The organism is Butyrivibrio sp. NC3005, from assembly GCF_000424545.1.
GTDB lineage: Bacteria > Bacillota > Clostridia > Lachnospirales > Lachnospiraceae > Butyrivibrio.
This window is the reverse complement of sequence record NZ_KE384208.1, coordinates 79,760-128,935: the sequence shown is the minus strand read 5'-3', so window position 1 is coordinate 128,935 and position 49,176 is coordinate 79,760. Positions and strand designations below refer to the sequence as shown.

The 49,176-nt window shown below is 35.5% G+C and carries 37 protein-coding genes and 1 rRNA gene; 4 read left to right on the top strand and 34 right to left on the bottom strand.

The features are described 5' to 3' along the window. From G634_RS19870 to G634_RS0116975, 29 genes are all read right to left on the bottom strand, one after another. A 16S ribosomal RNA gene (locus G634_RS19870) occupies positions 1 to 87 on the bottom strand; the annotation flags it as partial. Between the two features lie 442 nt (positions 88 to 529). Beyond that, on the bottom strand, positions 530 to 1,375 hold the full coding sequence (locus G634_RS0117110) for a hypothetical protein (RefSeq protein ID WP_026506293.1): 846 nt from the start codon (positions 1,373 to 1,375) through the stop codon (positions 530 to 532). 36 nt (positions 1,376 to 1,411) lie between these two features. Beyond that, positions 1,412 to 2,866: a sensor histidine kinase gene (locus G634_RS0117105; RefSeq protein WP_242826840.1), complete on the bottom strand. Its 1,455-nt coding sequence runs from the start codon at positions 2,864 to 2,866 to the stop codon at positions 1,412 to 1,414. Positions 2,867 to 2,927: 61 nt separating this feature from the next. Next, positions 2,928 to 3,602: a response regulator transcription factor gene (locus tag G634_RS0117100; protein WP_026506291.1), complete on the bottom strand. Its 675-nt coding sequence runs from the start codon at positions 3,600 to 3,602 to the stop codon at positions 2,928 to 2,930. A gap of 110 nt (positions 3,603 to 3,712) precedes the next feature. Then, a complete protein-coding gene (locus G634_RS0117095) occupies positions 3,713 to 4,438 on the bottom strand; it encodes a hypothetical protein (protein ID WP_155830626.1) in 726 nt (241 codons plus the stop codon). A gap of 253 nt (positions 4,439 to 4,691) precedes the next feature. After that, positions 4,692 to 6,857: a glycogen debranching protein gene (locus G634_RS0117090; protein WP_026506289.1), complete on the bottom strand. Its 2,166-nt coding sequence runs from the start codon at positions 6,855 to 6,857 to the stop codon at positions 4,692 to 4,694. Positions 6,858 to 7,092: 235 nt separating this feature from the next. After that, positions 7,093 to 8,505, bottom strand: a complete 1,413-nt coding sequence (locus G634_RS0117085; protein WP_026506288.1) for an oxaloacetate decarboxylase subunit alpha — start codon at positions 8,503 to 8,505, stop codon at positions 7,093 to 7,095. Between the two features lie 108 nt (positions 8,506 to 8,613). Beyond that, positions 8,614 to 9,771 (bottom strand): sodium ion-translocating decarboxylase subunit beta, encoded by a 1,158-nt coding sequence (locus G634_RS0117080; RefSeq protein WP_026506287.1) that lies wholly within the window; start codon positions 9,769 to 9,771, stop codon positions 8,614 to 8,616. A gap of 28 nt (positions 9,772 to 9,799) precedes the next feature. After that, positions 9,800 to 10,159, bottom strand: coding sequence for a biotin/lipoyl-containing protein (locus G634_RS0117075; RefSeq protein WP_026506286.1), 360 nt, complete (start codon positions 10,157 to 10,159; stop codon positions 9,800 to 9,802). Positions 10,160 to 10,188: 29 nt separating this feature from the next. Further along, complete coding sequence (locus G634_RS19865) at positions 10,189 to 10,578, bottom strand: OadG family transporter subunit (RefSeq protein ID WP_051234243.1); 390 nt, start codon at positions 10,576 to 10,578, stop codon at positions 10,189 to 10,191. Positions 10,579 to 10,590: 12 nt separating this feature from the next. Next, complete coding sequence (locus G634_RS0117065) at positions 10,591 to 12,012, bottom strand: acyl-CoA carboxylase subunit beta (RefSeq protein ID WP_026506285.1); 1,422 nt, start codon at positions 12,010 to 12,012, stop codon at positions 10,591 to 10,593. Between the two features lie 411 nt (positions 12,013 to 12,423). Continuing rightward, positions 12,424 to 12,993 (bottom strand): SMC-Scp complex subunit ScpB, encoded by a 570-nt coding sequence (gene scpB / locus G634_RS0117060; RefSeq protein ID WP_026506284.1) that lies wholly within the window; start codon positions 12,991 to 12,993, stop codon positions 12,424 to 12,426. Then, positions 12,986 to 13,822, bottom strand: a complete 837-nt coding sequence (locus G634_RS19860; RefSeq protein ID WP_081676705.1) for a segregation and condensation protein A — start codon at positions 13,820 to 13,822, stop codon at positions 12,986 to 12,988. Before G634_RS19860 ends, scpB begins: the two co-directional genes overlap by 8 nt. A 4-nt stretch (positions 13,823 to 13,826) precedes the next feature. Beyond that, the gene (locus G634_RS0117050) at positions 13,827 to 14,693 is read right to left on the bottom strand and encodes a metallophosphoesterase (protein WP_026506283.1); all 867 of its coding nucleotides are present in this window, start codon (positions 14,691 to 14,693) and stop codon (positions 13,827 to 13,829) included. 72 nt (positions 14,694 to 14,765) lie between these two features. Continuing rightward, complete coding sequence (rpsU, locus tag G634_RS0117045; protein ID WP_022755619.1) at positions 14,766 to 14,942, bottom strand: 30S ribosomal protein S21; 177 nt, start codon at positions 14,940 to 14,942, stop codon at positions 14,766 to 14,768. A 149-nt stretch (positions 14,943 to 15,091) separates the two neighbouring features. Then, positions 15,092 to 17,824 (bottom strand): alanine--tRNA ligase, encoded by a 2,733-nt coding sequence (gene alaS, locus G634_RS0117040; protein WP_026506282.1) that lies wholly within the window; start codon positions 17,822 to 17,824, stop codon positions 15,092 to 15,094. A 92-nt stretch (positions 17,825 to 17,916) separates the two neighbouring features. Next, positions 17,917 to 19,335, bottom strand: coding sequence for a glycine--tRNA ligase (locus tag G634_RS0117035; RefSeq protein WP_026506281.1), 1,419 nt, complete (start codon positions 19,333 to 19,335; stop codon positions 17,917 to 17,919). A 26-nt stretch (positions 19,336 to 19,361) separates the two neighbouring features. Beyond that, complete coding sequence (locus tag G634_RS0117030; protein ID WP_026506280.1) at positions 19,362 to 19,949, bottom strand: hypothetical protein; 588 nt, start codon at positions 19,947 to 19,949, stop codon at positions 19,362 to 19,364. Positions 19,950 to 20,158: 209 nt separating this feature from the next. After that, positions 20,159 to 20,836, bottom strand: a complete 678-nt coding sequence (gene recO, locus G634_RS0117025; RefSeq protein WP_051234241.1) for a DNA repair protein RecO — start codon at positions 20,834 to 20,836, stop codon at positions 20,159 to 20,161. A 2-nt stretch (positions 20,837 to 20,838) separates the two neighbouring features. Next, positions 20,839 to 21,765, bottom strand: a complete 927-nt coding sequence (era, locus tag G634_RS0117020) for a GTPase Era (protein WP_026506278.1) — start codon at positions 21,763 to 21,765, stop codon at positions 20,839 to 20,841. A gap of 23 nt (positions 21,766 to 21,788) precedes the next feature. Further along, on the bottom strand, positions 21,789 to 24,722 hold the full coding sequence (locus G634_RS0117015) for an insulinase family protein (RefSeq protein ID WP_026506277.1): 2,934 nt from the start codon (positions 24,720 to 24,722) through the stop codon (positions 21,789 to 21,791). 32 nt (positions 24,723 to 24,754) lie between these two features. Next, on the bottom strand, positions 24,755 to 26,959 hold the full coding sequence (locus G634_RS0117010; protein ID WP_196805407.1) for a hypothetical protein: 2,205 nt from the start codon (positions 26,957 to 26,959) through the stop codon (positions 24,755 to 24,757). A 328-nt stretch (positions 26,960 to 27,287) separates the two neighbouring features. Beyond that, positions 27,288 to 28,028: a YebC/PmpR family DNA-binding transcriptional regulator gene (locus G634_RS0117005; protein WP_026506275.1), complete on the bottom strand. Its 741-nt coding sequence runs from the start codon at positions 28,026 to 28,028 to the stop codon at positions 27,288 to 27,290. 87 nt (positions 28,029 to 28,115) lie between these two features. Beyond that, positions 28,116 to 29,576: a hemolysin family protein gene (locus G634_RS19855; RefSeq protein WP_155830625.1), complete on the bottom strand. Its 1,461-nt coding sequence runs from the start codon at positions 29,574 to 29,576 to the stop codon at positions 28,116 to 28,118. Positions 29,577 to 29,737: 161 nt separating this feature from the next. Beyond that, positions 29,738 to 31,066: a hypothetical protein gene (locus G634_RS20640; RefSeq protein ID WP_051234239.1), complete on the bottom strand. Its 1,329-nt coding sequence runs from the start codon at positions 31,064 to 31,066 to the stop codon at positions 29,738 to 29,740. A 99-nt stretch (positions 31,067 to 31,165) separates the two neighbouring features. Further along, positions 31,166 to 32,326: an alanine racemase gene (gene alr / locus G634_RS0116990; RefSeq protein ID WP_026506274.1), complete on the bottom strand. Its 1,161-nt coding sequence runs from the start codon at positions 32,324 to 32,326 to the stop codon at positions 31,166 to 31,168. A gap of 29 nt (positions 32,327 to 32,355) precedes the next feature. Then, positions 32,356 to 33,951: a bifunctional ADP-dependent NAD(P)H-hydrate dehydratase/NAD(P)H-hydrate epimerase gene (locus G634_RS0116985; RefSeq protein WP_026506273.1), complete on the bottom strand. Its 1,596-nt coding sequence runs from the start codon at positions 33,949 to 33,951 to the stop codon at positions 32,356 to 32,358. Between the two features lie 37 nt (positions 33,952 to 33,988). Next, positions 33,989 to 34,648: a hypothetical protein gene (locus G634_RS19845; protein ID WP_051234237.1), complete on the bottom strand. Its 660-nt coding sequence runs from the start codon at positions 34,646 to 34,648 to the stop codon at positions 33,989 to 33,991. A 35-nt stretch (positions 34,649 to 34,683) separates the two neighbouring features. Further along, positions 34,684 to 35,328, bottom strand: a complete 645-nt coding sequence (locus tag G634_RS0116975) for a redox-sensing transcriptional repressor Rex (RefSeq protein WP_026506272.1) — start codon at positions 35,326 to 35,328, stop codon at positions 34,684 to 34,686. 395 nt (positions 35,329 to 35,723) lie between these two features. Between G634_RS0116975 and G634_RS0116970 the strand changes: the two genes are divergently transcribed. Further along, entirely contained in the window at positions 35,724 to 37,724 is a 2,001-nt protein-coding gene (locus tag G634_RS0116970; RefSeq protein ID WP_026506271.1) for an ABC-F family ATP-binding cassette domain-containing protein, read from the top strand. 51 nt (positions 37,725 to 37,775) lie between these two features. Here the strand turns inward: G634_RS0116970 and G634_RS0116965 are convergent, their stop codons facing one another. The 5 genes from G634_RS0116965 to G634_RS0116945 all read right to left on the bottom strand — a co-directional run bounded on the left by G634_RS0116965 (position 37,776) and on the right by G634_RS0116945 (position 45,207). After that, the gene (locus G634_RS0116965; RefSeq protein WP_026506270.1) at positions 37,776 to 39,812 is read right to left on the bottom strand and encodes a methyl-accepting chemotaxis protein; all 2,037 of its coding nucleotides are present in this window, start codon (positions 39,810 to 39,812) and stop codon (positions 37,776 to 37,778) included. Between the two features lie 187 nt (positions 39,813 to 39,999). After that, complete coding sequence (locus G634_RS0116960) at positions 40,000 to 41,202, bottom strand: NADP-dependent isocitrate dehydrogenase (protein ID WP_026506269.1); 1,203 nt, start codon at positions 41,200 to 41,202, stop codon at positions 40,000 to 40,002. A 25-nt stretch (positions 41,203 to 41,227) separates the two neighbouring features. Further along, positions 41,228 to 41,917 (bottom strand): GntR family transcriptional regulator, encoded by a 690-nt coding sequence (locus G634_RS0116955; protein ID WP_026506268.1) that lies wholly within the window; start codon positions 41,915 to 41,917, stop codon positions 41,228 to 41,230. Between the two features lie 131 nt (positions 41,918 to 42,048). Continuing rightward, a complete protein-coding gene (locus tag G634_RS0116950) occupies positions 42,049 to 42,927 on the bottom strand; it encodes a class I tRNA ligase family protein (RefSeq protein ID WP_026506267.1) in 879 nt (292 codons plus the stop codon). Between the two features lie 189 nt (positions 42,928 to 43,116). Further along, on the bottom strand, positions 43,117 to 45,207 hold the full coding sequence (locus tag G634_RS0116945) for an elongation factor G (protein WP_026506266.1): 2,091 nt from the start codon (positions 45,205 to 45,207) through the stop codon (positions 43,117 to 43,119). Between the two features lie 231 nt (positions 45,208 to 45,438). On the opposite strand from G634_RS0116945, the gene aroF reads away from it, so the two are divergent. The 3 genes from aroF to aroA are packed head-to-tail and all read left to right on the top strand — an operon-like array spanning position 45,439 to position 48,921. Further along, positions 45,439 to 46,455, top strand: coding sequence for a 3-deoxy-7-phosphoheptulonate synthase (gene aroF / locus G634_RS0116940; protein ID WP_026506265.1), 1,017 nt, complete (start codon positions 45,439 to 45,441; stop codon positions 46,453 to 46,455). Positions 46,456 to 46,457: 2 nt separating this feature from the next. After that, entirely contained in the window at positions 46,458 to 47,558 is a 1,101-nt protein-coding gene (locus G634_RS0116935; protein WP_026506264.1) for a prephenate dehydrogenase, read from the top strand. Between the two features lie 34 nt (positions 47,559 to 47,592). Then, positions 47,593 to 48,921 carry a 3-phosphoshikimate 1-carboxyvinyltransferase gene (gene aroA, locus G634_RS0116930; protein WP_051234235.1) on the top strand — a complete coding sequence of 443 codons (1,329 nt, stop codon included), beginning with the start codon at positions 47,593 to 47,595 and terminating at the stop codon, positions 48,919 to 48,921. Positions 48,922 to 49,176: the final 255 nt, after the last annotated feature.

Below are 49,176 nucleotides of genomic sequence, written 5' to 3'. Positions count from 1 at the left end.
ACTTCCGTTCTACAAACTCCGTTCGACTTGCATGTGTTAGGCACGCCGCCAGCGTTCATCCTGAGCCAGGATCGAACTCTCAGTTTTATATACCAATTATTCTCTGGTTCAGAATTACACTGACTTCTCAGAATAATTCTGCTCCGCAATTGATTTAAAATCAATTGGTGATTGGTGGCTAAACCAATCATAATTTACCTTGTTAGGTTTTGTTCTCTGAATTTCTTTTGTTTCAATTTAATTGAAACGCTGGAATTTTCAGGGTTGCATTACTATTTAATTGTCAAAGTTCTATTTTTATCATATTGTTGAGTTTTTTTGTTGCTCAACACATTTATTATGATAAATCAGTTTACTTAATCTGTCAATAGCTTTTTTTATTTTTTTCAAAAAGCAACTAAACTCCAATAAATTTGCGGCTCAAGGGCTCGTCAAGAACTTATTTTTGTAAAGCGACAGCAAAAAACATTATACGAGCCTTCTAATCGTATGTCAATAAAAAACATTTTTTCAAATGTAATCTTTATTCTTACATAATGCTTAAATCAAATGTCTCATTATCTATTTTCAATTTCAAACTAATTTTAGACACTTTATCTGTTATTTTTTCTGGCACCTTCCAAAGAATAACAACTTTTTTCTCATTTTTTGCCTTTATTGTGCCATAAAATGAACTAAAATCCTCTTCGAGCATTGTCATTTCACAATAACCTATTCCAGTATTATTAAGTGTCCCTTGAACAACTGTCTTCTTTTTATTCATATTCAGCTTTACATCTTTATCTGTCGGATTTTTCAAGGTAAACTTTAATACAAGAAGATTTTTCCCTTTTCCAGCTGTAACTCTTCCCTGTTTCTTATCCTTTGGATAGTTCTTTGCAACTTCGTAACCATCATATGATAACTGTAAGCCTTCGATATGTTTTGAAATCGAAGCTGATACATCTCCAAGATTAGTCGACTTTGAAGCTTTTTCTTCTTTGGATTCTTTTGCTGTTTCATCCTTTGAAGATTCTTTTCCTGATTCTTTTACGCTACTTTCTTCCGAATCTTTTTCTTTAGCTGCTTCTTTTTGTGATGCATCCGCATTGGCAGAGCTATTTGACTTTGCAGCATCATCATTTATTTCTACCTCACCATTGTCTGTTTCTTCAGGCTTCCAGTCTTCATCTGTCATTTTTACTTTTACAAGTTTTTCTGTCCGGTTATAGGAATGTTTCAATAAAAGCGACGAGGCATACGATATTATTGCATCATAATCATCTTCTCCACGTTTTGATGAGATTGATATTTTATCATCTGTTGCACATCCCGTTACTATCATACTTGTTGCAAAAAACAGTGCTAAAATTTTGCACATTTTTCCACTCTGCATGCTAAACCTCCGGAATCAACAAAAAGCTTTTTCGTGTCATTTTGTTTCTAATTCAAACCAAAATTCAACTCCGTTATCATAATTCTTTACACCATACTGCTGATGCATTGAGTCCATAATAGCTTTAACTATCGACAAGCCAACGCCACTTCCGCCATATTCTCTCGTCCTTGCTTTATCCACTTTATAAAATTTTTCCCAAAGTCTCCCAAGGCTTTCTTCCGGAATTGGCTCACCAGTATTAAATACAGATATTCGAACCGTTTTTTCACTCTGAAATAATTTAATGCTGATAATTTTTTCGCCTGAAAGATGATTTATAGCATTGCTATAATAGTTTTGAAGCACTTCTTCTACTTTAAATTCATCTGCCCAAACAAAAATCGGTTCATAGTGTTCCATTTGCACAGTAGCATTTTTCTGTCTAGCAAGTATATCGGCTGATTTCAAATAATTCTGAATCACTTCTACAATATCAAATCGCTCTAATTGTACATTGTCATCTCCAAATTCAAGTTGATTAAGTGTTAGAAGCTGTTTTACCATTGTATTCATTTTTGATGCTTCATCTATTATTACTTCGCAGTAAAACTGCCTGCTTTCCGGATCATCATCATTTATTCCATCCTGCAATCCCTCTGCATACCCTTGAATAAGCGCTATAGGTGTTTTAAGCTCATGCGAAATATTAGACAAAAATTCAGTTCTCATTTGGTCAATTTTTTCTTTTTGCTCGATGTCATGTTTTAATTGAAGATTCGCAGTTTTTAGTTCTCCGATTGCCTTTTCCAATGATTCGGACATTTCATTTATATTCTCTCCCAACAAATCAAGCTCATTTCTTTTTTGACTATGATATTTATCATTGAACTCGAGATTTTTCATTCTCTCGGAAATATTTGTCAGTTCTGTAATTGGTCTAGTTATTTTTCTAGATAAAAAAAACGAAAATACTCCGCCAATAGCCACAATAAACAATCCCACATAACTCATAAATTGATTGGTAATGCGAACGCTTTCTTTTATTCCTTCCAGTGCGCTTCTTATCATAAACACATTTCCGTTATCCAAAAATCCAAATAACATCATGTAGTCTGTGTTTGTTCTTTCGTCCGTATCAATCTGAAGAGTATACAAGTTTGTCTGATCAAGGATTCTAGGATTTTTTTTGCTTTTGTTCGATAAACCTCCAAGCATATTAGACCATAACTGTTTTTGAAGATATAAGTAATCTGGAGAAGACGATTTTACCATTTTTGAGTTTTCATCCACTACAACTACATCTATATTGTATCTTTCACAGACTTTGACTAATCTTATATCAAAATCTTCTGATTTTATATCTCCCGTATTCATAGCAGTATTTATACTATTGTAAGCATCTACAATAGCCAGTTTTTTATTCTTTATATAATATTGTTCAAGCAGGGTATTATTTAGAATAAAAACCCCAGCCACCAGCCCAAAAACAAGAGTACAGAAGATGATCATTATATCTCTTCGGAGAGGTTTTTTAACTTTACAACTTTCTATCATATCTTTTTATCCTATCTTATTCTTCGAATTTATAGCCCATTCCCCAGATTGTCTTTATAAGATTTCCTTTTTCTCCCAGTTTGCCACGTAGTTTCTTTACGTGAGTATCAATTGTTCGAGCATCACCAAAATAATCATAATTCCATACATTATTTAATATTTTTTCTCTCGATAATGCTATTCCTTTATTCTGTATAAAAAAAGCCAACAGTTCAAATTCTTTATAACTTAGCTCTAAAAATTTCCCATCAATAGTAACTGTATGCGCGGTTTCGTTGAGAACAATTCCTCCCGCCTGTATTATTGATTCCTGCATGTCTTTCCCACTTCTTCTAAGAATTGCTTCAACTCTTGCAACTAGAATTTTAGGACTGAATGGTTTGGAGATATATTCATCCACTCCTAATTCAAAACCTTGAAGTTCATCTCTTTCCTCTGTTTTTGCTGTTAGCATTATTATTGGAACCTTACTGTATTCTCTTATTTCTTTACATACCTGCCATCCGTCCATTTTAGGCATCATTACATCTAGAATTATTAGTGCAATATCTTTATTTTCAAAAAATATATCTAACGCCTCTACTCCATCACCAGCTTCAATTACATCAAATCCATTCTTTACCAAAAAATCTCTAACAAGTTTTCTCATTCTACTTTCATCATCTACAACTAATATTTTTAAATTATTCATATTCTACCTTCTTTCAAGTTTTTTCAGATTCTAATTTATAATATACAATATATAGCAAATATGTGTTTTTATCGTGAAAAATGGGCCAGACTGTGTCTGACCCAATAAAATTACTTTGTTCCGATTGATTCAATATTATTACGATATTGCGTCTCTTTGCTGTCTATACCGAGTTCTTTTTCCTTATCTCTGATGATTTTTTCTCTCTCATCAAGCTCACTATCCCACGAAGAGTATTCATTTAATATACTTTCTCGATAGTCAATTGCACTCATTCCATGATTTCGAAATGCTATAAAAAACATTCCCAGTACAACTATTATCAAAAATATATTTAAAAATAACAAAGCTATAAGCCTTAAATCTTTTTTAGGCGGTGCTTTTGGCTGCACTTTCGGCGGTACATAATCATTCTGCAATGCTGCATGGTTTACTGTAAAGGTATTCCTCATTTGTATAGAAGGAAGATTTTGTGGATTTTCTCCCATCTGCACTGCGATAGTACGCAAATAATTCAAATAGCTCCATCCAACAGGAGTTCCAAAAACTTTACTTTCAATCGCTTTAGAATAAATCGCAACTATGTTCTGTCTGCTATCCGACTTAACATGTTCTTTAAGGTATGCAATCTTTTTGATATCCATCTGAGCTTTCTGAGCATCTTCTTTTGTCAAAAAACTAAATCCATCAACATCAAATTTTTCATCTTTTTTCTGCATTACCTGCACTTTATTGTTTGCATTACCTGTTGTTTCTTTTTTAGAAGAATCCGAAACAGTGCCTGATATTTTTTTATTGTTTTCTAAAACGCCAACCTTCCCTGTTTTATCTGACATATCCATCCGCCTCGCTCCACGCAACATAATGAACACTGTTTTTCATAATCTATAGATTTTTGTCACTGCGTTCCAAAAACTACGCAAACTGGCCATTTACAAAGGCTTCGCCTTGGACCAGTTTGCCACTTGACTTTTGTTCTCACGAAACTCGCAGTAAATGCGAGTTTCTGATTATAAGTGACAAGAAGTCATAGGTTATTGTTTTCATCAGGAAAATAATAACCTATCCATAAATATCAACAAACAAAAATCATCTGTAATCTGTCGGGAAACTACCTACAAATACACTCACAGACCTTGCTTTCATAACCCACAAATCCTGCGTAAGTGGCTTTGGTCGATTATAGAAATATTTTCCATTTTCATCAGCTGTATTAATTGCCAACGACCAAAATCCACCAATTGGCATACCTGGAAGTTTAATCGGAACATCTTCCCAATAAACATTTATACACAAATAAACAACGTCATCTACTTTATTTTTGGAACTCCCAGCAAATCTTACGCCTATCATTTTAGAGTCTTTAGTGATATTCTCATTATTTGGATTTTCGGCATGACAACTAATATATGGTAGTCCACACTTGGCCGGTGCCAAATCCTTTCTAATTGCAGGATGTCTTTTTCTGAACTGTATTACGTTTCGATAAAAATTATAAAAATCTTTATTTTTGTTGATATTGTCCCAATTCAACCATGATATTTCATTATCCTGACAATATGCATTATTATTTCCAAATTGAGTATTGCCAAATTCATCTCCTGCCAGAATCATAGGAGTTCCACGAGAGCACATAAGCACTGTTATAGCATTACGCATCATTCGATAACGAAGAGCTATAATATTAGGATCGTCTGTCTCTCCTTCTGCACCACAGTTCCAACTTCTATTATCATCCGTTCCATCAGTATTATTCCAGCCATTAGCTTCGTTATGTTTTCCATTATATGAATATAAATCATACATTGTAAAACCATCATGACAGGTCAAAAAATTAATGGATGAATTATAGCCTACATAATCGCCATTATATAAATCCATAGACCCCGTTATACGTTTTATCGCTTCAGGAGCAGACCAATACTCTCCTTTTAAGTATGATCTGATATCATCTCTATACTTTCCATTCCATTCGGCCCATCTTTTTGAAGCAGGAAAACTTCCTACCTGATACATTCCGCCTGCATCCCATGCTTCTGCGATAAGCTTTGCCTTACCAAGAATCGGATCATATGCCAATCTTTGAATAAGAGGCGGATGTTCCATTGGTGCGCCATCTTCATTTCTTCCCAAAATACTTGCAAGATCAAATCTAAATCCATCAATTCTATAGTTTTCAACCCAATATCTTAAGCAGCCTACTATCATTTCCTGAACCATTGGATTATTACAGTTCATAGTATTACCACATCCACTGAAATTGTAATACTTTCCATCAGCTGTCAACATATAATAAACATTATTATCAAAACCTTTAAAAGATATATATGGTCCGTATTCATTACCTTCTGCAGTATGATTGAAAACCACATCAAGGATTACTTCTATTCCATTTTCTTTAAATTCTTTTATTAGTTTTTTTAGTTCAAGACCTTCATAGTTGTATTCACCTTTTGATGCATAACTTGTATTAGGAGCAAAAAAACCTACTGTATTATACCCCCAATAATCAAGCAAGGTCCTTCCATTAACTTCTCTTTTATCTCTTGTTTCATCAAATTCAAAAATAGGCATAAGTTCAACTGCTGTTATACCTAAATGTTTTAAATATGGAATTTTCTCTTTAATTCCATCAAAAGTACCAGGATTTTCAACATTAGAACTTGAATCCTTTGTAAATCCCCTCACATGAAGTTCATAGATTATAGAATCATCCATTCGATAATTCAACTGCTGAGTAGCATTCCACTCGAAATTATCACGCACAACTCTAGCTCTATAAGTACCATTTTGGCTAGTACTTTGTCCCCAGATTCGTTGTCCGCTAACAGCTTTAGCATATGGATCAAGAAGTAGGTGATTTTTATCAAATAATAATCCCGCTGATGGATCCCATGGACCATCAACCGAATAACAATATTCTAGATTTTCAATATTGACACCAAAAACAATCATCGAATAAACATATCCTATTCGATAACTATCTGGAAAAGGAATCTGAGCAAAAGGAGCTGATTCTCCTCTATGATACAAGAGCAACGTAATACTAGTTGCACCTTTCGATGTAACTGTAAAATTTACTCCATCGGTTATCGCCGTTGCACCGCTAAGTTCACAGTAACCTGGCCGAACACGATACCCCGATATTTCATCAAGAGCTAGAAGTTGCCTATTGATATCGTTTTTACGCAATTCTGCGCCACGATGCTCTCTTAAGGTTTTCTTCTCAATTCTGCGCCTTCTGAAATCACTCATAAGAAACAGCCTTCCTTATAATCTATAATATGATTAGAGCTATAAAAATATTTATATGAACTGCTATATTAATTTTAACACATATAACAGTAATTATCGAATCTTATTACTACAAAAGGCGAACGAAATAAATCGTTCGCCTTTATTTTTACGCTTGTATAAAGCGATAATTCTTAAATTCCATGTAAAAACAAAAACGAAACTATTTTCTTTATGAATCTACATTGAACTTTTATTACGCAGGATATGCGCCATTTTTGGTGTCAGCTTTTGTCAAATCAACACCATTTTCTTGCGCCTTACGATACTTGAAGAAATCTGTTGCAACCTGTGGGAACAATGCATAAGAAAGTACATCTTCATCACATGTAGCCCACTGCTTGCATTCTTCTCGGAATTTATCCATCTGAGGCTCAATCAAGTCAGCTGGACGACAGGTAATTCTTTCTTCATTACCAATACACTTCTTAACAACTTCAGGATCCATTTCCTTAATTGTCTGTCCATATTTACCGAGTACTAAATCTTTTGTCTGCTGAGGAACAATCTTGTAACGCTCACCCATAAGTACATTCATAACAGCCTGTGTTCCGACAATCTGTGATGAAGGTGTAACAAGTGGTGGCTCACCAAGATCTTTTCTAACTCTTGGTACTTCTTCAAGAACCTGCTCGAGTTTATCAAGCTTGCCCTGATCTGAAAGCTGCTTTGTAAGGTTCGAAAGCATACCGCCAGGTACCTGATACATAAGAGTCTTGATATTAACACCAAGAACTTTGGTGCTCATAAGACCACTTTCAAGGCACTCTTCACGATAAGGACGGAAATGATCAGCAATTTTAGCCAAGAGCTTCTGGTCAAGGCCTGTATCGAACTCTGTTCCCTTAAGGGCTTCAACCATAACTTCTGTAGCTGGCTGAGAAGTTCCAAGTGCGAATGGGCTAATTGCACAGTCAATAATATCTACACCAGCTTCAATTGCCTTCAAGTATGTCATGCTGGCAACACCAGAAGTGTAGTGTGTATGAAGTTCTACAGGAATCTTTGTACCTTTTTTAAGTGCTCTGATAAGCTTATCAGCTTCTACTGGCAAGAGAAGACCTGCCATATCTTTAATACAAAGTGAATCTGCACCCATTTCTTCAATCTGACGTGCAATATTCATCCAGTACTCATCATTGTATGCTTCACCAATTGTGTATGACAAAGCAATCTGAGCCTGTCCACCAAACTTCTTACAAGCCTTTACAGATGTTTCAAGGTTTCTAAGGTCATTAAGACAGTCAAAGATACGAATAATATCAATACCATTTTCGATTGACTTGCCTACAAAAGCCTCAACTGTATCATCTGCATAGTGGCTGTAACCAAGAAGGTTCTGACCACGAAGAAGCATCTGAAGTGGGGTATTCTTAAAACCAGCTTTTAATTTACGAAGTCTCTCCCATGGATCTTCCTTAAGGAAACGCAGACATGAATCAAATGTAGCACCACCCCAGCATTCAACTGCAGCGTAGCCAACTTTATCCATTGTATCTACGATAGGAAGCATCTGTTCAATTGGCATTCTGGTTGCGATCAGGGACTGATGTGCATCACGCAGAACCGTCTCCATAATCTTTACCGGTTTTTTCTCTATATCAGCCATATTATCCTCCTAATTGATTTCAAAAATCATAAATGTATTTCGAAATATGCGATTAAACTATCGATTTGTCTCCAGATTAATCGCACTGTTAAACATCTAACTACTAATTTATGCTCCAATTCCAAAAATTGCCATAAATGTACCAGCAACTACTGCTGTACCGATAACACCGGCAACGTTGGGTCCCATTGCGTGCATGAGAAGGAAGTTAGATGGGTCATACTCGGCACCCACTTTCTGTGATACACGTGCTGCCATAGGAACTGCGGATACTCCTGCAGAGCCTATAAGTGGATTAATCTTTCCATGTGTTACTGCACACATAATCTTTCCAAGAAGTACACCTGCTGCTGTTCCTACTGCAAATGCAATAAGACCAAGGACAACAATCTTAAGTGTTGTAACATTAAGGAAGTTTGAACCTGTAGTTGTAGCACCTACGCTTGTTCCAAGAAGGATAACTACAATATACATAAGTGCATTTGAAGCTGTCTCCTGAAGCTGATGAACAACTCCACATTCACGGAAAAGATTACCAAGCATGAGCATACCAATAAGAGGAGCTGTTGTAGGAAGAATCATACATACAACAACAGTAACTACTATTGGGAAAAGAATCTTTTCTACCTTGGAAACAGGTCTAAGCTGTGTCATACGAATTGTACGCTCATGCTCTGTTGTAAGTGCTCTCATGATTGGAGGCTGAATAATCGGTACAAGTGACATGTAGGAATAAGCAGCAACTGCAATCGGTCCAAGAAGTGTTGTACATCCAAGCTTTGTAGCAAGGAAGATAGATGTAGGACCATCAGCACCACCGATAATGGAAATAGAAGCAGCTTCTTCGCCGTTAAATCCCATAGCGATTGCCATGAAATATGCAGCAAATATACCAAACTGTGCTGCAGCACCCATCAAAAAGCTTTTAGGGTTAGCAATAAGTGGTCCAAAGTCCGTCATCGCGCCTACACCCATGAAAATAATAGATGGCAAAATTGACCATTCATCCAACTTATAGAAATATTGGAACAATCCACCACCACTGCCATCCGCAGCTGTCTTTGCCATAATATCCGGATAGATATTAGCAAGAAGCATACCAAATGCGATTGGAACCAAAAGAAGCGGTTCGAAATCGTGCGCGATGGCAAGATATAAAAATACGAATGCCACCAGAATCATTACATAGTTACGCCAGTCAATCTGGTCATTCATGAACATGGTCTGATTCCAGAGATTCGTTAAAGTTTCAACAATTTTATCCATTGTTTAACCTCCACAGAATCAGTTTTTATTAGTTAAGAGTAGCAAGAACTGCACCAGCTTCTACGGAGTCACCTACTGCACAATCGATACTTGCAACTGTACCATCCTGAGGAGCAACCATAGGAATTTCCATCTTCATAGATTCAACAGTAACAACTGTGTCACCCTTTTTAACGTTTGCACCTACTGCAGCGTCAACTCTAACAACCTTACCAGCTGCACCAGCTTCAACCTTAATTGAACCAGCACCTGCACTCTTCTTAGCGGCAGCCTTTGGTGCCTTTGGAGCAACTGCCTTTGGAGCTGCGCTAGATACAGCAGATCCTTCTCCTTCTTCAACAGTTACGTCATAAACGTTACCATTAACTGTAATTGTATAATTTTTCATGATTGATATCCTCCATCACTCACTTGATTTTATCGTCTAATGTTTCTTCTCTTACGTATGGAACGAACCTGGAAGCCTTCAACTGGCGCAGTTTTTTCATACGCAGCTATAGCAGCTGCAATAACTGCTACAAGCTCTGCATCATCTGAAAGATCCTCTTCTTCCTCTTCTACAACCGGTGCAGGTGTAACTTCCTTAGCCACACTCGCAGGTTTAACTTCCTTCTTTCTATTAGCACCTGTCAAAATAGGAAAAAGAGAAATAATCAGGCTGATCAAAATCAAAACTGTGAATGCCATACCCATTCCGAGAAGTGTATTAACACCAGCCTCTTCGAGCATGACTACACCACCTTCAGCTACCGTATTGGAAGCTCCAAGAAGAAATGATATTTGTGAACCAGCGATTAATCCTATCATCTCATTTCCTCCTTAAATTGTGCCATGCTTCTTTGCAGGATGTTCTTCCTTTTTAGTAAAAAGCATTTCAAACGCACCGATAACATACTTTCTTGTATCAGCAGGCTCAATGATTTCGTCTACATAACCTCTTCTTGCAGCACTAGTTGCGCTATTCTGAAGTTTTGCATACTCATCAGTAATTTTGGCAACTTCATCAGAAGCTTTGCCATCGCCAAGAATCTTTGCAGCCATATCAGCCTCGAGTGTTCCGATTTCAGAATCGGGCCAGCAAATATTGATGTCAGCCTTAGAATTCATAACAACATATGCACTACCAAATGCCTTAGATGTAATGACATTTACCTTTGGCACTGTAGCCTCTGCAAATGCAGCTACTAAAGATGCTGCTTTCTTTGCAATTCTACGCTCTGAACATGTTGTTGCTTCAAAGCCTTTTACATTTGTAAATGTAACAATTGGAATATTAAAAGCATCACAGAATTTAACAAAATCTGCAGCTTTCTCACATCCATCAGCAGTTAAAACAGCATCAAATTTTGCTACTTCTTTTCCACTTTCATCAAATACAGCTGTTCTGTTAGCAATAGCACCTACAGTAACTCCATTAAGACGAATAAATCCTGTTACCATCTCACGAGCAAAGTTTCTCTTTGTCTCAAAGAATGTACCATTATCAGAAAGTATAACAAGTGAAAGTGCAGGGTCAGCAACTGCACCATCAAAGTTCTCAAGTGTTCTATTAAGTTCATCAGAACAATCATCAAAAACATCTGTATCTTCATTATTAGAAGGCAGCATGCTTACAAGATTGCGAATTTCAGCATAGATAGTTGCCTCATCAGCAACTACATCTACAACTCCTGTTTTCGAGCTCTGGAAAGCTGCTGCAGATGTATCACACTTTTCTTCATAATTTCCCTTAAGAGCATTAGGAGAATTTACGAACATCTTAGCCTTAGAAGATTCCATAAATGTAAAATCAGAGAGTGCTGGAACAAGCGCAAGTCCACCTCCACAGTTACCAAACACTGCTGTGATCTGAGGAACAACACCTGAAGCTGCTATTTCCTGAGCATAAATATTGCCAAATGCATTAAGTGCATCAGTTGCCTCCTGCAGACGCATTCCTGTAGAATCGATAAGACCAATTACTGGTGCTCCCATTTTTACTGCTAAATCATAAAGACGTGCAATCTTCTTTGCATGCATTTCACCTACAGAACCACCCAAAACAGATGCATCCTGGCTATATACATACACAAGATTTCCGTCTATAACACCATAGCCTGTGACAACGCCATCGGAAGGTGTCTCGGTCTGTTTCAATCCGAAATCTGTGTTTCTTGCAGTAACCATAGCACCGATTTCCACGAAACTGTTCTCATCGAGTAAAGCATTTATTCTTTGACTCGCTTGTGAAGTACTACTCATTTCCTTACCTCCATAAAATATATGTTGACATTAAGACATGAATTCCAAAATCATGTCGCAACTTTTCACATTCTATATTGTATCATAAATAATTAGAAGTACACACATAATTATCGGTATTTTTTGGTTTATACTTTATAATTTTGGGACGACCGCGATAGCTTCAGCTTTTTATTTATCTTTTTTGATAATAAACAAAGTATTTTTAGACGTTTATAAAAGTATATGTTTATTTTGTGCTTTTCTCTGAAAATTTTTCATAAAAAAGCTGTCATAAAAGAAACTCCTATTTCTTTTATGACAGCTTTTTATTATATGTTATCATTAATAACAACAAAACGAAAAACAATCTGTTTTTACTTATCAGTATGTTGTCCGGCATCAAATACCTGAAAGTTCTATCTTTATTTGTTATATATCCAACTTTACATCTACTTCATGCTCTGCTTCCTGTTTGAATTCTTCTACCTTCACAGCATCAAGAGATGGCAAATCTTCGATTGATCTTACCCCAAAACATCTTAAAAATTCTTCTGTTGTTCCAAAAAGAATCGGTCTTCCCGGCGCATCCATTCTGCCAAGTTCTTGAACAAGGCCAAATTCAACAAGTCTATTGACTGCATGATCAGAATTAACACTTCTTATTCTTTCAACTTCTAGCTTGGTCACAGGTTGTTTGTATGCAATAATAGAAAGTGTTTCAAGTAAAGAATCAGTTAGATTGTACTTTTTCGGAGTACTGGCAATTTTAATCAAATAAGGATACTGCGCTTTTTTGGTGCAAAGCTGTACTGCACTTTCAAGTCTTATCAATTCTATCCCGCTATCATTTTTCTTATACTTATCCTCAAGATATGCGATTTGTTCTTCAACTTCTTCTTTTGTTTCTTCCAGGGCATTAGATAATTTAGCAATCTCCACTGAATTGCCCATGGTAAAGAGAATAGCTTCTATTGCAGCTGCTCCTTCTTTTTTATTCATGCTTAATCACCTCTTTAGCTTCTCCAATATCATCTCTCATTTTAGCCCGCACTTCTTTTTCTTCATCCTCATCGAATTCTTCACCATATTTATTCGAAGTAATTATTATATCTGCAAAAGTACCATCCTGTTCAATCGAGATTTCTCCTAGCTTCATTTCTTCAAGTATAACTAAAAATGCCACTATAACTTCAGTCTTTGTAGGTTGAGATTCTAGAAGTTTTCTAAAACTAAAGCTCTTGTGATTTCTAACATACGCGCGAATAAATAGCGTTTTTTCATCAATATCAACTTCTTCTTTTTCTATTCTTCCAAAACTGCTTCTAACTTTATCTATTCTATTTTCTTGTCTTTTTAATAAATCATTAAAGATTTTATTTAGTGTTGACAGAGTATTGTCACCAATAAGCTGTTCCATATCTACAGGTGCTTCATAAGCTTCCACTTCATCAGGAATACTCTTTATTCTAAAGAAAACAGAATCCGAACCATCAAACATATCACGAAGTTCAAATGACATGTATTTATACATTTTATATTCCAATAGTTTTTCAACAAGCTCAGCTCTAGGATCTTCCTCTTCTCCTTCTTCATTTTTTTCTTTCGGAAGGAGCATTTTGCATTTAATATCCATCAATTCTGCAGCCATCACCAAAAACTGTGATGCAACATCCATATCATCTTTCTGCATTTGCTCAAGGTATTCCATGTACTGCTGAGTTATAGTAGAAATCGGTATATCATAAATATCAACCTTATTCTTATCAATCAAATGTAATAACAAATCCAAAGGACCTTCAAAAGCCTGCAATTTCACTTCTATTGCCATCTAATCAAATCTCCTTAGGTTCTAAATCTGTAATTACCAATTCTCCGGGGTTAAATATTCTCACATTTATTGTATGTGTTCCAAGTCCTCTCGAAAGAATCATTGATTTTTCTTCAATACTAAACTTTCCACCATCATATTTAGGAAAAAGAATAAGTGCAGGCGACAATACACCACCAAGAAAAGGAAGTCTCATTATTCCTCCATGAACGTGACCTGACATCGTCAAATCAGCTCCCCACTTTGAATACTCCTCAAAATACATCGGGTTATGTGCAATCAGAATATTAAACAATTCTGTATCCGAACTTCCAATCATTCTTTCCATATATTCATCTTCCATGGGATGTTTAAAAAAATGCCCAAAGAAGTAATGTGCAATCTCAATACCAAAGATTCTAATTCCAAACTCTTCCAAAAATGTCGACTCATTTTCAAGAAGACAAATCCCCATAGAACGTATTTCATCCGAAAATTTTTTATAAAAATCTCCGTAATCTCCTATCATCTTCTTAGTTCTATACTCGTGATTACCTATTGCCATATATACTGGATACTTTTGGGCAAGATTCTCAAAAAACACTCTTTCATTTTCCCATGTTTTAACAGGATTTCCAGCACTAATAACATCGCCTGATGAAATAATAATATCCGGCTTTAATCTATCAATTTCATCCATCAGCCTGGAATTATCTTTTCCATAAATAACACCATGCATATCTGAAAGGTGGCATATCCGAATTTTCTTTTTTAATTTAGCTGATTTTATTTGATATTTTCTCACAACAAAATGATGAGTATCATAAAAACTAATTGAAAGTATTAAAACCAAAAGGAGCAATATTATGCAGATAATTACTAACAGATTCATTGTGTTTGTTCCTTTTCTCTAAAGAAAAAGCCCTTGATTTTATATCAAAAAACCAAGGGCTAAGACTTATTTTTAGTTATATTTGCGCTTTCTAGCTGCTTCGGACTTCTTCTTACGCTTTACGCTCGGCTTCTCGTAATGCTCTCTCTTACGAATCTCCTGCTGGATACCAGCCTTAGCACAACTTCTCTTAAAGCGACGAAGTGCAGAGTCCAATGTTTCGTTTTCTTTTACGATTACTGTAGACATATTCTCTCTTACCTCCCTTCAGTCCCTTCGAGTACCTGACTGACCGGGTTATTTGCTATTCCAGATATGATTCATGCATCCGAATAACAAGACAATTATAACCGTTATTTTCTAATTCGTCAAGTATCATAAGAGTTATTTTTAAAAATTTATTTAATCTGATCAGAAAGAACTTCTTCTGCTTTATTAAGTGCTTCTGTAATTCCTGAAGCATTCTTTCCACCAGCTTGAGCCATGTTAGGACGTCCACCGCCGCCACCGCCAACGATTGGAGCTATTGCTTTAACGAGATTTCCTGCATGTGCACCCTTCTTAACCGCTCCATCGGATGCCATAGTCATAATGCTAACTTTACCATCCGTATCGCTCATAAGAACAACTACGCAGTCACCAAGTTTTTCTTTAATAGAATCACCAAGATCACGCAATTCATTCATATCAACGTTTGAAACAGATGAAGCAACAAGTTTTACTCCATTTATATCTTTGGCTTTACTTGTTACATCTCCAAGTGCATCCTTAGCTGCACTGCTCTTAAGAGACTCATTCTCGCTCTTAACAGCCTTAAGTTCATCCTGAAGCTTTTTAATATGATCAATAAGTCCATCTGTATTAGTCTTAAGAAGAGATGCTGCTTCTCTTGCCTCTTCCTCAATCTTTTTGTAGTAATCAAGAACATTGTCACCTGTAAGTGCCTCAATTCTTCTGACTCCTGCAGCTACACCAGACTCAGATAGAATCTTGAAATATCCAATCTGACGTGTATTAGAAACATGAGTACCACCACAAAGTTCTACTGAGAAATCACCCATTTTTACAACTCTAACGCTGTCTCCATACTTTTCTCCGAATAATGCCATGGCACCGCTCTTCTTAGCATCCTCAAGAGACATAACATCAGTAACTACATCGAGTTCCTCTGCAATCTTCTCATTAACAAGATTTTCAACTCTCTTAATTTCATCAGGTGTCATAGCCTGGAAGTGAGAGAAATCAAATCTTGTTCGACCTGTATCCTGATATGATCCAGACTGTTCTACATGTGTACCAAGCACTTCACGAAGAGCTTTCTGAAGTAAATGAGTAGCACTATGATTTCTACAGGTTGCTAGACGGCCTTTTTTGCAAACTTTAAGTGTTACCTTATCACCAGTCTTGAACATTCCCTTAACAACATGACCAATCATGGCAATCTTTGAACCAGCAACATGTTCTGTTGAATCAACTTTGAATACTGCTATAGCAGCATCCTCATGGCTGTCGCAACCAAAAGCATCATGTTCATTCTTTTCAACATCTGCAGGATACAAGAAAATCTTACCACGATCTCCTACCTGACCACCCATTGTACCATAGAATGGAGTTTCATCAGTGATAATAGCTCCTGTCATTCCATCTGTAAGTGCGTCACTTACAGCATTTTCACTATCTTCATCTGCACTATGAAGTTCTACCATTGCAACAATGGTTCCATCTGCTACAAGTTTGTCATATCCTACAAAGGTTGAATTTACAGAGGCATCTATATCTTCATAAACTGTAGCATCTGCACCCATGTAATTTGAAACTTTACGCGCTTTTCTTGCTGTCTCACGCTGAGTTTTCATTGCTTTATCAAAGCCTTCTGTATCTACATCAAAACCATTCTCTGCTAGAATCTCCTGTGTAGAATCAAGAGGAAAACCATATGTATCGTAAAGCTTGAAAGCATCATCGCCAGACAATACCTTCTGTCCATTTTTCTTTAATTCTTCCTGCATGGAATCAAGAATTTCAAGTCCCTGTTCAAATGTCTTTTCAAACTTATCCTCTTCCTGACGAATAACATTAAGAATAAAATCTTTCTTTTCCTCAAGCTCCGGATATCCATCTTTAGAACCTGCGATAACATTCTCTGCAAGCTTTGGAAGGAATGATCCTTTGATTCCGAGCTTTCTTCCATGACGAACTGCACGACGGATAATTCTTCTAAGAACGTATCCTCTTCCTTCATTGCTTGGCATTATACCATCAGAAATCATGAATGTAGCACTTCTTATATGGTCAGTAACTACTCTGACAGATACATCACTTTCCTGAGTATTTCCCTGCTCATAGCCTATTCCACCTGCCATTGCACATACTTCGTCTCTTGTAGATTTAATAGTGTCTACGTCAAAAATAGAACCAACATCCTGAACAGCTACAGCAAGACGCTCAAGTCCCATTCCGGTATCAATATTCTTTTGTACAAGGTCTGTATAATTACCATGCCCATCATTGTTAAACTGTGAGAAAACTACATTCCAAACCTCCATGAAACGGTCGCCTTCACCACCAAGAACATCTTCAGGACCTGTACCATACTTCTCACCACGATCATAATAAATCTCTGTACAAGGTCCACAAGGACCTGAACCATGCTCCCAGAAGTTATCTTCTTTACCAAGCTTGATAATACGCTCAGCAGGAATATGCATTTTCTCAGTCCAGATTTTGAATGCCTCATCATCATCTACATAAACAGAAGGATAAAGTCTATCAGCGTCAAGACCTACAACTTCTGTTAAAAATTCCCATGCCCACGGAATAGCTTCTTCTTTGAAATAATCTCCAAAAGAAAAATTACCAAGCATTTCAAAGAATGTACCATGACGAGCAGTCTTACCTACGTTTTCAAGATCGCCTGTACGTACGCATTTCTGACATGTTGTTACTCTTCTTCTTGGTGGAATCTCCTGTCCTGTAAAATAAGGCTTAAGAGGTGCCATTCCAGAATTTATAATTAAAAGAGAGTTATCATTATGTGGAACAAGCGAAAAGCTTTTCATTCTAAGATGCTGCTTGCTCTCAAAAAAGCTCAGATACATGTCTCTGAGTTCATTAACTCCATACTTCTTCATCTATGTATCTCCTTAAATCATTTTGATCTTTTATATAATAGTTAAAACTTATTGAATTCAATTTGGTGTTACGCAAATTGAATTCGACAAAGTTAAAAACTAAGCTTTTCTTCAAAAAATGCATGAAGCTCGGAAATAGGCCATCTAACGTTACCTGGCTGATATTCAATCTGGTTCATTGTATCTCTTTCACGAATTGTTACGCAATGATCTTCTTCTGAATCAAAGTCATAAGCAATACAATAAGGAGTACCGATTTCATCCTGTCTACGATATCTCTTACCAATAGAACCACGATCATCGTACTCACATACCCAATCCTTAGAAAGATCCTGGAAAATTTTCTCTGCATTCTCACCAAGTTTTTTGCTGATTGGAAGAACTGCTACTTTTACAGGAGCAAGGAATGGATGGAAATGCATTACTGTACGTACATCTCCTTCTTTAACCTCTTCTTCATCATAAGCTGCGCAGAGGAACGCCAACGCTACACGATCTGCACCAAGTGATGGCTCAATAACATATGGAAGATATCTCTCACCTTTTGCTTCATCAAAGTATGTAAGATCCTGTCCAGATACATTCTGGTGCTGTCCAAGATCATAATCTGTTCTATCAGCGATTCCCCAAAGTTCGCCCCATCCAAATGGGAATAAGAATTCAATATCAGTTGTTCCCTTTGAGTAGAATGCAAGCTCAGCTTTATCATGCTCGCGAAGACGCATCTCATCTTTCTTCATACCAAGAGAAAGAAGGAAATCTTCACAGTACTTCTTCCAATACTCATACCACTCAAGGTCTGTACCCGGCTCACAGAAAAATTCAAGTTCCATCTGTTCGAATTCTCTTGTGCGGAATGTGAAATTACCTGGTGTAATCTCGTTTCTAAAACTCTTTCCTACCTGACCAATACCAAAAGGAAGTTTCTTACGGGTTGTTCTCTGAACATTTTTAAAGTTTACGAAAATTCCCTGTGCTGTTTCAGGACGAAGATAAACTGTATTTTTTGCATCTTCTGTAACACCCTGGAATGTCTTAAACATAAGATTGAACTGACGAATATCAGTAAAGTTATGCTTTCCACATGAAGGACAAGGAATATTATGCTCATTAATAAAATCCATCATCTGCTGATTTGTCCATCCATCTACAGATGACTCAAGTGTTATATTGTTCTCAGCAGCAAAATCCTCAATAATCTTATCTGCACGGAAACGTTCATGACATTCCTTACAATCCATAAGAGGATCAGAAAAGCTAGACAAATGTCCAGACGCAATCCATGTCTGTGGATTCATAAGAATAGCGCAGTCAACGCCCACGTTGTATTTACTCTCCTGAATAAACTTCTTCCACCAAGCCTTCTTGACATTATTCTTAAATTCAACACCAAGCGGACCGTAATCCCATGTATTAGCAAGACCTCCGTAGATTTCAGAACCAGGATAGATAAAACCTCTGCCCTTTGCTAAAGCAATTACTTTGTCCATTGTCTTTTCTTCTGCTCTCATTTTTTCATTTCTCCTACATAAATATATTAATTCAAAATTAGTACTGCATACTCATCTGTTACTTTCGACAAGTCAACACTTTTAGAGTTTGAAAATATTGTTCCCATACTGCCAGCCACTATAGAATCTGATGTTAACACTGAAATCTTTTCTGACAAGATAAGAACTTGACTATCATCTGAAAAATCGGAAGTATTAACCTGCTTTTTATTGGAATCAACAAGTTTTACAGGAATATTATATCCTTTTTTTACTGCATCTTTCATTTTTCCCATAAAAAGCACGACATCATTAAATTCACCATATGAATCTGTATCCTTATATGTCATTGTAACACGCGCTTTTTTGTCTTTTTTCGATGCATCCTGAATTGATATCAAATCTTTTCCTTTAGATGAATTAAAAGCACTTACTTCAGAATTTATCTCTTTTTCCATTTCTGAAAAATCATAATATGGCTCAGAAAAATCCTCAACAATCTGCTGAATAATACTACCATCATTACTAATCTCAATGGTCGTCTTATCGGCTTTTGTTACATTTGTCTGACCACATCCTACAAGAAGTGTTCCTATTATCAGTCCACTAAACAGTATTTTCTCAAATCGTTTCATTCTTTTCTTTTTGTGTCAACCTCTCAACAATAGTACATGCTGTCAATTATATTTATGTTACTGCCTGCTTTCTTACAAAAAGCAACTTATTGTGCAATTATGTTCGAGCAGCAACATATTAACTCACAACACTAAAAATTTCATTATTTTTTCCTAAACTGCACAATCCTTTTGATTATAATAGTCTAATTAGTTTTTTTCAACACCTTTTATGAATCAACAAGCAAATCAAGCATCTCAAGAGAATGAAGTTTTTTATCAACAAATCTCTTTCTATACATTTCTGTAATTTCTATCAGTTCTTTTAATGCTTTCTGATCAAGTTTAAATGAAAAAAGTTTTGTAACTGGAAGATTATAAATCTTATCAAATGCCATATATACAGCATCGTCATATTTTTTTCCTGAGGGAATTCCTGGAAATTCTCCCTCTATAACCAGCGCTCTTAATTCAAAAATGCATCTGACAAAATTCTTTTCAAATACTTCTTTTGAAAGAGCTGTTAAAGACAAATATAAAAGTTTTAAAAGTTCTCTATCATCGTTATTTTCTGCGGAATAATAATCTGCAAGTTCCAAAAAATATGTCCCATAGCATACTAAAGTTAAATCAGTTCTGAAAAACTCAAAGTAATTCATTATCTCAGATTCAAGAAGCGTATAGGAATTTCTACCTTCAAACAGAGTAAAGGTTCCATAAGAAAACAGTTCAACATTACCGGAAAGTTTTGCTTCAGGTTTTCTTGCACTTCTGGCAAATGCTGTTATCTTACCTCTTTCCATAGTTAATATAGTAACTACAAAATCATACTCTCCAACGGGTCTTCTCTTTAAAATCATTCCTGTAACTTTTCTTTTTCCATCATCTTCCAAGGATTCTTTAATCATCTTTAAATTTTTCTTTCATCATAACCAAAGTGTTTCATCATAGATGAATCATCACGCCAGTTTTTGCGAACTTTAACCCAGATTTTCAGATTAACTTTGCAATCTGTCATCTTTTCAATATCTTCTCTTGACTTACTTCCAATCTTTTTAAGCATACTTCCACCCTTACCGATTACTATTCCTTTATGAGAATCTCTCTCACAAATAATAGTAGCCTCAATATCAAGCAAAGGTCTGTTGTCATCGCTAACATAGCCTTCTCTTTCACGCATTTTTTCAATAGTCACTGCTACTCCGTGAGGGACTTCATCATTCAGTAGTCTAAGAGCTTTTTCACGAATAATTTCTGCAGCAATATCGCGCTCTGGCTCTTCTGTTACAGTTTCTTCGTCATACAATGCTGGACCATAAGGGAGAAATTTTATCATTTCTTCCTTAAGTGTATCTATATTTTCATGTTTTTTAGCTGAAACAGGAATTATCTGAGCAAAATCCATTTGTTTTCGATATTCATCCATGCAAACAATCAGCTTTTCTTTGGTAATCGTGTCAGTCTTATTGATAATAAGCATAACAGGCTGCTTACACCTTTTTAACTGTTTGATAATATACTGCTCACTATTTCCAATAAATGTTGATGGTTCAACAAGCCACAAAATAAGATCAACATCTTCAAGAGTCTTCTGAGCTATATGTAGCATGTACTCTCCAAGTTTATTTTTAGACTCATGAATTCCAGGTGTATCCACAAAAATCATCTGGCATTTCTCATCTGTATAAACTGTCTGGACTCTTCCTCTTGTGGTCTGTGGTTTAGAGGATGTAATTGCTATTTTCTGACCAATCAAATGGTTCATAAGTGTTGACTTTCCAACGTTAGGTCTTCCAATGAGTGCAATATATCCTGTCCTAAAATTATTATCTTCCATATAAAACCTCTATACAGCTTTGATCAAAGCTGCTCAATACTATCAAATATCTCTACGTGATTCTGAATTTTTTCGCTACTTCCTACAACACAAATACATCTATCTTTTGTAAATGTTGTAATGTAATCAGCAAGTTTTCTTATATCTTCTACAGTAACATCCAAAACCTGATCTCTATGCTTTTGTATAAGATTATAATCAGCATGACACATATACGCAGACAATCCATAACTTCCCTTTGCGCTAGGAGTTTTTGGTGTATCAAGTTCTGCAATAGCGCCAATAACATTTTGAGTCATTTCTCTTTCACTTGCATCGTAATTTTTAACATACTCTGCAACTTTGTCAAAAACCTCAAGACTCTTTGCAAGATGAGGATCTCTATATGTTACAAAATAAGAATCGCCATTTTTGCCATAGCCGCTAGATACTCCATAAGCCCCACCTTTTACTCTAATATTATCCCAAAGATATCCATATCCCAGTATACTCTGCAATACTCTTAATGCACCTGTATATTCTTTACCTTCTTTTCTAAAATTTCCTGCCAATGCTACGTACTGAACCTGCCCTGGTGTTCTGAACGCCTCGCTTCTTCTGCCAACAGAAGGATTGAAATGACCAAGTTTTACTTCTTCTGTATAAAGACCATTTGCAAAGTCACTGATTATGTTCTCAATATCGCCATACTCTTTTTTGGTTCCAGTAAAACTTACAAGAAGATTTTCTTTTCTAAAAATAACTTTCATAAGAGCATGCAGATTTGAAACCAAAGTCTTATGCATCTCATCTTTTTTATCTAGATCAGCATAGGCATCAGAAAATTTTTCCACTAAACGATAACCAGTGATTCCAGAAACTGTCTCGCTTATAGCTGCAGATGAGGATATATCTGCCATTGCTCTAAGTGCAGCAGCCCTATTACCAGCTGTAGTCAAATCAACTTCCATATGAGAGCGTTTTTCATCTAAAATCTCCTTGATACGTGTAATATCATCGAGATTCGAAGTCATTAAAACTTCTTTGATTAAATCAAAAGCTGTTTTCAAATTCTGTGGAAGCACCTTTACCATAATTTCAAATCGAGGAGAGAATTGATTCATATCTCGATAATCAGTATAGATATTAATACCTGCTGTGATTCCACCAGTTTTAATGTTTATTTCGTTATACAAATCTTTGTAGGTAAAGTTTTTAGTATCTACCATTCCCAAAACTGTCTTCATAATACCAATGTATGGAAACAGGTTCTGAGGAACATTATCAATGTTGAACGAAAGTGTTATATAACCAATTCCATTTGTAAATATATTATGGAAAAGAAGAACATTTTCACCAACCCTGCGTTCTTCATAAATGAAAGGCTCAGCTTCCCTCTTAAGGTCACTTCTCTTAAGCATAGGAATTTTCTTTAAATCTTCCGGATTATCTAATGATTCCTGATATTTCTGCAATTCCAATGTATTCTTTACAATTTTTTCTATTTCTTCTTTTGAAAGAGTTTTTTTATAATCAGCCAGTTGTTTTGCTCTTTCCTTATCTTTTTGTTCAGTAAGACCTTTAACAGGCTCCATCACAAAGAGACTTCTATGCTTATTATCGATAAGATATTTCTGAACAAGTTCTTCAAAATAAGATGTGTTTAATTCTTCTCTAAGCATCTTATAAGTTTCACCGGCTTCTATGTGAATCCATGGTTTCATATCATCATAAAGCCAGCTGTCAAGAACCTGAAGCCCATATAAAAGTCCTTTGGGAAATCTTCCAAAATCAGCTTCTCTATATTTAAATTCATCAGCATTTATTGCTGCTTCAAGAGAGCGCTTATCAAAACCATCTTTTACAACTTTATTTAAGCACTCAAAAATAATCTGCTCAAATTTTTCCTTTTGACAAGCATCTGCATTCTTGGCAATAACAGAGAAAAAAGGCTGGCAGATTCCATTTTCGTATTCGCTATAAACATCTTTTCCGATGCCGTTATCTAATAATGCTTTCCTTAAAATAGCTCCCGGAGCAGAACATAGACAATAATCAATTATATCAAAAGCAATATATTCTTTAGGCTCAAGTGATGTCCCTACTGACCAGTTCATTGAAAGGTATGTATTCTGGCTTTCCTTATCATCTGACATAATCGAGTATTGCTTACTGATATATCTAGGCTCTTCAAAAGCTTTCTGAGCATATATCTTAGAATCGATACTCTTATTATCAAATTTAGAAAGGTAATTTTCATCAATATATGTAAGTTTTTCAACCATATCCATATTTCCGTACAGATAAATATAGCTATTGGAAGGATGATAATATTTTCTATGAAAATCCAAATACTGCTCATACGTAAGTTCCGGAATAACATCAGGGTCACCGCCAGACTCAATGGAATAAGTGTTATCCGGATACAGTGAATTCATAATATATCTATCAAGAACATCATCGGCTGAGGAATAGGCGCCTTTCATTTCATTGTAAACTACACCATTTATTGCAAGAGGATCATCTGCATTTTTCAACTCATAGTGCCATCCTTCTTGCTGGAATGCTCTGTCACTCTTATAAATATTCGGATAAAAAACAGCATCCAAATAAACATGCATTAAATTCTGAAAATCTGCATCATTACAACTTGCAACGGGATATACTGTCTTATCCGGATAAGTCATTGCATTTAAAAAAGTATTAAGCGATCCTTTAGCAAGTTCAATAAAAGGATCTTTCACTGGAAAATCTTTAGAACCACACAATACAGTATGCTCGATAATATGAGCAACACCTGTAGAATCTGTTGGAGGTGTCCTAAATCCAATATAAAAAACCTTATTTTCATCATCATTTGAAAGAAGTGCAACTCTTGCACCGGTCTTTTTATGTCTCAGAATATAGCTATCACTGTTTAAATCACCTATTGTTCTATGCTCTAATACTTCATAGGTCTTTAACTCTTCAACTTTCACAGTACTACTCTCCTTAATATACATTTTTTCTATCAAACATCAAAATCATCTCCTGATTTCAATGGTAAATCAAATTCATTTCTATCCATATTTCTTCCAACTTTAAGTTTCTGAACTTTCTTTTTGGAATCATTAAAACCTGAAAGATGTGGATGAGGAACAAGGTCTTCTTCATTATCTTCGGGAACAACCATTCCTTCAGGTATGAAACGAACTTTGGCGCTTTCTGCCTTTTCTCTCTTTCTTGTTACCTTTTCCTCTTTGTTCTTAGATACAGCACCCTTTTCTGAAGAGATGCTACTATAATCAGTTACAAAAAGTGGTTTTGAACTGCCATTGTCAAGGAAACTATCGATAGCCTGTTCCTCAACAAACGACTCTCCTGTTACAAACAAATCCTCTAAATCATCGCATGATGCCTTTTCATCTTCATATTTTTTAGAATCTTCAACACGTTCATTAACTTTTTCTGAGTTTTTTTGATTATCTTCAATCATTTCTTCCTTCGCAATATTGTTATGAACTACTTCGTCAACTACTTTTTTTAGGTTCTCTTTTAATTCATTAATATTAGCAATCTCTTTATATTCTGTCTGTTCGTTATTACTTGGAGTATCAGCACTTTCTAATTCTTCATTATTTCTTGTAGTATCGCCATTTTCTGTTAATTCTTCATTTTCTGCGGTATCGCCATTTTCTGTTAATTCTTCATTTTCTGTAGTATCGCCATTTTCTGTTAATTCTTCATTTTCTTCGGTATCAGCGTTTTCTGTTAATTCTTCATTTTCTGTAGTATCAGTTTTTTCTATTATTTTATAGTCATTTAAAACAGTGCCAACATCTGATTCTTTACCATTTTCATCTTTATCTATTTTCTGAACATATGCTTCATTTTGAGATGTATCATATTCTTCAGCATTCTGTATTTCAAGCTTTCCTGACACTCTTTCCTTCTCAGAAACAATATCTATCATATATTCATTTTCAATATGAAGCATGCATGCAAATCCGCCAGCTATAACTGATGCCCCAAGAGCCGTCCATATTTTCAGAGTATTAATCAGTGTATTGCCCATCATAGGTGAAACAAACACTGATGCCAGCATCAAAATCATCCATGGCGTAAGTGTTGTGATATTATCCTGAAAAATAAAACTACAAACAGCAGTCAACAATACAAGTGCAAGTATAAGATAAAGAAGTGCATAAAATTTAATCCCAAAATTACCAATACTATTAAACCCCTCGAAAGATAAATTACTATCAAAAAAGCTTTTTTTCCATAAATATATAATTTTCTGTACACTTATTCCGCTCAGATTGCTAATTGATACAATGCCAATGAAAAAACCAGCTATCATTCCTACAAACAAAAACAGATAAGCTCCCAAGATTTTTTTCTTTGATGTATCATAACTAAATAAAAATGATGCAAACAGCAACATTATTAATATGGTGCCTGCGTCAAGATAAAACATAAAACCAAAAAAAGAACCAAGAATCAAAAATGGTAGAATCAAAATTTTTTTAAATGGCTTTTGTCCACGGATAATTCGTATACATACACCTATAGCAAATATTTCAACAGCCATAAAAAGCTCAGTATAAACATAAGCATTTAAATTCTGAGGATTCTCCGAAAACACAGGAAGAAACACCAATAACGCCATTGTAATTACTGAAGCAGTCTTGCCCATAAATAATCTAATAGCCATAGAAAATATAAAAATACTCAACAATTCCAATACAAGTTGATACACTAATGCTGTGCTTTGAAGGTTACCAGTAAAGTACAGTATTCCACGCAGAATTTTTATATAAATCACATGCCAAATATCTGGCGTTGTAATAGTCATGCTACTTTTTCTAACACTTGCCTGTCTGAATAGTTGCATTCCTGCCCCGATCGAAAACTTAGCTTTTTTCAGCAATACAATTCTAATCCAATCGCCTGCAAGTATCAAAATAAGCATAATCACTCTATACCAACTCGAAAGCACGTCTGCTTTTTTCTGTAACGGACGAAAAAACTCACTAAGACGACTTATTAAAAATGATATTACAAGACAGATACATGCTGATAATGATGTAAATGCTCCAGTAAATATTGCAGTTTCCATTTTTTTAGCTACTGGAAATAACCCCGAATATATGCTAAACGCAACAACCATTATTATATTAAATGCCACAAACATCATCCAGACAATATAAGAAGCTGCATTTTTTTTCAATACCATTGAAATTCCCCCTTCTGCAATCTGCCACATTTTTCTGCCATTAACAGCTTTCAATCTGTAACAAACACTTTTACTAATGAAGTATATCATATTTTCAAATCAAGTTGAAGAAAATGTGTGGATAAGCATACTCTTTGCCAAAGACAAATTGTACTAAATCACAAAAATGCTACCAGATCAAAGCTATGTCAAAAAAATTAAAACCCTCTTCAAATGTATTAATCACTCATTGGTTCTTGTTTTCATAAAGAGCAAGAAGTCGTGAACAATTACACCTGAAAAGGGTTTTCTAATTTATATTCTTATAACAATGTTTAATTCTGTGCTATTATGCCTCTTCAGGCTCATCCCAGTTATGATATACATTCTGAACATCATCATCTTCATCAAGGAGGTCAAGTATACGCTGAATACACTTAACGTTCTCTTCATCAGAAACCTGAACATAGTTCTGCGGAATCATTGTAATCTCTGCAGATACCTGAGCAATATTAAGCTTATTAAGAGCTTCAACCACTGCCTGAAAAGCATCTGGAGCAGTCAAAATCTCATAGCTGTCTTCCTCTTCATTGAAGTCATCAGCTCCTGCATCAAGAGCAGCCATCATAAGGTCATCAGCTGACATTGAACATTCTTCTTTATCAATGATAATCTGACCCTTCTGATCAAACATAAATGATACACATCCAGGTGTTCCCATGGAACCCTTTCCTTTTGTGAATGCACTCTTAACATTAGCAGCTGTACGATTAGTATTATCTGTAAGTGCTTCAACAATAATAGCAGTTCCGCCAGGGCCATATCCTTCATATGTTACGCTCTTATAATCAACACTTCCGTCATTTCCAGCAGCTTTCTTAATACCACGCTCTATTGTATCGTTTGGCATATTGTTAGCCTTAGCTTTTGCAATAACTGTAGCAAGCTTGAAGTTATTGTTAGGATCTGGGCCGCCTTCCTTAACAGCAACTGCTATTTCACGTCCTATTACTGTGAAAATTTTTCCCTTAGCTGCATCATTTTTTTCTTTCTTGTGCTTAATATTAGCAAATTTAGAATGTCCTGACATTTCTTGTAATTCCTTTCTAATTATATAAATCTTAAAAGCTACTGCTGACATTTTGTATACAAATACCGTAAGCAATAACTATTCATATCATTCTTCTTTGTAATCATTATGAGCTTTCTCATCTGTCATCTGCTTCTGAATCAAAACATCTGAAATCATATGATTACTTACAGATAGTATTTTAAATAAATACCCCTCTATAACACACTCAAATTTCTCATCTTCTTCTGGAATTCTATCCATTTTGGAAATAAGAACACCATTTAGAGTTTCAAATTCATTTTGATGAAAAGTTATATCAAACCTTTTCTCAATAACTTCAACAGGTGTCTTTCCTTGAGCAATAAATTCACCCATTCTTTTTCCAGGAACAATATATACCTCATCCTCATCATACTCATCCATGATATTTCCGACTATTTCTTCCAAAATATCTTCCATTGTTACAAGACCAGCTGTTTGTCCATATTCATCTATTACAATCGCCATTTGAGTTTTAGATGATTGCATGCTATGAAACAACGATTCTATTTTCCTTGTTTCCGGAACATACATTGGCTGTCTCATAAGTCCTCTTATCTGACGAATCTGCCTTTTAGCATTATCCTCTTCAGACAAATTCTTCATAGCATCTCTTATATGAACTATTCCAATAATATGATCTATATTATTCAAATAAACAGGAAATCTCGAATTGTTACCCTGAAGCATAAATGTTGTTGCATCGTCTAAACTTTGTGTTCCTTCAATACCTATCAAATCATTTCGATTAGTCATGATATCTCTGACTTCTTTATCAGAAAACTCAAAGATATTAGAAATCATATTTGCTTCTGCATCCTCAAGTACGCCCTGTTCCTGACCCTCAGATACCATAGAACGTATTTCTTCTTCTGTTACATCTGTTTCATCTTCAAAATTTCTTACTCCACTTAAATACAATAGTCCATGAACCGTATATTCAACAATAAATGTCATAGGTCTTAGAATAACCATAATTATTCTTATAGGCTCTGCAAAAAATCTAGCAAAAGCCAAAGGATTGTGCCTTGTTGCTATTTTAGGAAGTAGAACGCCTATCGACAAAAAGATATATAAAAGTAATACTATGGCAAGAATCTCGGAAATCACATTTCCTGCAACTGACGAAAAATTATTAGCGAAAGGTAAGAAGACTTTTGAAATACTACTTATAAAGAATCTTCCGACAACAAAATTACATAAAAAAACCAAAAGCTGAACTGTATTAACATATTTCGTAGGTTTTTCTATTACTTCTAATAAAAACTTTCTAGTGCGCTCAGGCAAGCTGCTTTTTCCTTTAACTGATTCATCCGAATCATCCTCGGGCTCGGAACCCAAATCTTCGGTTTTCAAATTATGTATGGCCGCACCAAATCCATAGACCATTATGTCCATGAACAACAACAGCATCAAAAAAATAAGTGCTGTTGCAGAGGGTCCACCATCATCCATATATTCATCTGCTACTATAACCATATACAAAATTGTATATGTAAGATGATAATCTATAATATCACGATTCAAGTTACTGTTTCATCGTTAATATAACAATGATTTCATCTTAATGTAGCTTCTCCTTTCATAAAATTTGAAACTGCTACTTAGCTTATGAAACTTTGTATCAATCAAATAATTGACACAAAATTTCAAATTAAACTATATCATTCTGAATCTTCCTAGTCAAGCTAACTGTTTTCTGTTACAGTTTCTTTCATTTTTTCTTTATACTGTCGTACAATCTCATATAAAGCAGAAGTATCACCGTCTAGGTTATCAGGATGATACAATTTAACAAGAACGTAGTATTTTTTCTTTATACTCTCTCTGGTATTACATCCCGCAAAAAAATCAAAAGATTTTTTGTTATTTTCTTTTTCATCATAATTGTCTATCTTGCTATCTCTAACTTCTTTTTGATAATTACATTTTCTATAACAATCACGACTACCTGAATAATCATTATTCTCAAGATAATCACTATTTTCGTACTCTAGATCTTCCATATCCTGATCTTCAAAATTATTATACGAATCTGTCATATCATCTTTTTTATCAAAATAATCATCATATTCAAGTGTTATTTTCAATTTGCCTCGCGAAGGATGTCGTCTTATCCCAAGGTGTAAACCTTTATGTTTTTGACTAATTTCGTACTCATCATTCTCAGAATCATCATATTTTTCGCAATCATCATATTCTTCGTTATTATCATATTCTTTTCCGTCAAATGTATCATCATCAAAATCATTATGATGACGTCTTAGCCAACTCGCATATGATCCTTCATATCTATCTATATCCCTTTGTCTTGCCTGTTTTGGAAAAAGTATCCTAAGTCTATCATCAAACACTTGCACAGGTCTTTTTCTAAAAGCACAAAACGCTACTGCGTACCACACCATATCAAAAATAATAGCAATTTCAAGGTAACTAGCAGCTGAAAAAACTGCTGATACAGAAAAAGATATAATCGAAACAGGAATAAGCAAAACATATCCCAAAACAATAAGTAAATTCCTTATTTCGCGTTGTTTTAATTCTTCAACTTTTCTCGACCACCATGCAGTAAATGCTTCGTCAATCGTTTTCTTGGTATCATTAGCTATATTATTTATCTGATTATTGATATTTTTTTGAATAGACTCATTAACTTTTCGAGCGTGCTGATCAATACTTTTTTTCCCAGAACTATTTGAATCATTTATACGTTTTTTTATAGATTTTTTTCCATTCTGAAAGGACTCTGCATCAAAAATCTTCGAAGAAGAAGCTTGAGCAAGAGATGTACTTTCGAGATAATAAGGAAGTGGCTTTGGAATGTAATCATTATGAGTAATCTCACTGCCAATCTCTAAAGCAAAAAAGATTATCCAAACAATTGCTGTAATGGGAACAATCGCAACAAGGAATCTATATGCGATAAAAAGATAATATGCTGCTTTTTTACAAATCCAAAACAAACACTTAAAAAGGGTAAGAAAAACAGCAACAAACAATGATATTAAAGAAATCATAATATATTTTCCTCCCCATAGTATCATGCAAATATAACACGTTATTATCATGATACCATAGGAAGATATTACGGTCAAAAAATACGCAAACTAGTCATTTCAATATTCATAAACTCTTGGAATTCTGTGATTCAAATCGCAAGCCAGTTCATAATTAAAACGTCCGCTCATATCACCAAGTTCTTCTATTGAAATATACTGTTCTCCATCCTGACCTATGAGAGTAACCTTGTCACCTTCTAAAGCTCCATGAATATCTGATATATCTACCATCATCTGATCCATGCAGACTCTTCCTAGAATTCTTGCCTTTTGTCCCCTTATAAGAACATATCCTTTATTGGAAAGACTTCTTGGATACCCATCGCCATAACCAACAGGAATTGTAGCTATTCTAGTCACTTTGTCAGTCACAAAAGTGCCACCATAACTTACAGGAGTATTCTCTGGGACATCCTTAATGAATGCAATATGACTAATAAGTGACAATACTGGAGTAATACCGATCTTTTCAACCTTAACATCATCAGAAGGCTTCATTCCATACATCGTAACACCAGCACGAACCATATCCATTTGAGCTTCCGGCATATCAATTATACTTGCAGAATTTGCACAGTGATGAAGCGGAATTCTAATTTTGTTTTCTTTTTCAACTTTTTCAACAAAACCTGCAAATACATCTTTCTTGTGGTGTGCATCTGTTAAATCAGCCTCATCTGCTCTTGCAAAATGGGTAAAGATACCTTCAACCTCAAGATTTGACATATTCAAAGCTTTTTTTACAAACATTGCCCCATTCTCATCAGGACATATACCAATTCTAGACATTCCGGTATCAACAGCTATATGAATCTTCTTTTTAACCGAACCCTCAAGTGCTATCTTCTTCGCACATTCATTAAGCTCTTCCAACTGATCAAACCTGAACACAGCAGGTCGAATATCTTCTCTAAGCATTTTCTCATATGCATATGGAAATACATATCCCAAAATAAGAATAGGCTTCTTTATGCCATTTTCTCTAAGTTCAAAAGCTTCTTCAACTGTCGCTGTAGCATATCCCCAAATATAGTCCAGTTTTTCGAGCATATTAGATATTTCAACAGCTCCAAAACCATAACCATTTGTTTTAACTACAGCCATCATTTTAGTTTTATCAGAAAGATTTTTATGCATATTGTCCATGTTAAGACGAACTGCCTTTAAATCAATTTTTGCATAAACACGCTGTTTATCAGCAACTTCTTCGAAATTCATAAATCAAAACTTCCCTTATTTTCATATTTTCAAGGTAAAACTGAAGGAAGAACCCTTAGAATATCTCCCGCAGTCATTGAATATTCTCCAAGTTCCTGCGCTGCTCTGTCTCCAGCCATACCATGAATATAAACTCCAGTACAACATAAACGAAAAACATCTGTCTGATTAGCACAAAAAGCCCCCAGAATTCCTGCAAGTACATCGCCTGAACCCGCAGTCGACATTCCGTTATTCCCAGAAATATTAATATATCTTTTTTCGTCATCACATTTAGCTACAACTGTTCTTGCATCCTTGCAAACAACTATGCAATGAAAACAATCTGCAATTTTACCCGTAAGCTCTAGAATATGAGTTTTTATATATGAAGTCTCCAAATCATTTGAAAATGACGCACTAAATAATCTCTTAAACTCACCAATATGCGGTGTTAAAATCATATTCTTTCCTATTCTGTCTTTAAAAGACATCGCAAGCTTTAATAATTCCTTATCTTCAGATATAAGATTAAGCGCATCTGCATCTAAAACCACATCTTTTTCACAGTTTCTTAGCACTTCTTTCAATATCAAAGAAGAATTATCACTAATTCCAAGTCCAGGTCCTATTACAATCACATCAGCCCAATTGATACTTTTATAAAGGTTCTCAAGCATCTTATCTTTATCTATTTCAAAATACTCTGAATCATAAGTATCATACATTGCTTCTGGCAAATGGTATTGCAGAGCATTAAGATTATTTTTGTCGGTAAAAGCTTTAACCATTCCAGCTCCAGCTCTTAGTACAGCTTCACAGCAAAGAACAAGAGCTCCACTTACCTTATCACTTCCAGCTATTACAAGAACTTTGCCAAAAGTTCCTTTATTTCCATCTTTTCTTCTAGGTGATAAAAGCACATCCGGTGTCTCATCAAAGAAAAAACCGTTTGGACGTGTGCCCAAAAAGCCATCAACAGTAATTCCTACATCTTCAACATATAACCTTCCCACATAATCATTTCCCGGAAAAAGAATATGCCCAAGTTTAGCATAATTAAATGTAACCGTCTTGTCAGCTCGAACCGCTATTTTGCATACTCTGCCGCTATCAGCATCAATTCCCGATGGAATATCAACAGAAATAACAAGGCACGAACCTTTTTTACTGTTATGAAAATCATTGATATAACTTACTGCTTTTTCATAGTCGCCTTCAAGATCTCTTGAAATACCGATTCCAAGCAATGCATCTACAATAATATCCCATTCCAATTGGGAATTGCTGACACATACTTTGGAAAAAATGTCTATTGGAATTCCATATGCTTTAGCAATAGAAAGCTGCTGTTTAAGTTCATCGGAACATTTCTCTAAATCACAAATCAAAGCAACTTGAACTTTATAACCATGATGATACAGAATTCTAGCTATTGCAACTCCATCGCCGCCATTATTGCCTCCACCACATACGACCAGAACATTTAATGTTCTGGCCGCAATATAATTTCTTTTCCATTCATCAATTCTAACTGCAACAGCCATTGCAGCCCGTTCCATCAAAACCATCGAAGGAACTCCAAAACAATCGATTGTATTTTGATCACATCTTTTCATCTCACTAGCAGTAACCAAATATTGCATATTTTTTCTCCCTTGATGAAAAAAAACGACATATTATCTATAACATTTTTTCCTGTTGTCTGGTTCTCATACTTGGAGTTCTAATCCTATGCTCACGTTCAGGATCATACTGCATATCAAAAATTTCAACAACATCAGGGCCAAAAATCTGTCTCATGTAAGAATACATGTTGAAATTTTCCATCTCACCTTCCTGCAAACGAATCACTTGTTTTTTTAACTCTTTACGCATTTTGACAAGCCATTCATCTATAACATTAATTTCATCAGTATTACGATGCATTTTCTCGTAGCATATATTCATCGTTTCTACCATCAATTTAAAATTCGTGTCATATATTTGTCTTGGAAGTGCAGTAAGCTGCTCAGCAATTTCATCAGTTTTAACATTACATTCTTCAATAAGGCGCTTATGTTCATCAAGTTTTGTCTCCGCCCCTTTTACGCCTTTATGAAGCTGGTCGCTAAGATGAATAACTTCATCGAGCAGAGTCTTTTTAAGTCTTTTAATATCCTTACTCTTTTGGCGCAGTTCTGACTGCCTGTCCAAAAGTTCATTCAGCTCCTTCTCAAGTTCATCGATTTCGGGCGTAGTTCCTTCTTCGCCAAAAAGCAGTTTCCACTTTTCATCCTGAGTTAAAATTGGAATATGTTTTCCCTGTAAAGCCGGCATGTAGACATCTTCTTCTCTTGACATAAGACCCTCGCTCTTGAATAATGGATTATCTGTGATTATTTCTTATTGTGCATATGCTCATATCGATTAATATTATACGACAATTTCATAAGACTGTCAGATAAATGTACATTCTCAACCTGCACATTTTCAGGTACTTCCAGATCAACATGGGCAAAATTCCAAATAGCCTTTATTCCACATTTTGCAAGACGTTCAGCCATAAGCGTAGCCTGGTCTTTTGGAATAGTCAAAACCGCTATATCAATATTATTATTTTTAACAAACTCTTCAATCTCTTCAACTGGTCTTATAGTTACCTCGCCTATTTTCCTGCCATAAAGTTCAGGATTAGAATCGAATGCTCCTTTAAAAACGAAACCTCTTGTTGAAAAATTGGTATATCTTGCAAGAGCCATACCAAGATTGCCTGTTCCGATGATAATCAATTGATGTTTCTTATCAATACCTAATATTTTACTTATTTCATCATAAAGATATTCAACATTATAACCATAACCCTGCTGTCCAAAACCGCCAAAATTATTAAAGTCCTGTCGTATCTGAGATGCAGTAACCTTCATAATTTCACTTAACTCTTGAGAAGAAATGCGTTCAACACCACGATCTCTAAGTTCACCAAGATATCTAAAATAACGGGGCAGGCGGCTTATAACTGCCTGAGAAATTTCCTTACTCATGCGCCTTTCTCCTAATATCAAGATTATAATCTCTGCATCCACTCTGAATCATAGATATTTTCTATCTATAGCGGACGCAAACCTACTTATCTATTATACATCTTTGTTAAATATTAATCAATCATCACACCAAAAACAAAAATCCAAAAACCTATGACTTGTTTACTCATGTCTTTTATAATATAATTTTGAATAGTTCGGTTAAAAACGAATAGGCATAGGTTCTTGTTTTCATCAGAAAAATCAAGAACCGTACCAGACCAAAATTTGTCGCCAAGACAAATTTTGTCCTGCGAAGCAGGATTCTTGCTGATGATTATCCTAAATCTCAGCAAGAAGTCATATTTTCATGCTCAGATAAAAAATAAGTAATCCCCTTAAGAAAGCAGGTCGAGATGTTATTATCCTGTCACAATATATGCAAATCATTTGATGGAAAAGATATTTTAAAAAATGCTTCTTTTCATATAGAAGCCAACGAAAAAGCTGCAATTGTTGGTATTAATGGAGCTGGGAAATCCACTCTGTTAAAAATAATAATAGGACAATTATCAGCTGACGATGGCGAAGTTACTTTTGCCAAAGATACAACTTTTGGATATCTTGCTCAAAATCAGAATATTGATTCTAGCAATACAATATATGAAGAACTTAAGCTTGTAAAAAAAGATATTATAGACCTGGAGCTAAAAATCAGAGAAGCCGAAGAACAAATGAAAGTTCTGCAAGGCGATGAACTTACAGATTTGATGAACAAGTACACTTCAATGACTCATCAGTTTCAATTACAAGACGGTTATGCCTGGCAAAGTGAAGTATCAGGAGTTGCTAGAGGTCTTGGCTTTACAGACGAAGAATTTTCAAAACAGATTGGTTCTCTTTCAGGAGGACAGAAAACAAGAGTTGCTCTTGGAAAACTCTTATTACAACAACCTGATTTAATCATCCTTGACGAGCCTACCAACCATCTTGATATGAATTCCATAAGCTGGCTTGAAAACTATTTACTAAACTATAAAGGAGCTGTTCTTGTAGTATCTCACGATCGCTTTTTCCTTGATAGAATTGCCGGCAAAATTATTGAAATTGATCAAATGAAGGCTGATACATATAATGGTAATTACTCTTTTTATGCAAAAGAAAAAGAAAAAAGACGTGCAATTGCATGGCATGCCTATATTAATCAGCAACAGGAATTGAAACATCAGCAAGAGGTCATAGATAAGCTAAGAAGCTTTAATCGTGAAAAATCGATCAAACGAGCTGAAAGCAGAGAAAAGATGCTCGACAAAATTGAACGTCTTGAAAAGCCTTCCACCATCGATGACGAAATGAAAATAAAGCTTGTTCCATCTTGCGTATCAGGAAATGATGTTTTGCATATAGAAAACCTTTCGAAATCTTTTGAAAGTGCAACTCTTTTCAAAGACATTTCTTTTGATATAAAAAGAGGAGAACGTGTTGCAATCATCGGTGATAATGGAACCGGTAAAACAACAATGTTAAAAATAATTAATGGCATAATTCCAGCTGATAGCGGAAAAATAACCTTAGGAACAAAAGTTAATCTTGGCTACTACGACCAGGAACACCACGTTTTACACGACGACAAGACTTTATTTGAGGAAATATCTGATGAGTACCCGGATTTATCAAATACTCAAATAAGAAATACTCTTGCAGCATTTTTGTTTACAGGAGATGACGTATTCAAAAGAATCGGAGACCTTTCTGGTGGTGAAAAAGGTCGTATGTCCCTTGCAAAACTAATGTTGTCACAGTCAAACTTTCTGCTCCTTGATGAGCCTACAAACCACTTGGATATTACAAGTAAAGAGGTTCTTGAAAGTGCACTAAACGGCTATGAAGGTACCGTTCTTTATGTCAGTCATGATAGATATTTCATAAATAGAACTGCAACTAGAATTCTAGATTTAACACACGGTGTTCTAATGAATTATCTTGGTGATTATGATTACTACCTAGAACATCAACCAGAAAGAATGAATAACCTTTTAAATAATGCAAACCTTGCGACAGCAACTTCTGCATGCTCAGGAGTTCTAATGGGCGAAGATTCTTCCAACAAACAAGGCACCATGCATGCTAACAGTTATCAGTTTAACGAAGAGACAAAGTCCATAAGTTCACAAGCCGACTGGAAAGCTCAAAAAGCTGCTCAGGCTTTAAAAAAGAAAAAAGAAAAAGCTCAGAAGGCCTGTGAAGAAGAAATTAGCAAACTTGAAGCAAGAAATGATGAAATAAACAATGAAATTTCACGGCCTGAAATTGCTTCCAATCTTGCTGAATTAAGAAAACGAACAGATGAGCAGGAAAAAATTCAGGCAAAGCTTGAGGAATTATATGATACTTGGGCGGAACTTGCAGAAGAATAATTCTGAAAAAAAATGCTCCATGACTAAACGCCATGGAGCATTTTCTTTATATCAAATCTTAAATATACTAAGAGCTTCACTTATAGTCTCTGCAGACTGTGATACTGTTCCTGCAGAGCTGTCAACTGCTGCACTATTTTCAGCAATTCTGTTAGCACTATCTACAAGAGATTCAACTGTAGCTGATATTTCTTCAGAACTTGCTGACTGCTGCTGTGAAATAGCTGCTACGGAAGATGCGATTCCGTCAACATTAGACATCATCTTAATCATTTCATTCATTGTATTACCAGTATTTGTAAGTTCACTATATATAGTATCAAATGTCTTCTCTGCCACAGTAACCGCTTCACTGCTTTGCGATATAGAATCCATATTTTTCTGCGATTTATCTGACAAAGAATTAATTTGCGCTGTAATATCAGTAATAATAGCATCAATTTCTTTTGTAGCTTCACCACTGTCGGATGCAAGTTTTGCAATTTCACCTGCCACAACCGCAAAGCCTTTTCCAGCTTCGCCTGCTCTTGCAGCCTCTATTGAAGCATTAAGTGACAAAAGATTGGTCTGCTGAGCAATAGAATTAATCATACTGATAATTCCAGTTATCTTTTGTGCAGAATCTCCAACTTCAATTACCACATCATTCATATCAGTCATCGATTCAACAATGCCAGTCATATTATTCTTAACTTCACTCATGTCTTTCTTACCAGAAACTGCAGAATCAATAAGATTTGACATAATATCATTTGTAACTTTGCCTTTATCCGTTAAATCGCTCACTGCACCCGCAAGTTCGGTAGCATTATTTGCAAGTTCGGTAACTGCACTCGTCATACCATCCATTGCTTCTCTAATCTGAGACATATTACTTGACTGTTCTTTAGTTTCATCACTCATCACCTTTGATGCGTCACTACTAGCTCTAGCTTCACCAAGAAGATGACCTGCAGTACTTTGAATATCATCAATTGTATTACTCATAATCTCGATGTAATCACGCATTTCATCTCGGATAAGTCCAATTTCATCTCCATTTCCTTTTGGCAATTTAACAGTAAAATCTCCTCCGGAAATTTTAACAATATTCCTAGAAAGTTCCTGAACAGGCTTTTTAACAATCTTATTAATGGATATGAGAATGATAGCACCAATCAATACAGTCATAACAATCATAATTAACATACATACAAACTGAAAGCTATTAAGGTCTGCAAGAATAGATGCTTCTCTTACTGACGAAATCAAAATCCAATCAGTTCCAGGAATCTTACAATATGCTACGTAATTATTTGATCCGCTATTATTTTTGAGAACAGCCACTTCTGAATTACCAGAATCTACATATGATTTGACAGATTTCAAATAATCATTGCTAGTTTCAGATATCTTTTTTCCATCTAATGTAGTATCAGTATGTGATATTATCATATCACCTGAGATAACTGCCGAATTTCCGGTTCCAAGAGGTTTGAGTTCTGCATTTACCTTGGCGAGACCATCAAGGTATAAATCTATACCAACAACACCCTTACGACCATCTTTGGTATCACATTTACGGCAAAATGTAACACAAAGATTATTGGTCGTCGCATCTACATACGGAGCTGTCGTAGTCATAACAGTATAATTCTTTCCTTCTTTAAACCAGCCTCGTTCAGTAGGAAGCCAACCAATATCATCCTGACGATGACCGTCAGCAAATATATAATCATCATCTTCCCATCCAATATACATCCCACCACTTGCTTTTTCAGAATAATGCATTGTGTGTTCAAGAAGATTCTGAATTTCTTTATTGTCATCAAAAGTCATTGTTTCAAGAACAGTTGTCGCCTCTTCCGCTTTTCCTATGATGTCCATGACTTGAAGACCAAATGTATTGGCATTGGCTCTAGTCTCATTTGTTAAATCCTCTTTAGCCTGCTTTACTATAATATCCTTAGCCTGAAAAGTCAAAAACATAATAATAAAGGCAATTCCTAATACTGTAACAGGCAATAAAATTGACAATAATACAGTACTTATACTTCTTTTAACTTTTTTGTTTGAACTTCCCTGTGATACATCTTTTTCACTCGACATTTTTGTCCCTCCTTGATGAAAGAAATCTCTACCATACATAAAAAATATCGGACAAAAAACTCATAAAATTAGCGGAAATTTAACAAAACTCAACAAAAGTTTAATTAAATTTCCGCCATTTTAAAATACTAATATAATCAATATCAAAAACTTACATTTTCATACTCTTATCAAAAATAAAAATAGATTATTTTTCAAGATTTTCTCTGATTGCAAGTATAAATTCTTCAGTATTTAGCTTTGTTACGTTCTCAAGAGATGTAATAAGCGCAAGGTCGCCTGTCATTTTACCAGACTCAATAGTTGAAAGAGTTGCCTTTTCAAGTTTGTCAGCAAACAAAGACAGTTCTTTATTAGAATCAAGCTCTCCACGCTTTCTAAGCGCACCTGTCCATGCAAAAATTGTTGCAACAGGATTGGTAGATGTTGTTTCACCCTTCAAATACTTGTAGTAATGGCGTTGTACAGTCCCATGTGCTGCCTCATATTCATATACTCCACTTGGAGATACCAAAACAGAAGTCATCATTGCCAGTGAACCAAACGCTGATGATACCATATCGCTCATAACATCACCATCGTAATTCTTGCAGGCCCAGATAAATCCTCCCTTTGACTTCATTACTCTGGCAACAGCATCATCAATCAACGTATAGAAATAGGTAATTCCAGCCTTTTCAAACTTTTCCTTATACTCATTTTCAAACACTTTATCGAACACTTCTCTGAACTTTGCATCATAAACTTTGCTGATAGTATCTTTAGTAGCAAACCACAAATCCATTTTCATATCAAGTGCATACTCGAAGCAACTATGTGCAAAACTATCAATAGACTTATCTTTATTGTGCATTCCCTGAAGAACACCAGGACCTTCAAACTCATAAATTGTCTGTCTTATTTCCTGTCCATCTTTTCCTGTAAAAAGAAGTTCTGCCTTTCCTTCAGAAGGGACACGAATTTCAACATTTTTATACACATCCCCATATGCATGACGAGCAAGTGTAATTGGTTTCTCCCAGTTTCTTACACATGGCTCGATTCCTTTTACCATTATAGGAGTTCTGAATACAGTACCATCAAGAATTGCTCTGATTGTACCATTCGGACTCTTATACATCTTTTTTAGATTATATTCTTTAACTCTGTCGGCATTAGGTGTAATAGTTGCACATTTTACAGCAACACCATACTTCAAAGTTGCATTTGCACTATCAACTGTAACCTGATCATCTGTTTCATCTCTGTGCTTAAGTCCCAAATCATAGTACTCAGTCTTTAAATCAACAAAAGGCTCGATAAGATTTTCTTTAATGAGCTTCCACAAAATTCTTGTCATCTCATCTCCATCCATCTCTACGATAGGAGTAGTCATTGCAATTTTTGACATAGTATTATTCCTTTCTCACAAAATATCATTTTTCTGTTAAATCATTATAGATATTGAACATATTGTTTTTTTCAATATTCTTATATGCATTAAGAACATGTTCTGTAGCAAGTTTTTCTGCAAGCATTTCATCTTTATTCTTTATAGCATTCAAAATTCCCTCATGCTCTTTGTCAGATTCCACCCCGCGTTCTGAATTTAAACTTTTCTGCCTTATTCTCCAAACATAGTTGTGATAATCTTTCAACGTATGTTCGAGTATTTTAGAATGACAAGATTCATATAAAATGGTATGAAATCGGTTATCACAAACAGGGCGCTGACTCGTCTGACCTTTCTGTGAATAAAAAGAAGCAAGATATACCGCTTCTTCCATTTCTTCAATTTGCTTTTTAGTTATATTCTTGCATGCCCAAAAAGCACACAGCCCCTCAAGCCTTGACCTTATGATATAAATATCCCTAACATCACTTGCACTTATGCTGTTAACATATGCACCTCGATTAGGTATTATCTTCACAAGTCCCTCTAGTTCAAGCTGTCTTAATGCTTCTCTAACTGGTGTTCTTGAAACTCCGAGCTCTTTCCCAATAGCAACTTCTCTAAGCTCTTCATTATTTTTGTAATAGCCATTTAAGATATTTTCACGAATTCTGTGAAAAACGCGTGCCCGTAAAGAATAAATGTCACTGCCTTCAATATCTTTTTCTTCCATCTCCATTGTTCTCCCCACACAGCTTAACAAAAGCAAATATTTTTATTTTACCAATTATCTGCATCACTTTGACGTATTAAAGCACTGTATGTGTATCATTGTATGCAATCATACAATATGTGTCAAGGAGATTATTTATCCTCTTTCAAGACAAAATTAATCAATTCACCTGATACAAATATAATCCTAAATTTATCTAAAGGATTATTCATATGTTCTCTACCCTTAAGACTATCATAGGCTTTACTAATTATTTCTTCTTTTGATAACGAAATATCGCAAAAAATACTGCACCTTGTTTTACCATTAACCTGTAAAATATATTTTGTCATTGTAACATTATTTTCAAGGGCAATTTCCGGCATTTTAAAAGAAAAAATACTTTTATTACCAAAGAGTCTCCCCCATAATTCCTGACAAATAAATGGAGCAAATTCAGCTAACAAATACAAATAAACAGAAAACAGTTCAAGGAGTTTTTTTAGTTTCAATTCTCTTTTATCGTCTGCATTTTCTTTTTCCAAGGAAAGTGCATGGCAGCCCTTGTGATCAGTAAAACCTGCATCTTTTTCAAGTTTCCTTATGCCTGACATAAAAAGAGAAACTATGTTATGATACTTTTTCTCTTCTTTAGCTTTCAATAGTTTTTGATATAGATAAAAAAGGTCATCATTTATAGTTTTATCAAAATTAGGATTTAATTCTTTATCCTCAAAGAACTTTGATAAATGATTTCCAAGTCTCCATACTCTCATTAAAAAATGATACACAGAATCCGCCTGATCATCTCCAAATCTCAAATCAGGCTCTGAAGGAATCATGAACATAACATATAGTAAAATACAATCTCTTCCATAATCAAAATACATTCCATTAGAAACTGTATACTTTCCTACAATCTCTTCCCAGTACTTATTAAAACTAATTGAACTTTCATCTTTGATTTTTTTCCATTTATCCTCAATTTCTGCCGGATTATATGGCTCAACTTCTTCATTAGTAACTGACATATTTTTCCTCTTAAATACCTTATATTTTTTACTATTTGCCGTTTTTTAATCTCAAAAAAAGCAATAACAATAATTTTAATACATTTTGCTTTCTAAAGCAAAATCCGGCTAGGGTGCACTAATGCACTCAGCCGGAATAAAACTTAATAGTTACTTACAAGCTTCTATAAATAGTAGCCTTGCAAATTCTTAGGATTCTGCATCGTCATCTTTTACTTTAGCTGCATATGCCTCAACTTCCTTTTGCTGAATCTCCTGAGGACACTGTTCATATCTCGCAAAGGAAAACTCAAATTCTCCTGCCCCTCCAGTCATAGAACGAAGTGTAGTTCCATATCCATATAATTCTCGCTCAGGAATATCAGCCTCAATAACCTCCTTATCACCATCAACAGGGTTCATGGATAGGACTCTTCCTCTTCTCTTGTTAAGATCCCCCATAACATCACCTGTTTTTTCCTCTGGTACAGTAACTTTAAGAGTAGCTATTGGCTCAAGAAGAATTGGTTCAGCTTTCATAAATCCATCTTTAAAAGCATTGGAAGCGGCAACTTTGAATGCCATTTCAGAAGAATCTACCGGATGATAAGAACCATCATACAAAATAGCCTTAACACCAACTACAGGATACCCTGCAAGAGGTCCTTTAAGAACTGACTCTGCAATTCCTTTTTCAACTGCTGGGAAGAAATTCTTAGGAACTGCTCCTCCAACAACTTCTTCTGTAAACTCATAAGGTTTCGACAAATCGCCAAGAGACTCAAATCGCATCTTTACATGCCCATACTGGCCATGACCGCCTGTCTGCTTCTTATATTTATACTCAGTATCAGACTTTTTCTTCAAAGTCTCACGAAATGCAACCTTTGGTTTCTTAAGCTCAATCTCAACATTGTATTCATTAAGAAGCTTACTAGCAATAACTTCAATCTGCAAATCACCCATCGCATAAATAAGAGACTGATGATTAGCTGAATCAGATACCACCTTCATCGTAGGATCTTCTGCCTGTAGTTTTGCAAGCGACTGAGCAATCTTGTCAATATCAGCTTTATTCTTAGGTTTATAACGCATGCTGGTATACGGAGTTGACAAATTCATACGAGCATACTGTACCGGATTAGCCTTTGTAGCAATTGAATCACCTGTCTTTAAATCTAGCTTTTGAAGTGCACACAAATCTCCAGCATGAACTTCTGATACTTCACAGGATTTATTTCCTCTCAAAAGATAAATCTTACCTATTTTGAGTTCCTTGTCCTGATTAGTGTCATACACTACATCATCTGTTTTGAAAACACCCGAACGCACCTTAATAAGGGAATATTTTCCAATAAACGGATCAACAACAGTTTTGAAAACAAACGCTGTTTTTGGCTTTGAAAAATCAAAGTCTGCATCGAATATTTCATTTGTTCTCATATCTATACCACTCATCTTACGATTTTCAGGAGAAGGCATATATTTTACTATATCATCCATCAGTGTATATACTCCTCTGCAAACGATTGAAGAACCCATTTCCACAGGAACTATACTGCCATCACAAACATTAGCGCGAAGTGCTGAACGAATCTCAGCTTCAGAGAATGTCTCGCCATTAAAATAGCGTTCCATCATTGATTCACTTGTCTCAGCTACAGCCTCCATCAGCGTGTCACGATACTGAGCAAGATATTCTTTGTTATAATCAGGAACTTCACATTCCTCAGCGTCTTTGTTAACCCACCTAAAACCTTTTTCCTGAATAACATTTACATAACCCACAAATTCTTCATTTTCACGAATAGGAAGATTGAATGGAGCAATTTTTTTGCCGTATAAATCAACCAATTCTTCGACTACCTGACGATAGGATACTTCATCGATATCCATGTCAGACACATATATCATCCTTGGAAGATTATACTTTTCACACAAATCCCAGGCTTTTTTTGTTCCGACTTCTATTCCATTTTTACCTGATACAACAATTATGGCTCCATCAGCAACACTTATTGCTTCTTCAACTTCTCCGACAAAATCAAAAGAACCTGGAGCATCTAAAATGTTGATTTTACATTCCTGCCATTCTAACGGAATTGTCGAAGTACTGATAGAAATCTTCCTTTTCTGTTCTTCCTTATCAAAATCACTAACGGTATTTCCTGCATCAACAGTACCTAATCTGGAAGTAACTCCTGCCAGATAGCACATAGCCTCTGCAAGTGACGTCTTACCGCTGCTGCCATGACCAAGTAATACTACGTTACGGATCTTATCAGTTGTATAAACGTTCATGTCTTGTCCTCCAGTATATGATTTTATTTAGATAAATTTGTGGGATTAAGAAAAAAGCTCCCCCAAGCACCTGTTTATATTGTACAATGAATAGGGTAAGATTTTCAACTGATATGTACTATTTTTACATTGATTTTCGCACTTTAATGTGTTATAGTGTAGTAGTATTTATATTTGGCCTTATAGGAAAATTCAAGCCTATTCAAACTAGTTTATGGGAGACTTAATAAAATGATTATAGTTATGAAAAGAGGAGCTGCACAATCTAGTATAAATGCAGTATCTGATTATATTGAAAGTAAAGGATTAAATGTTCATATCTCAAAAGGAACAGAACTTACAATAGTGGGTATTGTAGGTGATAAATCCAAAATCACAACGGATAACCTTTTAGCACTTCCAGATGTTGAGAAGATTGTTCCAGTTTCTGAATCATATAAGCTAGCAAATATTCAGTTTCATCCAGAAGAAACTACTATCAAAATAAACGACAACGTTTCTATTGGAAAAAATACTTTTACAGTAATGGCAGGTCCATGTGCTGTTGAATCTTTAGATCAGCTCATGTCAACAGCAATTGCTGTAAAAAAAGCCGGTGCTACTATTCTTAGAGGTGGAGCCTATAAACCTCGAACCTCACCTTATTCTTTTCAGGGACTTGGCATTGAAGGATTAAAGATGCTCAAGGCTGCAAGCGATGAAACTGGACTTGCTACAGTAACAGAAGTTATCAGCACCGCTTCAATAGAAGCCGCTGTAGATTATGTCGATATTCTACAAATCGGTGCAAGAAATATGCAGAACTTTGAACTTCTCAAAGAAGTTGGCAGAACCAATAAACCTGTTTTATTGAAACGAGGAATGTGCGCAACTATCGATGAATGGTTAAATGCAGCTGAATATATTATGTCAGAAGGTAATCTGAATGTTATTTTATGCGAGCGAGGAATAAGAACCTATGGAACAGATACTAGAAATACACTTGATTTGTCTGCTGTCCCTGTTCTTCGCGAACACACACATCTTCCAATCATAATCGACCCAAGCCATGCAACTGGTAATTACAAGTACATAAAGCCTATGGCTCTTGCTGCAAGTGCCTGCGGCGCAGACGGTCTCGAAATTGAAGTTCATAATGATCCTGCTCATGCACTGTCAGATGGAGCTCAGTCGCTTACTTTTGAAAGATTTAATGACCTTATGGAAACTCTTAAACCTTATTGTGACCTTGCTGGAAGAAAACTTTAAAAATGAAAAAACTAACCTGCTTTTTTTTAGGTCTTGGTCTTATAGGCGGTTCAATTGCCAAGGCACTCAAAACTGCTTGTCCCAAGATACAAATATTAGCTTATGATACTAACAAAGACTCTTTAGAACAAGCACTTAATGACGGGATAATTGATAACTACTATCTTGCAATTGGAAAAGAAATATCCGATTGTGACTATATTTTTTTGTGTGCACCTGTATCTGTTAATATTTCTTATCTGGAAAAGATTAAACCTTTCTTATCAGAGCATACAACTTTGACAGATATAGGTTCAGTTAAATCAGATATACATAACCACATTAAAAAACTTGGACTTGAAAATCAATTCATAGGTGGTCACCCTATGGCAGGAAGCGAAAGAATCGGATATACAAATTCTAAAGCTTCGCTCCTTGAAAATGCTTATTATATTCTTACTCGTACCCCATTAAGTACTGAGGAAAGGATAAAAGATTATTATAACCTTGTGAAACTTATTGGTGCGATACCTCTAATAGTAGATGCAAAAGAACACGACTACATTGTTGCTGCCATTTCACATCTTCCTCATGTGGTATCCGCATCGTTAGTTAATCTGGTAAAAGACAGTGACATGGAAAATGGTCTTATGAAAATGGTCGCAGCAGGAGGATTCAAAGATATTACACGCATATCCTCTTCCTCACCCATTATGTGGCAGCAGATATGCCTTACCAACTCCGAAAATATCACTCTTTTATTGGACAAATATATAGAATCGCTAACTACAATACGTGATTGTATAAATGAGCATAAGCAGAATGATATAATAGATTTTTTTAGTAAAGCCAGAAGCTATAGAGAGTCTTTTCAGAACACTTCAGCCGGTCCTATCAAAAAAGTCTATACTCTGCATGTTGACATTGAAGATCATCCAGGCATGTTAGCTGCTGTTGTTACACTTCTTGCTGCTCACAACATCAATATAAAAAATGTCGAAATCAGACATAACCGCGAATTTGAAAGCGGCACTCTTAGAATTGAATTTGAAAATGAGAAAGGTCAGCTTGAAGCCAGTGCACTTTTAAAATCACACAATTTTTTAGTAGTAAGTCAAAACTAACAAAAACACTCATAAGCAAACAGGAGTTCGCAATATGATTTCTTTATCCAAACTAAATCAACCTTTAAAAGGTGAAACATTCGTTCCCGGCGACAAATCCATCTCTCATCGAAGCGTAATGTTTACAGCTCTAGCTGAAGGAACATCTGAAATAACCGGTTTTTTGGAAGGCGCAGACTGCCTATCCACTATTAGCTGCTTCCAAAAACTGGGCATTCAGATTGAAAAAAGTATGCGCCCTACAAACGGTGTTCCGACTATTACAGTTCACGGAAAAGGACTTCATGGTCTTTCCAAACCAGAAGGAATCCTCTATACAGGTAACAGCGGAACTACAACAAGACTTCTTACAGGAGTGCTAGCTGCCCAAAAATTTTCATGTGATATCACTGGAGATGCCTCCATTGAAACAAGACCAATGGATAGAATTATCAAGCCTTTGACTCTCATGGGAGGCGATGTTAAAAGCGTTAACAATAACGGAAAATGCCCGCTGTTCATAGAAGGGAAAAACCTAAGAGGAATAAGCTATCATTCTCCTGTCTCTTCTGCGCAGGTAAAGTCTTGCATTCTTCTTGCAGGTCTTTATGCCAATAGTGACACTGTAGTATATGAACCTTCACTTTCCCGTGATCATACAGAAATTATGTTAAGGTCACTTGGAGCTGATATTCATACAGAAGGCGGTAGAATGGGCGAGGTTGCTGCTGTTCTACACCCAGGAATGCCTCTTCACGGCAAAAAAATAAACGTTCCTGGAGATATTTCCTCTGCAGCATACTTTATTGCTGCTGCAATTCTGGTTCCTGGATCAGAAGTTCTTATTCATAATGTTGGAATCAACCCTACAAGAGCAGGTATACTCTCCGCTCTTCATCAAATGGGTGCAGATATTGAATTGATTAATCAGAACACAGAAATGGAACCAAAAGCAGATTTATTAGTACGACATTCCACTCTCCATGGAAATAATAACGGCATATTCGAAATTCGAGGAAGAATGATTCCAACACTTATTGACGAACTTCCAATACTTGCTGTATTATGCGCAACCGCAAGCTGTACTACTATTATCAGCGACGCTGCAGAACTTAAAGTTAAGGAATCTAATAGAATCGCCACTGTATGCGAGAACCTTTCTAAAATGGGCGTTGATATAACACCAACCGATGATGGAATGATTATCCACGGTGGCAAACCACTTCATGGTGCAGAGATTAAAACCTATGGAGACCATAGACTGGCAATGTCTATGGCAGTTGCAGCATTAATTGCTGATGGAGAAACAACAATTGATGATGAAAAATGCGTCAATATTTCTTATCCGTCATTCTTCCAAGATTTAAAGAGACTATCAAAGTGATAAAAATCTATAGGTTATTGTTCTATGTAATCCGTTTTGCTGTTTGTATATTTCGTCGCAGACACGCTTTCGCTTGATTATAAACGTAATGGTACATAAGGTTCTAAAATACAGAACCTAAGTAAATGCGGCATAATTTAAACACTTTTAAATTATGTCGTCTGCCGTAGGCAGATTTAAAGGCATTATTTATGCCTTTAAACCCCAGACCAACGTTTATATACAGTTCTGCTCATGAAATATTACAAGCCAGCA

What these genes read in the sequence shown, in the direction of transcription:
- G634_RS0116960 (WP_026506269.1), bottom strand. Translation starts at nt 41,202, where the DNA reads ATGTCAAAAATTGCAATGACTACTCCTATCGTAGAGATGGATGGAGAT.
- G634_RS0117095 (WP_155830626.1), bottom strand. Translation starts at nt 4,438, where the DNA reads ATGTCAGATAAAACAGGGAAGGTTGGCGTTTTAGAAAACAATAAAAAA.
- G634_RS0116945 (WP_026506266.1), bottom strand. Translation starts at nt 45,207, where the DNA reads ATGAACGTTTATACAACTGATAAGATCCGTAACGTAGTATTACTTGGT.
- G634_RS0116955 (WP_026506268.1), bottom strand. Translation starts at nt 41,917, where the DNA reads ATGGAAGAAAAAGATATTGAAGGCAGTGACATTTATTCTTTACGGGCA.
- G634_RS0117030 (WP_026506280.1), bottom strand. Translation starts at nt 19,949, where the DNA reads ATGAAACGATTTGAGAAAATACTGTTTAGTGGACTGATAATAGGAACA.
- G634_RS0117110 (WP_026506293.1), bottom strand. Translation starts at nt 1,375, where the DNA reads ATGCAGAGTGGAAAAATGTGCAAAATTTTAGCACTGTTTTTTGCAACA.
- G634_RS0117065 (WP_026506285.1), bottom strand. Translation starts at nt 12,012, where the DNA reads ATGAGTAGTACTTCACAAGCGAGTCAAAGAATAAATGCTTTACTCGAT.
- G634_RS0117050 (WP_026506283.1), bottom strand. Translation starts at nt 14,693, where the DNA reads ATGAATCTGTTAGTAATTATCTGCATAATATTGCTCCTTTTGGTTTTA.
- G634_RS0117075 (WP_026506286.1), bottom strand. Translation starts at nt 10,159, where the DNA reads ATGAAAAATTATACAATTACAGTTAATGGTAACGTTTATGACGTAACT.
- G634_RS0116985 (WP_026506273.1), bottom strand. Translation starts at nt 33,951, where the DNA reads ATGCAATATTTGGTTACTGCTAGTGAGATGAAAAGATGTGATCAAAAT.
- aroF (WP_026506265.1), top strand. Translation starts at nt 45,439, where the DNA reads ATGATTATAGTTATGAAAAGAGGAGCTGCACAATCTAGTATAAATGCA.
- G634_RS0117035 (WP_026506281.1), bottom strand. Translation starts at nt 19,335, where the DNA reads ATGAGAGCAGAAGAAAAGACAATGGACAAAGTAATTGCTTTAGCAAAG.
- G634_RS0117005 (WP_026506275.1), bottom strand. Translation starts at nt 28,028, where the DNA reads ATGTCAGGACATTCTAAATTTGCTAATATTAAGCACAAGAAAGAAAAA.
- rpsU (WP_022755619.1), bottom strand. Translation starts at nt 14,942, where the DNA reads ATGTCTACAGTAATCGTAAAAGAAAACGAAACATTGGACTCTGCACTT.
- aroA (WP_051234235.1), top strand. Translation starts at nt 47,593, where the DNA reads ATGATTTCTTTATCCAAACTAAATCAACCTTTAAAAGGTGAAACATTC.
- G634_RS19845 (WP_051234237.1), bottom strand. Translation starts at nt 34,648, where the DNA reads ATGTCAAGAGAAGAAGATGTCTACATGCCGGCTTTACAGGGAAAACAT.
- scpB (WP_026506284.1), bottom strand. Translation starts at nt 12,993, where the DNA reads ATGAATAAAAAAGAAGGAGCAGCTGCAATAGAAGCTATTCTCTTTACC.
- alaS (WP_026506282.1), bottom strand. Translation starts at nt 17,824, where the DNA reads ATGAAGAAGTATGGAGTTAATGAACTCAGAGACATGTATCTGAGCTTT.
- G634_RS0116935 (WP_026506264.1), top strand. Translation starts at nt 46,458, where the DNA reads ATGAAAAAACTAACCTGCTTTTTTTTAGGTCTTGGTCTTATAGGCGGT.
- G634_RS20640 (WP_051234239.1), bottom strand. Translation starts at nt 31,066, where the DNA reads ATGATTTCTTTAATATCATTGTTTGTTGCTGTTTTTCTTACCCTTTTT.
- G634_RS0116970 (WP_026506271.1), top strand. Translation starts at nt 35,724, where the DNA reads ATGTTATTATCCTGTCACAATATATGCAAATCATTTGATGGAAAAGAT.
- G634_RS0116965 (WP_026506270.1), bottom strand. Translation starts at nt 39,812, where the DNA reads ATGTCGAGTGAAAAAGATGTATCACAGGGAAGTTCAAACAAAAAAGTT.
- G634_RS19865 (WP_051234243.1), bottom strand. Translation starts at nt 10,578, where the DNA reads ATGATAGGATTAATCGCTGGTTCACAAATATCATTTCTTCTTGGAGCT.
- G634_RS0117010 (WP_196805407.1), bottom strand. Translation starts at nt 26,959, where the DNA reads ATGGTATTGAAAAAAAATGCAGCTTCTTATATTGTCTGGATGATGTTT.
- alr (WP_026506274.1), bottom strand. Translation starts at nt 32,326, where the DNA reads ATGAATTTCGAAGAAGTTGCTGATAAACAGCGTGTTTATGCAAAAATT.
- G634_RS19860 (WP_081676705.1), bottom strand. Translation starts at nt 13,822, where the DNA reads ATGGCAATAGAAGTGAAATTGCAGGCTTTTGAAGGTCCTTTGGATTTG.
- G634_RS0117080 (WP_026506287.1), bottom strand. Translation starts at nt 9,771, where the DNA reads ATGGATAAAATTGTTGAAACTTTAACGAATCTCTGGAATCAGACCATG.
- recO (WP_051234241.1), bottom strand. Translation starts at nt 20,836, where the DNA reads ATGATTAAAGAATCCTTGGAAGATGATGGAAAAAGAAAAGTTACAGGA.
- G634_RS0117090 (WP_026506289.1), bottom strand. Translation starts at nt 6,857, where the DNA reads ATGAGTGATTTCAGAAGGCGCAGAATTGAGAAGAAAACCTTAAGAGAG.
- era (WP_026506278.1), bottom strand. Translation starts at nt 21,765, where the DNA reads ATGGAAGATAATAATTTTAGGACAGGATATATTGCACTCATTGGAAGA.
- G634_RS0116975 (WP_026506272.1), bottom strand. Translation starts at nt 35,328, where the DNA reads ATGAGTAAGGAAATTTCTCAGGCAGTTATAAGCCGCCTGCCCCGTTAT.
- G634_RS0117100 (WP_026506291.1), bottom strand. Translation starts at nt 3,602, where the DNA reads ATGAATAATTTAAAAATATTAGTTGTAGATGATGAAAGTAGAATGAGA.
- G634_RS0117085 (WP_026506288.1), bottom strand. Translation starts at nt 8,505, where the DNA reads ATGGCTGATATAGAGAAAAAACCGGTAAAGATTATGGAGACGGTTCTG.
- G634_RS0116950 (WP_026506267.1), bottom strand. Translation starts at nt 42,927, where the DNA reads ATGTCAGTTACTAATGAAGAAGTTGAGCCATATAATCCGGCAGAAATT.
- G634_RS0117105 (WP_242826840.1), bottom strand. Translation starts at nt 2,866, where the DNA reads ATGATCATCTTCTGTACTCTTGTTTTTGGGCTGGTGGCTGGGGTTTTT.